48 protein-coding genes and 1 pseudogene (2 of these 49 only partly in view) are annotated in these 56,937 nt (G+C 72.4%); 19 read left to right on the top strand and 30 right to left on the bottom strand.

The features are described 5' to 3' along the window. Positions 1-54: the final stretch of an MFS transporter gene (locus BMX74_RS25915; protein ID WP_091103336.1), read on the top strand. Its footprint begins 1,257 nt before the window's first position; 54 of the gene's 1,311 nt are visible here — the last part of the coding sequence; its start codon lies off the left edge, out of view; the stop codon is at positions 52-54. Here the strand turns inward: BMX74_RS25915 and BMX74_RS25910 are convergent. The 7 genes from BMX74_RS25910 to BMX74_RS25880 all read right to left on the bottom strand — a co-directional run bounded on the left by BMX74_RS25910 (position 30) and on the right by BMX74_RS25880 (position 6,709). Beyond that, the gene (locus tag BMX74_RS25910; protein ID WP_055502177.1) at positions 30-404 is read right to left on the bottom strand and encodes a cupin domain-containing protein; all 375 of its coding nucleotides are present in this window, start codon (positions 402-404) and stop codon (positions 30-32) included. The two genes, BMX74_RS25915 and BMX74_RS25910, sit on opposite strands and share 25 nt — an antisense overlap. Positions 405-451: 47 nt before the next feature. Then, on the bottom strand, positions 452-1,888 hold the full coding sequence (locus tag BMX74_RS25905; protein WP_091103335.1) for an NAD(P)/FAD-dependent oxidoreductase: 1,437 nt from the start codon (positions 1,886-1,888) through the stop codon (positions 452-454). A gap of 77 nt (positions 1,889-1,965) precedes the next feature. Beyond that, complete coding sequence (locus BMX74_RS25900) at positions 1,966-3,141, bottom strand: ABC transporter ATP-binding protein (RefSeq protein ID WP_201784474.1); 1,176 nt, start codon at positions 3,139-3,141, stop codon at positions 1,966-1,968. Next, complete coding sequence (locus tag BMX74_RS25895; protein WP_055502175.1) at positions 3,131-3,925, bottom strand: ABC transporter permease; 795 nt, start codon at positions 3,923-3,925, stop codon at positions 3,131-3,133. The genes BMX74_RS25900 and BMX74_RS25895 overlap by 11 nt, the downstream gene beginning before the upstream one ends. Next, on the bottom strand, positions 3,922-4,830 hold the full coding sequence (locus BMX74_RS25890; protein ID WP_091103332.1) for an ABC transporter permease: 909 nt from the start codon (positions 4,828-4,830) through the stop codon (positions 3,922-3,924). Before BMX74_RS25890 ends, BMX74_RS25895 begins: the two co-directional genes overlap by 4 nt. 18 nt (positions 4,831-4,848) lie before the next feature. Continuing rightward, the gene (locus tag BMX74_RS25885; RefSeq protein ID WP_091103330.1) at positions 4,849-5,964 is read right to left on the bottom strand and encodes an ABC transporter substrate-binding protein; all 1,116 of its coding nucleotides are present in this window, start codon (positions 5,962-5,964) and stop codon (positions 4,849-4,851) included. A 142-nt stretch (positions 5,965-6,106) separates the two neighbouring features. Further along, complete coding sequence (locus BMX74_RS25880) at positions 6,107-6,709, bottom strand: helix-turn-helix domain-containing protein (protein ID WP_091103328.1); 603 nt, start codon at positions 6,707-6,709, stop codon at positions 6,107-6,109. A gap of 257 nt (positions 6,710-6,966) precedes the next feature. Between BMX74_RS25880 and BMX74_RS25875 the strand changes: the two genes are divergently transcribed. Continuing rightward, a complete protein-coding gene (locus tag BMX74_RS25875; RefSeq protein ID WP_055502172.1) occupies positions 6,967-7,707 on the top strand; it encodes an SDR family oxidoreductase in 741 nt (246 codons plus the stop codon). Between the two features lie 67 nt (positions 7,708-7,774). Here BMX74_RS25875 and BMX74_RS25870 read toward each other — a convergent pair whose 3' ends face one another. Next, positions 7,775-8,413, bottom strand: coding sequence for a TetR/AcrR family transcriptional regulator (locus BMX74_RS25870; RefSeq protein ID WP_091103327.1), 639 nt, complete (start codon positions 8,411-8,413; stop codon positions 7,775-7,777). Between the two features lie 211 nt (positions 8,414-8,624). Between BMX74_RS25870 and BMX74_RS25865 the strand changes: the two genes are divergently transcribed. From BMX74_RS25865 to BMX74_RS25850, 4 genes are all read left to right on the top strand, one after another. Beyond that, on the top strand, positions 8,625-8,972 hold the full coding sequence (locus BMX74_RS25865; protein WP_256257263.1) for a nitroreductase family deazaflavin-dependent oxidoreductase: 348 nt from the start codon (positions 8,625-8,627) through the stop codon (positions 8,970-8,972). A 40-nt stretch (positions 8,973-9,012) separates the two neighbouring features. Further along, positions 9,013-9,705, top strand: coding sequence for a DUF4386 domain-containing protein (locus tag BMX74_RS25860; RefSeq protein WP_091103324.1), 693 nt, complete (start codon positions 9,013-9,015; stop codon positions 9,703-9,705). 177 nt (positions 9,706-9,882) lie between these two features. Further along, positions 9,883-11,031 (top strand): sensor histidine kinase, encoded by a 1,149-nt coding sequence (locus tag BMX74_RS25855; protein WP_091103322.1) that lies wholly within the window; start codon positions 9,883-9,885, stop codon positions 11,029-11,031. Next, the gene (locus BMX74_RS25850; protein ID WP_256257262.1) at positions 11,028-11,744 is read left to right on the top strand and encodes a response regulator; all 717 of its coding nucleotides are present in this window, start codon (positions 11,028-11,030) and stop codon (positions 11,742-11,744) included. Before BMX74_RS25855 ends, BMX74_RS25850 begins: the two co-directional genes overlap by 4 nt. Here the strand turns inward: BMX74_RS25850 and BMX74_RS25845 are convergent. From BMX74_RS25845 to BMX74_RS45050, 5 genes are all read right to left on the bottom strand, one after another. After that, on the bottom strand, positions 11,709-12,836 hold the full coding sequence (locus BMX74_RS25845; RefSeq protein ID WP_055502167.1) for an alpha/beta hydrolase family protein: 1,128 nt from the start codon (positions 12,834-12,836) through the stop codon (positions 11,709-11,711). The genes BMX74_RS25850 and BMX74_RS25845 overlap by 36 nt on opposite strands. Before the next feature lie 266 nt (positions 12,837-13,102). After that, positions 13,103-16,444: a fibronectin type III domain-containing protein gene (locus BMX74_RS45055; RefSeq protein WP_091103321.1), complete on the bottom strand. Its 3,342-nt coding sequence runs from the start codon at positions 16,442-16,444 to the stop codon at positions 13,103-13,105. Between the two features lie 31 nt (positions 16,445-16,475). Then, positions 16,476-17,399, bottom strand: coding sequence for a carbohydrate ABC transporter permease (locus BMX74_RS25835; protein ID WP_091103319.1), 924 nt, complete (start codon positions 17,397-17,399; stop codon positions 16,476-16,478). Beyond that, positions 17,396-18,301 (bottom strand): carbohydrate ABC transporter permease, encoded by a 906-nt coding sequence (locus BMX74_RS25830; RefSeq protein WP_201784473.1) that lies wholly within the window; start codon positions 18,299-18,301, stop codon positions 17,396-17,398. The genes BMX74_RS25835 and BMX74_RS25830 overlap by 4 nt, the downstream gene beginning before the upstream one ends. Before the next feature lie 26 nt (positions 18,302-18,327). Continuing rightward, positions 18,328-19,629, bottom strand: coding sequence for an extracellular solute-binding protein (locus BMX74_RS45050; RefSeq protein WP_055502165.1), 1,302 nt, complete (start codon positions 19,627-19,629; stop codon positions 18,328-18,330). 185 nt (positions 19,630-19,814) lie between these two features. On the opposite strand from BMX74_RS45050, the gene BMX74_RS25820 reads away from it, so the two are divergent. Together BMX74_RS25820 and BMX74_RS25815 are read left to right on the top strand one after the other, a co-directional pair. After that, positions 19,815-20,552, top strand: coding sequence for a GntR family transcriptional regulator (locus tag BMX74_RS25820; protein WP_201784472.1), 738 nt, complete (start codon positions 19,815-19,817; stop codon positions 20,550-20,552). 37 nt (positions 20,553-20,589) lie between these two features. Then, entirely contained in the window at positions 20,590-21,636 is a 1,047-nt protein-coding gene (locus BMX74_RS25815) for a mannonate dehydratase (protein ID WP_055502164.1), read from the top strand. 62 nt (positions 21,637-21,698) lie between these two features. Here BMX74_RS25815 and BMX74_RS25810 read toward each other — a convergent pair whose 3' ends face one another. Then, the gene (locus BMX74_RS25810; protein WP_091103314.1) at positions 21,699-23,741 is read right to left on the bottom strand and encodes a beta-galactosidase; all 2,043 of its coding nucleotides are present in this window, start codon (positions 23,739-23,741) and stop codon (positions 21,699-21,701) included. Between the two features lie 195 nt (positions 23,742-23,936). Between BMX74_RS25810 and BMX74_RS25805 the strand changes: the two genes are divergently transcribed. Both BMX74_RS25805 and BMX74_RS25800 read left to right on the top strand, forming a co-directional pair. Next, the gene (locus tag BMX74_RS25805; RefSeq protein ID WP_055502163.1) at positions 23,937-24,719 is read left to right on the top strand and encodes an SDR family NAD(P)-dependent oxidoreductase; all 783 of its coding nucleotides are present in this window, start codon (positions 23,937-23,939) and stop codon (positions 24,717-24,719) included. Beyond that, positions 24,716-25,609 (top strand): SMP-30/gluconolactonase/LRE family protein, encoded by an 894-nt coding sequence (locus BMX74_RS25800; RefSeq protein ID WP_091103312.1) that lies wholly within the window; start codon positions 24,716-24,718, stop codon positions 25,607-25,609. Before BMX74_RS25805 ends, BMX74_RS25800 begins: the two co-directional genes overlap by 4 nt. Here the strand turns inward: BMX74_RS25800 and BMX74_RS25795 are convergent. The 9 genes from BMX74_RS25795 to BMX74_RS25755 form a co-directional block, all read right to left on the bottom strand. Beyond that, positions 25,547-26,422, bottom strand: coding sequence for an NAD-dependent epimerase/dehydratase family protein (locus tag BMX74_RS25795; protein ID WP_091103311.1), 876 nt, complete (start codon positions 26,420-26,422; stop codon positions 25,547-25,549). The two genes, BMX74_RS25800 and BMX74_RS25795, sit on opposite strands and share 63 nt — an antisense overlap. Next, the gene (locus BMX74_RS25790) at positions 26,419-30,345 is read right to left on the bottom strand and encodes a hypothetical protein (protein ID WP_143078766.1); all 3,927 of its coding nucleotides are present in this window, start codon (positions 30,343-30,345) and stop codon (positions 26,419-26,421) included. Before BMX74_RS25790 ends, BMX74_RS25795 begins: the two co-directional genes overlap by 4 nt. After that, positions 30,342-31,202: a carbohydrate ABC transporter permease gene (locus BMX74_RS25785; protein WP_055502159.1), complete on the bottom strand. Its 861-nt coding sequence runs from the start codon at positions 31,200-31,202 to the stop codon at positions 30,342-30,344. Before BMX74_RS25785 ends, BMX74_RS25790 begins: the two co-directional genes overlap by 4 nt. Then, positions 31,199-32,098: a carbohydrate ABC transporter permease gene (locus tag BMX74_RS25780; protein ID WP_091103308.1), complete on the bottom strand. Its 900-nt coding sequence runs from the start codon at positions 32,096-32,098 to the stop codon at positions 31,199-31,201. The genes BMX74_RS25785 and BMX74_RS25780 overlap by 4 nt, the downstream gene beginning before the upstream one ends. A gap of 1 nt (position 32,099) precedes the next feature. Beyond that, complete coding sequence (locus BMX74_RS25775) at positions 32,100-33,437, bottom strand: ABC transporter substrate-binding protein (protein WP_177227517.1); 1,338 nt, start codon at positions 33,435-33,437, stop codon at positions 32,100-32,102. A gap of 20 nt (positions 33,438-33,457) precedes the next feature. Continuing rightward, positions 33,458-34,684: an enolase C-terminal domain-like protein gene (locus BMX74_RS25770; protein ID WP_201784471.1), complete on the bottom strand. Its 1,227-nt coding sequence runs from the start codon at positions 34,682-34,684 to the stop codon at positions 33,458-33,460. Further along, positions 34,681-37,479 carry a DOMON domain-containing protein gene (locus BMX74_RS25765; protein WP_091103305.1) on the bottom strand — a complete coding sequence of 933 codons (2,799 nt, stop codon included), beginning with the start codon at positions 37,477-37,479 and terminating at the stop codon, positions 34,681-34,683. Before BMX74_RS25765 ends, BMX74_RS25770 begins: the two co-directional genes overlap by 4 nt. Positions 37,480-37,497: 18 nt before the next feature. After that, complete coding sequence (locus BMX74_RS45045; RefSeq protein WP_091103303.1) at positions 37,498-39,642, bottom strand: glycoside hydrolase family 36 protein; 2,145 nt, start codon at positions 39,640-39,642, stop codon at positions 37,498-37,500. 118 nt (positions 39,643-39,760) lie between these two features. After that, entirely contained in the window at positions 39,761-40,900 is a 1,140-nt protein-coding gene (locus BMX74_RS25755) for a LacI family DNA-binding transcriptional regulator (RefSeq protein ID WP_218154055.1), read from the bottom strand. Positions 40,901-41,199: 299 nt separating this feature from the next. Between BMX74_RS25755 and BMX74_RS25750 the strand changes: the two genes are divergently transcribed. Then, on the top strand, positions 41,200-41,661 hold the full coding sequence (locus BMX74_RS25750) for an RrF2 family transcriptional regulator (RefSeq protein WP_055502152.1): 462 nt from the start codon (positions 41,200-41,202) through the stop codon (positions 41,659-41,661). A 44-nt stretch (positions 41,662-41,705) separates the two neighbouring features. After that, positions 41,706-42,935, top strand: a complete 1,230-nt coding sequence (locus BMX74_RS25745; protein WP_218154054.1) for an MFS transporter — start codon at positions 41,706-41,708, stop codon at positions 42,933-42,935. Between the two features lie 361 nt (positions 42,936-43,296). Here the strand turns inward: BMX74_RS25745 and BMX74_RS25740 are convergent, their stop codons facing one another. The 5 genes and pseudogenes from BMX74_RS25740 to BMX74_RS25725 all read right to left on the bottom strand — a co-directional run bounded on the left by BMX74_RS25740 (position 43,297) and on the right by BMX74_RS25725 (position 48,003). Further along, entirely contained in the window at positions 43,297-43,530 is a 234-nt protein-coding gene (locus tag BMX74_RS25740) for a hypothetical protein (protein ID WP_143078765.1), read from the bottom strand. Continuing rightward, complete coding sequence (locus BMX74_RS25735; protein ID WP_143078764.1) at positions 43,527-44,321, bottom strand: YncE family protein; 795 nt, start codon at positions 44,319-44,321, stop codon at positions 43,527-43,529. The genes BMX74_RS25740 and BMX74_RS25735 overlap by 4 nt, the downstream gene beginning before the upstream one ends. A 304-nt stretch (positions 44,322-44,625) precedes the next feature. After that, positions 44,626-44,768 (bottom strand): annotated as a pseudogene (locus tag BMX74_RS46335) (IS630 family transposase); the annotation flags it as partial. Between the two features lie 293 nt (positions 44,769-45,061). Next, positions 45,062-46,780, bottom strand: coding sequence for a tetratricopeptide repeat protein (locus tag BMX74_RS25730; RefSeq protein WP_256257261.1), 1,719 nt, complete (start codon positions 46,778-46,780; stop codon positions 45,062-45,064). Positions 46,781-47,106: 326 nt separating this feature from the next. Beyond that, entirely contained in the window at positions 47,107-48,003 is an 897-nt protein-coding gene (locus BMX74_RS25725; protein ID WP_236714617.1) for a LysR family transcriptional regulator, read from the bottom strand. Positions 48,004-48,140: 137 nt separating this feature from the next. Here BMX74_RS25725 and BMX74_RS25720 point away from each other — a divergent pair, with 137 nt between their 5' ends. Both BMX74_RS25720 and BMX74_RS25715 read left to right on the top strand, forming a co-directional pair. After that, positions 48,141-48,548 (top strand): hypothetical protein, encoded by a 408-nt coding sequence (locus BMX74_RS25720; RefSeq protein WP_218154053.1) that lies wholly within the window; start codon positions 48,141-48,143, stop codon positions 48,546-48,548. Then, entirely contained in the window at positions 48,541-50,205 is a 1,665-nt protein-coding gene (locus BMX74_RS25715; RefSeq protein WP_091103293.1) for a multicopper oxidase family protein, read from the top strand. Before BMX74_RS25720 ends, BMX74_RS25715 begins: the two co-directional genes overlap by 8 nt. Here BMX74_RS25715 and BMX74_RS25710 read toward each other — a convergent pair. Next, on the bottom strand, positions 50,202-51,602 hold the full coding sequence (locus BMX74_RS25710; RefSeq protein ID WP_091103291.1) for an FAD-binding oxidoreductase: 1,401 nt from the start codon (positions 51,600-51,602) through the stop codon (positions 50,202-50,204). The genes BMX74_RS25715 and BMX74_RS25710 overlap by 4 nt on opposite strands. A gap of 225 nt (positions 51,603-51,827) precedes the next feature. Here BMX74_RS25710 and BMX74_RS25705 point away from each other — a divergent pair, with 225 nt between their 5' ends. From BMX74_RS25705 to BMX74_RS25700, 3 genes are all read left to right on the top strand, one after another. Further along, the gene (locus BMX74_RS25705) at positions 51,828-52,289 is read left to right on the top strand and encodes a MarR family winged helix-turn-helix transcriptional regulator (RefSeq protein ID WP_055502147.1); all 462 of its coding nucleotides are present in this window, start codon (positions 51,828-51,830) and stop codon (positions 52,287-52,289) included. 586 nt (positions 52,290-52,875) lie between these two features. Beyond that, complete coding sequence (locus tag BMX74_RS44340) at positions 52,876-53,049, top strand: hypothetical protein (protein WP_177227516.1); 174 nt, start codon at positions 52,876-52,878, stop codon at positions 53,047-53,049. A gap of 22 nt (positions 53,050-53,071) precedes the next feature. After that, positions 53,072-54,679 carry an ABC-F family ATP-binding cassette domain-containing protein gene (locus BMX74_RS25700; protein WP_091103289.1) on the top strand — a complete coding sequence of 536 codons (1,608 nt, stop codon included), beginning with the start codon at positions 53,072-53,074 and terminating at the stop codon, positions 54,677-54,679. 26 nt (positions 54,680-54,705) lie between these two features. Here BMX74_RS25700 and BMX74_RS25695 read toward each other — a convergent pair whose 3' ends face one another. Continuing rightward, positions 54,706-55,851: an FAD-dependent oxidoreductase gene (locus BMX74_RS25695; RefSeq protein ID WP_055502145.1), complete on the bottom strand. Its 1,146-nt coding sequence runs from the start codon at positions 55,849-55,851 to the stop codon at positions 54,706-54,708. Between the two features lie 165 nt (positions 55,852-56,016). On the opposite strand from BMX74_RS25695, the gene BMX74_RS25690 reads away from it, so the two are divergent. Both BMX74_RS25690 and BMX74_RS25685 read left to right on the top strand, forming a co-directional pair. Next, positions 56,017-56,601: a TetR/AcrR family transcriptional regulator gene (locus tag BMX74_RS25690; RefSeq protein ID WP_091103287.1), complete on the top strand. Its 585-nt coding sequence runs from the start codon at positions 56,017-56,019 to the stop codon at positions 56,599-56,601. Between the two features lie 118 nt (positions 56,602-56,719). Further along, a protein-coding gene (locus BMX74_RS25685) for a helix-turn-helix domain-containing protein (protein ID WP_236714616.1) crosses the window boundary here: on the top strand, positions 56,720-56,937 show its start. The gene runs 583 nt beyond the window's last position; only the first 218 of its 801 coding nucleotides appear in the window; its start codon is at positions 56,720-56,722; its stop codon lies off the right edge, out of view.

Here is a 56,937-nt window from a genome sequence, read left to right as displayed (position 1 = left end):
CTGGTGCCGGCGCTGGCCTGCTTCCTGCTCTACCCGCTGCGGACGGGCCGGTAGGCGGCCACGGTGACGTACGTCTTCCGCACGGTCTCGTGGATCTCCCAGGTGCCCCGCCAGCCGTCCGGCAGCACCACGGTGGAGCCGGGAACCAGCTCCACCACCTGGCCGTCGTCGCCGCGCACGGTCGCGCGGCCGGCGAGGATCTGGCAGACCTCGTGGAAGCCGTCCCGCACGGCGGTGAAGGTGCCGGGCCCGCACTCCCAGATCCCGGCCTCGGCGCCGTCGCGGCCGGCCTCCCAGAGCACGAGCGTGCTCTCCTCCTGGCCGGTCAGGCTGGTCGGTTTCGGCTGCGGGGCGGGCAGCCCGGCCTGGGCCGCGTCGACGAGGTGCGCCAGGGCGCCGGACATGTCGCTCAACGTTCGTCCTTCCGAGGGTCCGAGGGGAGGGGAGAGGGTCACCGGCCGGCGATGAGGTTGGCCAGCCGGGCGTAGGCCGAGGTGCCTTCCATCCGCGTCTCGCGGCGATCGGCCGCGCGGAACAGCGAGTAGATCACCTGGACGCCGATCCAGCGCAGCGGCTCCGGCTCCCACTGGCGTACCTGGCGGCCCACCCAGGGCAGCGCGGTCAGCTCCGTGTCGCGCCTGAGCACGAGGTCGCGCAGCGTGCGCCCGGCCAGGTTGGTGGTGGTGACGCCGCTTCCGACGTAGCCGCCGGCCCAGCCCAGGCCGGTGGTGTGGTCCAGGTGGACGGTGGAGCACCAGTCGCGTGGCACGCCGAGCACGCCGCACCACGAGTGCTGGATCCTCGCCTCGGCCGCGGCGGGGAACAGGGTGGTGAGGATCTTCCTGAGCGCGGCTACCGTCTGCGGCTGGGTGGCTCCGCGCACGTCCGTGCGTGAGCCGTACCGGTAGGGGACGCCGCGCCCGCCGATCGCGATGCGGCCGTCGGCGGTGCGCTGGGCGTAGCAGTACGCGTGCGCCTCGTCGCCCAGCAGCTCGTACTCCTGCCAGCCGATCCGCTCCCACACCTCGTCGGGGAGCGGCTCGGTGACGATCATCGAGCTGTTCATCGGCAGCCACTGGCGGTGCTGTCCCTTGATGCTCGCGGTGAAGCCCTCGGTGGCGCGGATGACGTACTCGGCGGTGACCGTGCCCCGGTCGGTGACGGCCGCGGCCCTGCCCGCCCGGCCGGGGGTCCGCGGGAGGATCTCGGTGACGGTGGTGCCCTCGAAGAGGTCCACGCCCAGGTCGGAGACGACGCGGGCCAGCCCGAGCGCGAGCTTCGCGGGCTGGATGCGCGCGCAGTGCGGGCTGTAGGTGGCCGACAGCGCCCCGGCGATCCGGATCCGCCCGGCCAGCTCGGCGGCGGTGAGCAGCCGCATGTCCTGCTCGGCGAAGCCCCAGGTGCGCAGCGCCGCCAGGTTGGAGCGCATCCGCCGGTCCTGCGCCGGGTTCGTGGCGACGTGGATCAGGCCGCCCTTGCGGATGTCCGCGTCGATCCCCTCGGCCCTCGCGACCTCGATCACCTCGTCCACGGCCGTGAACATGGCGTGCTGGAGGTCGATCATGGCCTGCCTGCCCCGCGCGGCGGCGTGCCGCTCGCGGGAGCCGGCGAACTCCGCCGACAGCCAGCCGCCGTTGCGCCCCGAGGCGCCGAACCCGGCGAACTCCCTCTCCAGGATCGCGATCCGCAGGCCGGGCTGCGCCTTCTTCAGGTAGTACGCGGTCCACATGCCGGTGTAGCCGCCGCCCACGATCGCCACGTCGTAGTCCCGCGACCCCGGCAGGGCAGGCCGCTGCGCGGGGACGCCGATCTGCCGGTACCAGAACGAGAGGCCGCCGTTGGCGAAGTCCCCCGTCACGGGGACGCCGTTCAGTCCGTTGTCACTCATCAGAACTCCATGACTGCGTGAAGTGCTTGCCGATGACCGCGCGCGCTCCGTGCGCGTCCGGCGGTCATCCGGGGCGGTCAGGTGAAGACCGCCTCCACGTCGGGGTCGTCGGGGAGGAGCACCGAGTCTCCGGCCCGCCAGGTCAGCGTGACCTCGTCGCCCTCGCGCGTGTCGCTCAGCATCCCGGCCTGCTCCCGCACCAGCGCGGGAGAGCCGTCGGGGAGGGCCAGCTCCAGTTTCCGGCTGGAGCCCAGGTAGATCTCCCCGGTGACGGTGGCGGGCAGCGCGTTCCAGCCGGGCTCCGGCCGGTGGTCGCGGGGCCGTACGGCGAGCCGCTCCGGCCGGACGACGATCGCGGCCCGCGAGCCCTCGATCCGCCCGGGGGTGTGGATCGCGCGGGCGCACACGCCGACCGCCGAGCCGTCACCCGTACGGGTGGCCTCTCCCCGCAGCACGGTCGACTCGCCGAGGAACTTCGCCACGAACAGGGTGGCCGGGCGCTCGTACAGCTCGCTCGCGGCGCCGACCTGCTCGATGCGGCCGTGGTTGAAGACGGCGATCCTGTCGGAGAGGACCAGCGCCTCCTCCTGGTCGTGCGTGACGTAGACGAACGTGGTGCCCAGCTCGGCGTGGATGCGCTTGATCTCCAGCTGCAGCCAGTCGCGCAGCTTCTTGTCGAGCGCGCCGAGCGGCTCGTCCATGAGCAGCACGCGCGGGCCGTAGACGATCGCGCGGGCGACCGCGACCCGCTGCTGCTGCCCGCCGGAGAGCTCGCGCGGGTAGCGGTGGCCGTACTCGCCGAGGTGGACCGTGTCGAGCGCGGCGCGGATCAGCTCCGCCCGCCGGGCCTTGCCGATGCCGCGCCGCTTGAGCGGGTAGGCGATGTTCTCGGCCACGGTGAGGTGGGGGAAGAGCGCGTAGTGCTGGAACACCACGCCCATGTCGCGCTTGTGCGCCGGCGTCGACTCGATCGCCGCGCCGTCGACCTTCAGCGACCCGGCCGTCGGGCTGACGAACCCCGCGATGATGTTGAGCGTCGTGGTCTTGCCCGAGCCGCTGGGCCCCAGCAGGGTCATGAACTCGCCGGGCTCGACGACCAGCGAGATGTCGTCCACCGCGGCGAAGTCGCCGTAGCGTCTCGACAGGCCGGTCAGCTCGATCCGGGCGCCCCGGCCTGCGAGGTCGTTGCGGCCGGACCCGGCATCCGGGGCAGGCGCCGGCCTGGCATCGGGTGAGATGGCACTACTTGACACGACTCCTCCTGGCGACGAAGAAGGTGGCCGCGAAGACGAGCGTCGTCGTGAGAACGATGATCATCGAGGCGGCGGCGGCAATGGTGGGGTCGGTCTCCCTGGTCACGCTCGCGTACATCTTGACCGGCAGGGTCTGCAGGTACGGGCTCTGGATGAACAGGGAGACCACGACCTCGTCGAAGCTGGTCACGAACGCGAAGAGCGCACCCGACGCCACGCCCGGAGCCACCAGCGGCAGCGTCACCGTGCGGAACGTGGTCCACCCTCCCGCGCCGAGGCTCGCCGCGGCGCTCTCCAGGCGGCGGTCGAAGCCCCGCAGGCTCGCCGTGATCGGGATCACCACGAACGGCAGGGCGAGCACGGTGTGCGCCATGACGAACCCGGCGAGCGAGCCGACGAGCTGCAACTTCAGGAAGACCGAGTACGTCCCGATCGCCAGGACGACCCCCGGAACGATCATGGGTGCGAGCATCGTGCCCTGGGCCGCGCCGAGCCCGCGCACGCGCGCCCGGGTCAGGCCGAGCGCCGCCGCCGTGCCCAGCGCGGTGGCCACCACGGTCACGAGCAGCGCCACCTGCAGCGAGGTCCAGAGCGCCGACATCCACGCGGTGTCGCCGAAGAAGTTGGCGTACCACCGGGTGGACCAGCTGTCCGGGGGGAACTTCAGCGACGGCTTGCCGGTGAAGCTGAGCGGGATGACGACGAGGACCGGCACGACCAGCCAGGCGCCGACGAGCGCGCACAGCGCCCACATGAGGGCGCGTCCCCAGCTGAACGTCCTCATCTGCTCACCCTCCTTCCCGCGCGGCGCAGCGAGACGGCCAGCAGCGCGATCATCACCAGCGTCAGGCCGAGCAGCACCACGCCCATGGCGCCGCCGCGTCCCCACTTGAGCAGGCCGTTGACCTGCGTGAAGATCTGCTGCGAGATCAGCGCGTCGGTCGGCGAGCCGAGCAGCGCCGGAGTGATGTAGAACCCGAGAGCGCTGATGAACACCGTCAGGCAGCCCGCGGAGACACCCGGGAGCGACAGCGGCATGTACACCGTGACGAACGCCGTCGCCGGGCGGGCCCCGAGACTGCGCGCCGCGGGAAGCAGCCGCCCGTCGATGCCGGACATCACCGCGTACAGCGGCAGCACCATGAACGGCATGAGCAGCTGCACCATGCCGATGATCACCCCGGTCTGCGTGCGGATCAGGCTGAACGGGCCGAGCCCCACCGCCCCGAGGAGCTGGTTGATCACGCCGGTGTCCTGCAGCAGGATCACCCAGGCGAAGGTCCTGACCATCAGGCTGGTCCAGAAGGGCAGGAGCACCAGCATCATGAGCAGGCCGCGGACCCGCGGGCCCGCCACCGTCATCGCGTACGCGTACGGGTAGGACAGCAGCAGCGAGACGGCCGTGACCCACAGGGCCGTGGTGAACGTGCGGCCGAGCGTCGCGAGGTTGGCCGGTTCGCTGAAGAACCAGACGAAGTTGCCGAGGCCCGGGGTCGGATCGGTGAAGGCGTTCCACGCCACGAGGGCCAGCGGGTAGAGGAAGAACGCGGCGAGCGCGATCAGCGCGGGCAGGATCAGCAGCGCCGGGCGGCGCCCGCCCGCGTCGGATGCCGTCCGCGCCGGTGAGGGCGCGTCGGCCGCGGGACGGGCGGCGCCGGAGACGTCGCCGGACAGCTGGTCGAGAACCATGTCAGCTCAGGTCCCGCTTCAGGCGCCCAGCCAGGCCGACCACTTCTCGATCATCGCCTCCTGGTTGGCCGCCCACCACTTGGAGTCGATCGGGGTGGCCTTGGACGCGACCTCCGGCCGGGTCGTGAGGAAGGAGGTGCCGAGGTCGTCGAGAGCCGGCTTGGCGTCGGTGTTGACGGGGGAGTAGGACGTCAGCTCCGTGAGCTTGGCCTGCTGCTGCGCGCCCAGGTAGTAGTTGATCATCGCCATCGCGGCCTTCGGGTTCTTGGCGCCCTTGGGCACGCTGATCGCGTCCATGATGGGCATCCACTGGTTCCACTGGACCTGGAAGGGCGCACCGTTCTTGACCGCCGCGTAGGCCCGGCCGCTCCAGACCATGGCCATGTCGACCTCGCCCGACTCCAGGAGCTGCTGCGACTCGGCGCCGGTCTTCCAGAAGACGAGGTTGGAGCGGACGGAGGTCAGCTTCTTGTTCGCCCGCTCGACGTCCAGCGGGAACAGCTTGTCAGGGGCCACCCCGTCGGCGATCAGCGCGGCCTCCCACGGGCCTGGGGCGGCGTCACCCGGAACGCCGGGGATCGCCCGCTTGCCGGGGAACTTCGCCGTGTCGAAGAAGTCGGCCCAGCCCTGGGGCGGGTTCGCGCCGAACTTCTTCGCGTTGTAGACGAGCACCATGCCGTACTGCATGGCGGGGACGCTGCACTCGGTCGCCAGCCCGGCGGGGACCTTCGACTTGTCGATGATCGAGTAGTCGAGCGGCTGGAGGAGCTTGCCGCACTGGGCCTGGGCCCAGATGGCGTCGCTGTCCACGACGTCCCAGGTGACGTTGGAGGAGTCGACCTGCGCCTTGAGCTTGGCGTAGTCGGTGGGGCCGTCCTGCAGCACCCGTGCGCCCGACTCCTTGGCGAACGGGTCCGCCGCCGCGTCCTGCTGGCCCTTCTGGTAGACGCCGCCGTACGAGACGAACGTCAGGGTGACGTCCTTCAACGCGTCCTTCTTCACCGTTCCCGCGGCGGCGGGCCCGGAGCCGAGGTCGATCTGGGCGGGCGCGGGCGCGCCCCCGCCGCAGGCCGCGGCCAGGAGCAGCGACGCGGCGGCAGCGGAGACAGCGACGAATCGTGATATTGTGGGCATGATCGATCCCCCTTGATAGCGGGTGATGGAGAGGGGTGCGCGTGTCCCCCCTCGCGGCCGCGCGAGACCGCGCGGCGTGGAGGGCGTGGACGCCGTGTTCCGGACGTCGGCCCGAGGGATGCCGGTCCCTCGTGCCGACAGGTCAGGCCGGGGTGGGCGGGCTGATCAGCCAGAGCACCTCGACGGGTTCCGTGCTTTCGTTGACGACGCGGTGCGGCGTCGAGGTCCGGTATTCGATGCTGTCTCCGGCCTCCAGCTCGTAGCAGGACGCCGACTCCGGCGGCCCGATCCACAACGTGGCCCGGCCGCGCAGCACCAGCAGGATCTCCTGGGAGTCGCCGTGCGTGTAGGGCTCGTCGCCGGTGGAGGCTCCGGGGTCGAACTCGCCGCTGTACATCTCCATGTTCTGCAGCGGTCGCTGCGAGATCAGGTACTTGCGGGCGCCGGGGCCGGTGGGTAACTCCGGGCGCTCGGAGCGGCGCAGGACCCTCGGCTCCAGGGGGTCGCCCTCGCTGAACAGGTCCGCCACCGTGAGACCGAGCACCCAGGCGATCCGCCTGAGCATGCCGATGCTCGCGCTGGTGCGTCCCCGCTCCAGCTGGCTGATGAACCCCGGGCTCGCTCCTGCCTGGCCGGCGAGGTCGCGCAGCGTCATCTGGCGCATGGTCCGGTACGCCCGGATGCGCGCTCCCAGACGGATGGTGTCCGTCTCGGAGGCGTCGTCAGCCCCGAAGTCACCGGCCATCGAACATTCCGATCTTCTTTACTAAACATTTTGTTTGATACGGATGCAGGGACTGTATAGAGACGCCCAAGGCTTCTCAAGGGGCGCGTACATAACGAAACAGTCACGCACCAGGAGGTTCCCCTGCTCGTCGCCGATGCCGTCATCGGCGGCGAGAGGAAAAACTTCGCCGCGGGTGTCACAAACCTGCACGCTGTCCGGTCTCAGCCGGCGGCCGGGTGGCAAGGACGTAGCCCGGCGGACAGAAAGGGATCGCGATGAAGATCGTGGTGGTCGGCGGCACCGGCCTGATCGGGTCGAAGCTGGTGGCGAAGCTGAGGGAGCAGGGTCACGAGGCGGTGGCGGCGGCGCCCACCACCGGCGTCGACACGCTGACCGGAGAGGGCCTCGCCGAGGCGCTGGCAGGCGCGCGGGTGGTGATCGACGTGTCGAACTCGCCGTCGTTCGAGCGGGCGGCCGTGCTCAAGTTCTTCGAGACCTCCACGGGCAACCTGCTCAGGGCCGAGGCGGAGGCGGGCGTGCGACACCACGTCGCCCTGTCGATCGTCGGAACCGAGCGCATGCCGGAGAACGGCTACTTCGCGGCGAAGATCGCTCAGCAGCGGCTGATCGAGAAGTCGGGGATCCCGTTCTCGCTCGTGCACTCGACCCAGTTCTTCGAGTTCGCCCGCGGCATCGCCGACGAGGCCGTGGCGGACGGCGAGGTGCACATGGCGCCCGTGCTGTTCCAGCCCATCGCGGGCGACGACGTCGCCGAGGCGGTCGGCCGGACCGCGGTGGGGCCGCCGCTGAACGGCCGGATCGAGATCGCCGGCCCCGAGCGGTTCCGCATGGACGAGTTCTTCCGCCAGGCGCTGGCCGCCTGGGGCGACCCGCGCGAGGTGGTCACCGACCCGCACGCGCGCTACTTCGGCAGCGAGCTGAGCGAGCGGTCGCTGGTCCCGGGCGACGACGCCGTCCTCGGCCGGACCCGCTACCAGGACTGGGTGCGTACGTAGCCCACGGCGGTGCCGGCCGGCTCGACGACATGCCGCCCCAGGCTGGACTCCATCGCCCCGCGGGGGCTCATCGAACGGACCCGGGCGGGGGTTCCCTCCGGCGACCTTCGAGGGCATCGAGGATCAGGTCGAGGCCGTAGCCGAACTCGGTGGTGTAGTCGTAGCCCGGCCGCAGGGCGTGGTCGCGGATCATCTCGGTGAGGTACGGCAGCTCCTCCTCCGGCAGATGCCGGAGGAGGTCGCCGGCCACCTCCTCGACGTCGTCCGGCGTCGTCATCGGCAGGTTCGCCTCCTGCAGGACGGATCCGTAGACGTAGCTGTCGATGAGCGAGACGGCGTGCGCGGCCATCGGCAGCGTGAATCCCGCCTCCCGGAGGACGCCCAGGACGGCGTCGTGGTGGCGCAGCGTCGCCGGCCCCGGATCGCGACGGGAGTCCATGAGGCCGAGAGCCCAGCTGTGCTGTGACAGGACCACGCGTGCGGAGAAGGCGCGTGTACGGAGCGCGTCGCGCCAGTCGTCGCATTCGGCGGGGGGCAGCTTGATCGCCGCGAACACCATGTCGACCGCGCCGTCGAGGATCGCGTCCTTGTTCGGCACGTGGTGGTAGAGCGACATCGCCTCCACGCCCAGTTCCTGCGCCACCCGGCGCATCGTGATCGCCTCCACGCCGCCGCGATCCGCGACCCGGATCGCGGCTTCCAGCACGAGGCCTCTGCTGAGTGGTTGTGGTGGCACGACGGCTCCGGAGGTGTGGGCGGGTTGACAGCCTTACGAGCGTAAGCCAACCTTACACCCGTAAGTGGCCTTACCGGTGTAAGGCTCGCGTCAGCCAGGGTTTCGCAGGCAGCCGGCCTGCGACGTGCCCGCCGGGCGAGAGAAGGAGATGTCGATGCCGATGCCGAGATGGTGGGGGCACGTGAACAAGAGGGTGTTCAACCCCCGCGCGATAACCGGAGGGAAATGGCCGGTGCTGATTCACACCGGTCGCGTTTCCGGCGCCACGTACCGCACCCCGCTCGATGCGCATCCCGTGGACGGCGGTTACCTGTTCGTTCTGGTGTATGGATCGCGCTCCGACTGGGTGCAGAACGTCCTGGCGGCCGAAGGCGCTCGGCTCCGGGTCGACGGGGGAGAGGTGGAACTCACCGCCCCGCGCCTGGTCGGCGAGGACGAGGCGTTTCAGGCCCTCCCAGCTGAGGTGGCCCGCCCACCGAAGCTGTTCCGCATCACCGAGTTCCTCCGCATGGACCGGCTCGCAGGCTGACCCCGGCCGCGGCCATCACGACAATCACAGGACGTGCATCGTGCATACGAACAGGCGGGCAACCGCGACCGCGGGCGCACTGGTCATCCTCGGCATGATCGCCGGTGTGCTGAGCATCGTTCCCGCTCTTGACCAACCCCGCGGCCTGGCTCTCGTTTCCGCAAATGAGAGCCAGGTCGTCATCGGCGCGGTCGCCCAGTGCATCATGATCCCCGCCTATGTCGGGTTCGCGCTGTACCTTTATCCGGCCTTGAGGGCGGAGAACGAAGCGCTCAGTCTGGGTTTCCTCGGGTTCAGGCTGATCGCGGCGACGTTCCATTTCACAGGCGTGATTCTCCTCCCCTTGTTCCTTGTGCTGGCGGATGGATTCGCCCAGGCCGGCGCTTCGGACGCGTCCCGCATCGAGGACTTGGGCGAGTTGCTGCGGACGGCGCGCGACTTGGTCAATCACGTCGCGTTGATCATCGCGCTGGGCCTCGGAGATCTCCTGTTGTTCCGCATTCTGTGGCGGTCGAGATCTGTCCCGCGGTGGCTGTCCGGATGGGGATTCCTGGGAATCGCGGCAGCCATATCGGCGAGCTTGTTGGTGCTGCTTCGCCAAACGGACGTGGTCACGCCGCTCTACCTGGCCATGAATGCGCCACTGGGCCTGCAGAGCCTTGTCTTCGCCCTTTGGCTGATGGCAAGAGGCTTCGCTACCGATACACCGACCACGGCTCACCGGCACGGCTGACGCGCGGGCCGTCCGATCGCTGCGACAGCCCGCGGATCCCGCCACTCGTGACGCCGCCAGGAGATCGCGGGTGTCGTGGTGACCGACTTCGTGCTCCATACCCCCGAGCACTGTCCGCACCTGCCGCCGCGGCCCCGGCCGCGGCGGCAGCTGGTCTGCCCCCTCTAAGGTGGACGCATGGCCGAACGGCGTCCCTTGATCGCGCGCAGGCTGCGGCCGGGACACTGGGTCGCCGTCGACGTGTTCGTGGCCGTTGCCCTGGCCGCCGGGTTCTCGGTGCCGGCGGTGCTGGTGCCGGAGTCGGCAGGGGTGTCGCCGCATGCGGCCGTGCCGGTGATCGCGCTGGCCTGCCTGCCGCTGGCAGGGCGGCGCCGCCGGCCGGTGCCGGTCTGCGCGCTGGTTCTGGTGGCGGCGGTGTTCGCGCCGTTCGCCGGGTGGGAGGAGGCGTTCGTGCCCTTGGCGGTCGCGCTGCACGCGGTGGCGCTGCTGGAGGCGCGCCGGACGGCGGTGGCCGCGCTGGTGGCCGCGCTGGCCGTGACCGCCGCCGGTGCCGCGATCGACGCGCCCTCGTGGACGGGGGCTGCGTCGGCGTGCGGATTCGCCTGGCTGGTGCTCGGTCTGGCATGGACGGTCGGGCTCGCCGTACGGGAGCAGCGCGCGTACGCCACGGAGGCCGTCGCACGGTCGGCGCAGGCCGCTGCCACGGCGGAACGGCTGCGCATGGCCCGTGACGTGCACGACGTCGTCGCCCACAGCATGAGCCTGATCTCCATGCGGGCCGGCATCGCCAACCACGTCGCCGCCACGCACCCCGAGGAGGCGGGCGAGGCCCTGTCGATCATCGAGGAGACCAGCCGGAAGGCGCAGGCGGACCTGCGCCGCCTCCTCGGTCTGCTCCGCGACGCCTCCGGGGACCGGGACGGTCCGCCGTACACGCTGGACTCGCTGCGCGAGCTGGTCGCGGCGATTCCGGCCGGCGACGTACGGGTGGAGCTCGACGTCGAGCCCGGCCTCACGCTCGGCGACGAGGCGGCCCTCGTCGTCTATCGCCTCGTGCAGGAGTCGCTGACCAACGTACTCAGACACGCCGGCCCGGCCCGATGCCGGGTGGCGGTCGGCACCCGCGCGGAGCGCGAGCTGGTGGTCGAGGTCGTCGACGACGGTCGCGGGGGTGCGCCGCGTGAGGGGGGCCACGGGCTGGCCGGGCTGGAAGAGCGGGTGACCCTGTACGGCGGGACGTTCTCGGCGGGACCGGAGCCCGCAGGCGGCTTCGCCGTCCGCGCGAGCCTGCTGTTGACACGCGGCCGGGGGGAGGACGCGAGGTGAGCACGTTCACGGTGCTGGTCGCCGAGGACCAGGCGTTGCTGCGCGCGGGGCTGCGCAGGCTGATCGACACCGCCCCCGACCTGGAGGCCGTCGGCGAGGCCGGGACGGGGGAGCAGGCCGTGACGCTGGCCCGCGACCTCCGGCCCGACCTGGTGCTCATGGACGTCCGCATGCCCGGCCTCGACGGGATCAAGGCCACGGAGCTGATCCGGGCCGACCCGGTGACGGCCGGGACGCGGGTGGTGATGCTGACCACGTTCGATCTCGACGAGTACGTCTACGGGGCGTTGCGGGCCGGGGCCAGCGGATTCCTGCTGAAGGACACCCGGCCGGGCGACCTGCTGGAGGCGCTGCGCGTCGTGGGGGAGGGCCAGGCGCTGCTGGCCCCGTCGGTCACCACGCGGCTGATCGGGGAGTTCGCCCGGCGCGACCCCGCCGGGATCCCGGCCCGGCTGGCGGAGGGCCTGACCCGGCTGTCCGGCCGGGAGCGGGAGGTGCTCGTGCTGGTGGCCCGAGGGCTGACGAACCCGCAGATCGCCGAGCGGCTCGGCATCGGGCCGGCGACGGTCAAGACCCATGTCCGCAGCCTGCTGGCCAAGCTCGCCGCGCACGACCGGGCGCAGCTCGTCATCGCCGCCTACGAGGGCGGCGTGGTCACGGCCGGCGGGCAGGGGCCGTCAGCGGCGGTAGGAGACCTCGGGGAAGGCGGCTGACGGGCCCCGCAGCAACGCCTGCCGGCGGCCGCGCAGGTGCTGCTCGAAGAAGGCGAGCGGGTAGGCGCGCTGGAAGGCGAGCGCCCGCTCGGCCGGGATCGTGCCGACGACCTCCTCGAGCTGCTCCTTCCCCAGCCCCAGCGGCTCGGCCGACATGGGGATGAGCAGGACGTCGTCGCCGAAGGAGTTGTGCGCCGCCCCCTTGAGCGTCACGTTGAGCCGCCAGCCCCGCAGTCCGTCCCAGAAGGTGCGCAGCGTCGGATTGGTCGCCATGCCACCCTTCGCGTCGGTGTCGACCACCATGTACGGCCGGTCGAGGCCGGACTGCGCGACCTTGCCGAAGACGGCGCCGTCCAGTCCGAGCCCGGCCTTGATCCGCGGGTCGGCGTACATGGCGGAGGAGGTGGCCGCGCCGCCGAGCGAATGCCCGAACATCCCGATCCGCGCGAGGTCGAAGAGCGGCTTGCCGTCACGGCCGGGCAGCTTCTCCTCCAGGGAGGGCAGGCTGTCCAGGACGAAGCGTACGTCGGCCACCCGAACGTCGACCGCCTTGCCGAAGTCGGTCATCCCGGGACCCGTCTCCACCCGGCCGCCGGGGAACTCCACCACCGCCGCGTCATAGGGGTGATCGACGGTGACCACCGCGTATCCCCGGCTGGCCAGCTCCTCGACGACGCCGGTCCCGTACGCGCGGGAGGCGTTGGCGCCCGGCGAGTACAGGACGACCGGCAGCCTGCCCAGGCTCGTGTCGACGGGCGCGCCCTCGTGGCCGTCGGTCCTGTCCAGCAGCAGCGAGCCCGGCTCCAGGTCGTTCATCTTCAGGTACTGCTCGGCCGCCGCCTTCGGCATCCAGGGGGCGACCGGGTGGGCCTGCACGTCCCGGGCCGGGTACCACAGGCTGACCATCAGCTCCCGCTTCTTGCCGGAGCCGTTCCAGGGATCCGGGCGGGACTGGTCGACCAGGTGGACCGAGACGGTCCCCACCGGGTGCGGGCCCGTCGGCTTCGGGACCGTCAGGCGCTGCGGTGGGGTGGTGGAGCCGCATCCGGCCAGCGTGAGGGCCAGGGCGGCGATGATGAGTGCACGTTTCACGCTATTTACGGTGCCGGTCGTGGACGGCTGCCGCCTCTGGCGTGGGGAGGATCTCCGGCTCAACCCAGGAGGGTAGTGCTCGACGAAGATCGTTTTCAGGGACGACGCTCACGAACGAACTGCGCCTGAGCCCGGTGCCTGCCGCCCGCCCTGGTCTCCCGTTGAAGAAATCTACAATGTAAAGGCGCCGGGCCGGCGCAACAGCGGGCCGGCTCTCACAAAGGCACGAGCTTCGCCCGTCCGGCCAGTCTGAGAGCCGGCTGCTGTCATCCGACGACTACCTTCAGCGGGGCGCTCCTGGTGGAGCCGAGGTCGTTCGTGAACTCCGCGACGTACTCGTACGTCCCCGCCGGTCTGCCGGTGACGGCGAGAGACGCCTGCTGGGCCTTCGGCGTCGCGGCCGTCAGGTCGCCCTGGCTCACCTGGGCGCCGTTCTCGAAGAAGCGGTAACGCGTGGCGTTGGTGCCCCACCAGAGGTCGGCGCGGACGGTGAAGGCGCCGTCGTGGTCCTTGTTGTCGGCGCTGAGCTGCGGTGTGCCGGGACTGGCGTCCCGCACCGTGACCTGGAGCGGGTCGACGGTGCGGATGCCCTTGGAGTTGATCAGTTCGCCGGTGTAGACGTACGTGCCGTCGCGCCGTCCGGAGATCTTCACCGCGGCGTGCTGCGCCTTGGGGGAGTCCGCCGTCAGGGGTGTGGCGTCGACCAGCGTGCCGTTCTCGTAGAGGCGGAACTGGGTGGCGTTCTCGCCCCACCAGAGGTCCATGGAGACGGTGTGGTCGCCGTCGAGCAGGCCGGTGTCCCACCCGTTGTCGGAGCTGAGCGTGGCGGCGGCGGGGACGGTCTTGGCTCCGTCGTCGGGGGAGGTCACCGTCCAGTGGTCGAAGTCGTAGACGACGGAGGAGCCGCCGGCCGAGGCGGTGAAGGTGGATCCCAGCTTGTCCTGCCGCAGCCAGGGGGTGTCGAACAGCGGGAAGGAGTCGTAGTCGATCGCCTTGCCGTTCACGAGGTGGGTGGCGCCGGGGGCCTGCGACGCGGCGTCGAAGGTGATGTCGAGGTCGTCGCCGCTGAGGCTGTGGTAGGTGAGCCGGGGGTTGGGGTCGTCGATGTGGCCGGCGTCGAGGCGGGTGTCACGGGTCAGGGCGCTCGCGAACGCGTCGAGGTCGGGGTAGGCGGAGGCGTCGGCGGTCTCCAGCACCCAGCCGTTCCTGTCGGCCTGGCTGCGCAGGATGTCGTAGCTGTAGCTGAGGCCGGCGGTCGGGTGGGTCTGGGCCGTGGTCTTCACCTTGTTGGCGGGGTCGTTCGGCGTCTGGTGGTACCACTTGGCCGGTTTCACCAGCTTGTAGGCGAAGTACATCGTCCCGGTGTCGGCGACCGTCCACCCGCCGGTGTCGCGCCGCTCGCGGATGGACCCGGAGGTGGGGAACAGCGCGTTGACGAAGTTGTGGTTCTGGTCGCCCGACGACCTGTAGACGCCGACGGCGGTGGGGCCGTGCTGCATCACGCGGTGGTCGGCGGGCTGGTCGTAGGCGCCGATCGGGGCGTTGCCCTGGTCGACGGACAGCCGGAAGAGCGGGTCGGCGGCGTCGGCGTGCCAGCGGAGGACGACGGGCAGGTCCTCCAGCCAGTTGTCGGCGCGCCGGTACTGGATCTCGGTGCCGAGGCCCCAGGTGGGTCGTACGTAGGTGGTGCGGTAGATGTCCATGGCGTGCCCGCCGGAGTTCTGCAGGTTCGCCTTGCGGGAGGTGTACGACTTGTCGGTGCGCCGGCCGATGCTGACGGCGAGCTGGGGCGGCTCGTACGTCATCCCCTTCCAGGCGGCGAGGCCGGCGTATTCGAGGTTCGGGCGGTACGCCGCCGGGGCCGGGTTGTCGGATTCGCCGACTCCCTGCTGGGTACGGTGGCCGCCGAAGTACGTCCAGGCGAGCGTGGAGTGGTCGGCGGGCCGCCAGGTCGGGTCGTTGACCGCGGCCAGGTCGCCCTTGGCCCGGCTCTCCGACGAGATCATGTAGCCGTCGATCCAGTCGTTGGCCCATTCGAACCACATGACGTCCATCGCCATCTTCACTCGCTGGCGCAGGTCGGGGTCGTCGGCCCACTGGTAGAGGGCGTTGAGGCAGAAGTACGTCATGAAGGTGTACTCGGGGCTCTGGTACTCGGCCCAGCCGCGCCGCACGCCGGCGTTCACCATGTCGAGGATGTTGGCCTTGTTGATGCTCTTCAGCTTCTCGCCGGAGTTGCCGTTGAGGTCGGCGAGGTCGGGGAAGTACTGGCCGACGAGGTAGCCGGTGGCGTAGTTGCTCATCCGGAGGTTCTCGGTCTGGTTGAGCTTCTGGTAGGCGTAGGAGGCGAAGTAGCCGCGCGCGTGCGCGCGCATGGTGTCGCTGAACTGGTCGCCGACTATGAGGTAGGCGTACATCTTGGCCATGGTCTTGTACTGCTCGTAGTCGTAGCTCTGGAAGAGCGTGTCGAGCTTGGCGAGGTTCGCCGTGACGTTCTCGTGGTCGGCGAGCTGCGCGGTGTACTGGGCCACGTTGACGGGGCCGCTCTCCTCCTTCATGGCCTTGGTCTTGTTCCACAGCCAGGCGGACCGGGTTTCGGGGGTGCCGGGGAAGGGGGCGGGTGCTTCGGGCACGTACGGGCCGGTCGAGACGGTGAGCGGGGCGCTGGGCGCGCTGACGTTGCCGCTGGCGTCCTTGGCCCGGACGGTGAACTCGTAGCTCGTGGCGGGCATGAGGCCGCCGACGACGGCGGTGGTGACGCCCCCGCTGACGGAGGCGGCCTGGTAGCCGTCGCGGTAGACGTCGTAGCCGGTGACGCCGACGTCGTCGGTGGAGGCGGTCCAGCTGAGGGACACGCCGCTGGAGGAGACGGCGCCGCGGGTGAGCGCGGTGGGCGCGGTGGGGGGCGAGGAGTCGGAGACGCTGCCCGCCTCGTAGACGCCGAGGTTGTCGATGGTGATGGCTTCGTCGGTGCCGCCGGTGTCGACGCGTACGGAGAAGCCGAGTTCGACGGTCGAGATCAGCCGCTGGCCGCCGTTGGGCACGATGGTGAAGCGGTACTGCGGGATGTCGGTCTCGTCGACGGGTGACAGGGAGCCGGAGGTGCCGGTGTAGGCGCTGGTGGTGGTGACGCTGACGGCCGGGACGGGGAAGCGGGGCACGAGTTTGTCGTCGAAGTTGCCGAACTGGATCTGCGCGTAGATGTCCTTGGCGACGGGTTTGTCGCTGGCGGCGCTGCGTCTGAGGTCGTACCGCAGGATGAACTGCTGGGCCGGGCTGCCGACGGGCTCGCGGTAGACGGCGTTGATGCGGTCCTTCAGCGTGCCGGTGGACCATCGCCGGTAGAAGTAGCTGGAGAGGTTGGCGCCGAGGGAGGCGTCGCGGAGTTCGAGGGCGTTGTCGCCGCCCAGGTCGACGATCTTCTGGGTGCCTCCTGACGAGGGGTTGGACAGGGTCAGCGAGCTGGTGCCGCCGTCGAAGCCGGTGTCCATGTCGGCGGCGAGGAGGTTGGTGGGCGCGGGTTCCGCTGCTCCGGCGGGGAGCGCGGGCGCCGTCAGGAGGAGCGCCGCGGCGCACAGGGCGGCCAGGGGCCGCGTGAGGGGGGTCATTGAATCGGCCTTTCGCTGGTGGGGGGGTCAGCTACTTGACGGCTCCGGTCGCGAGACCTTTGCTCCAGAAGGACTGCAGCGACAGGAACATGGCCACGACCGGCACGACCGAGATGAGCGCGCCGGTGACGACGGTGCTGTATCCGATGGGGTAGCCCTGCAGTTCGCGCCAGCCGACGAGGCCGACGGTGACGGGCTGGAGCGAGGTGTCGGCGAGCATGAGGGAGGGCAGCAGGAAGTTCGTCCAGATCGCGACGAACTGGAACAGGAAGACGGTGACCATGGCGGGCGCCATGAGCCGGGCGCCCATGGTGAAGATGCGCAGTTCGCCGGCGCCGTCCATGCGGCCGGCCTCGATGAGGGCGTCCGGTATGGACGAGGCGGCGTAGATCCGGCTGAGGTACACGCCGAAGGGGCTGACGATGCTCGGGATGAAGACGGCCCAGAACGTGTTGATGGTTCCGGTGAAGCTGAAGACCAGGTAGAGCGGGATGGCCAGCACGGGGGCGGGCAGGAGCACGGCGGCCAGCACGGTGCCGAAGACGGCTTCCCGTCCGGGGAAGGGGAGCTTGGCGAGGGCGTACCCGCACATGGAGGCCAGGATCGTGGAGACGACGGCGCCGCCCACGGCGTAGAGCAGTGAGTTGAGCAGCCAGCGCGAGTAGATGCCGCCCTGGGCGCGGAACAGGGTCTGGACGTTCTCGACGAGGGCGAGGCCGTCGCCGAACCAGAAGCCGTTGCCCGAGAAGATCTCTCCGCTGCCTTTGGTGGCGGAGACGACGAGCCACCACACGGGCAGCAGGAAGTAGACGGCGAACAGGCTCATGACGGCCAGCACGAGGAGGCGCGACGCGGCGCTCGCGGTCGTGAGGGGGTGCGGCCGGGGTCGCCGGCGGTGGCCGGGCGTCTGCGTGGGGGTCCGGGTGGGTGCGGGGGTTCGCAGTGCGGCGGTCATCGGGTGGCGCTCCTGGCCGATGCGCGGAAGACGAGGACGGACAGCACACAGATCAGGGCGCCGAGCACGACGGACTGGGCGGCGGCGTAGTTGAAGTCGTTGGCCGAGAGGGAGCGGACGGCGGCCATGATCGGTGTGTAGGTGGAGGGGAGGTTCGGCGCGACGGATTTCATGGTGACCGGCTCGTTGTAGAGCTGGGACGTGCCGATGATGGAGAAGACGAGGGTGAGCAGCAGGGCCGGCCGCACCAGCGGGACTTTGATGAGCAGTGCGGCCTTCCAGCCGGAGCAGCCGTCGAGGGCGGCGGCCTCCATCGTCTCCTCGGGGATGGCCTGCAGGGCGGCGTAGATCAGGATGGTGTTGTAGCCGGTCCAGGCCCAGGTCAGGATGTTGGCGATGGAGAACGGCAGCGCGCCGTCGGTGACGAAGCTGACGTCGAGGCCGATGGAGGCGAGGAGCCGGGTGATGGGGCTCAGGGTGGGCGCGTACAGGAAGGACCACACGAGGGCCGCGATCACGCCGGGCAGGCCGTAGGGGACGAAGTAGGCGATTCTGAAGAACGTGCGGCCGCGCGAGGTTCTGGAGTCGATGAGCAGGGCGAGGACGAGGGCGATGCCGAGCATCACGGGTACCTGGATGAGGCCGATGAAGCCGACGCGGCCGAGGGAGGCGATGAAGTCGGCGTCCTGGAACACCCGGGCGTAGTTGCCGAGTCCGGTGAAGACGGTTTCGGCGCCGCCGAGGCCGAGGCCGGAGCGTTTGACGGCGAAGAAGCTCTGGATGACGGAGTAGGCGGCCGGCGCCAGGTAGACGACGAGGAAGAGCAGGAGGAACGGCAGCACGAACGGTGCCGCTCGCCGGAGTTCGCGCAGGCGGGGCCGGCGGTGGGTCAGGGGGGACACGGGGACCTCAGCGGTGGGGGAGCCGGTTACTTGGCGACGGAGAAGCCCTGGGCCTGCAGGGCGGAGACCGTCCCGTTCTGGGCGCCGTTCAGCGCGTCCTGGATGGTGGCGCTCTTGGTGGGGACCTTGCCGAGGCCGTCGCCGAGTGCGGCGGCGGTGGTGGACATGACGGGGCCCCATCGCCAGTTGGGGTTCACCTTGGCGGCTTCGGTGCGGAAGACCTGGTAGATGGGCTGGCCGCCGTAGTAGGGCTGGGGCGCGTCGAGTGCCGTGTTGCGGAGTCCGGAGGTGGAGGCGGGCAGGATGGCCGCGGACTTGATGAGGTTGGAGACGGAGGCGTCGTCGGTGGACATCCACAGGGCGAACTCGGCGGCCTCCTTGGGGTGGGCGCAGCCTTTCATGACGGCGGTGGCCGATCCGCCGGAGTTGCCGACGGAGTCGGTGGAGTCCCATCGGGGCATGGGGGCGACGGCCCACTTGCCGGCGGAGCCGGCGGCGTTGTCGCGGATCAGGGAGGCGGACCAGACGGGGCCGACCTCCGCCCAGACGGCGCCCTTGTTCCAGGCGGAGTAGAGGGCGGCGTCGAAGGCCGGGTGGGAGGTGAGGAGGTCCTGGTCGAAGAGTTCCTGCCAGTAGGCGGCGACCTTGCTGTTGGCGGGGCTGGCGAGTGAGACGGTCCAGGCGTCGCCGTTGACGCCGAACCAGGGGGCGTCGCCCTGCCAGGCGAAGCCGGCGTAGAGGTAGGGGTCGGTGGGCAGGTTCATGATCCGGGACTTGGGGTCGGCGGCCTTGACGGCGGCGGCGGCCTTCTTGAACTCGTCCCAGGTCCTGGGGACGGGGATCTTGTTGGTCTTGAAGAGGTCGGAGCGGTAGAACAGGCCCATGGGGGCGGTGTCGACGGGCACGCCGAAGGCCTTGCCCTCGATGCCGACGTTGCCCCATACCCAGTCGGGGAACTCGGCGCGCTGGGGCCGGACGTGCTCGGTGACGTCCTGGAGGAGTCCTGCGGCGAGGAAGCTGGAGAAGGTCTCGTAGCCGATCTGCGCGAGGCAGGGGGCGGTGCCCGCCTTGGCGGCGGTGAACATCTTGTCGTAGCCGCCGGCGCCGCCGTTGGTGATGGCCTCGTATTTCACCTGGATGCCGGGGTGGGACTGGTTCCACAGCGAGACGGACTTGTCGTAGCCGGCGGCCCAGCCCCAGAAGGTGATGGTCACCGGGCCCGCGGTGGGCGTCCCTGTGGTCGCGGTGCTGCCGGAGCATCCGGTCAGGGCGATGCCGGTGGCGGCGGCGAGTGCGGCCGCGGTGAGCCGCGCGGTTCGGTTGAGCATGACGTCCTCTCGACGGTTGCGGGTGCGGCGGGTGGTGTGTCGCCGGGGGCCCTGCCGAGGGGGGCTCATGTCCGGGGAGCGGTTTCGGGGGCCGGGTGCCGGCGTCGTGTGTTTCCCCTGGGCGACGATCAGGTTAATGGCTGGATACTTGCATACAAGCTTTCGGACATGCAACGATCAATTTCGTGACTTCCCACCGAGCGCTCGTACCCGAGCCCGCACCCGCCGGGCGCGATCCTGGGCTGTCGCCGGTCGTGCGAGACCGCGCGCCGGCACGGACCTCCGATCGCGTCTACGACGAGCTGGTCTCCGCGATCCGCGATCTGCGGCTCGTCCCAGGAGCGTCCCTGTCCGAGACGGATCTCGCCGAGCGGCTGCACGTCAGCCGCACGCCGGTGCGCGAGGCCATCGCCCGGCTCGTGGACGCCGGGCTGGTGCGGGTCGTCCCGCAGGTCGGCACGCGGGTCGGTCTGATCAGCGGGCGTGACGTGGAGGAGGCGCGCTTCGTCCGCGAGAGCCTGGAGGTCGCGGCCTTCGAGGTGGTGTGCGCCAGGCCGGTGCGGGACGTCGCCGTGCTGCGCGAGCTGCTCGACCGGCAGGAACACAGCTATCGCACGGAGAACTACGACGCCTTCTTCGCGGCGGACGAGGCGCTGCACAGCGAGATCTTCACGCTCAGCGGCTATCCGCGGGCGTGGCAGGCGGTGCAGCGGATGAAGCTGCAGCTCGACCGGCTCCGGCGGCTCGCGCTGCCCGACGCGGCCGCGATGCGGGAGCTGATCGACGAGCACACGAAGATCGTGGACGCCCTGGAGGCGGGTGATCTGCCGGCCGGCCGCTCGCTGATCAGCCGGCACGCCAGGCGCGCTCTCGACCTGGGCCCGTCCCTGCGTGCCCAGTACCCCGACTACTTCACGGACTGAGCCGCGCGACGGCCACGCACCGGCATGAAAGGCAGGCATGACCATCCGCCTCTCCCTGGGCCACATCGACACCTACGACTCCCGTGTCGCGACGTTCGCGCATCAGCTCGGGCTGACCGGCGTGCAGTTGCACACCCCCGACCTGCTGCCCGGCGACGACGGGTTCTGGAGCCTTTCCGAGCTGCGGGCGCTGCGGGAGCGCTGCGACGCCGACGGGCTGGCGATCGACGGCCTCGAGAACGTCCCGCTCGCCCATTTCTGGAAGATCCAGCGTGGCCTGCCCGGCCGGGACGAGCAGATCGAGAACTACCAGAAGACCGTGCGCAATCTCGCCGCGGTCGGGATCGACCTGCTGGGCTACAACTTCCTCGCCACCTACGTCTGGCGCACCGAGATGGCGGCGAGGGGGCGCGGCGGTGCGAAGGTGACCGTCTTCGACCTGGCCGAGGCGCACCGGGGCAACGCGCTGGCCGGGTACCGGCTGACGCCCGACCAGCCGGTGGAGGAGCCGATCACGGCGGAGCAGATGTGGGCCAACCACCAGTACTTCCTGGACGCGGTGCTGCCCGTCGCCGAGGAGGCCGGGGTGCGGCTGGCCCTGCACCCCGACGACCCGCCGGTGGACGAGCCCCTGGGCGGCGTGGCCCGGATCTTCACCTCGCCGGCGGCCATCGGCAGGGCGCTCGGGCAGGCCGGCGGCAGCCCGTCGTGGGGGCTGAACCTCTGCCTGGGCACCGTGTCGGAGATGGCTGGTGAGCAGAGCGTCAACGAGGTGATCGACCTGCTGGGGCCGTCGATCTTCTACGTGCACTTCCGGGACGTGCGCGGCACCGTGCCCCGCTTCAGCGAGTGCTTCCTGGGGGAGGGGAACCTCAACCCGGCCCGGGTGATCCGCCGGCTCCACGACGCCGGGTTCGACGGGTTCCTCATCGACGACCACGTACCGGCGATGATCGGGGACCTGGACACCTGGGGCGACACCTCGTCGGAGGCCTACTGCAGCAGGGGCCGGGCGCACGCTATCGGCTACCTGCAGGGTGTGCTGAACGGTCTCGCGCTCGACCGTCCCGACGTGGCCGCCTGATCCTCTCAGGCGGGGCAGGACCAGGCGGCCGTGGCCGCCTGGTCCTTCTTCGCGTCCGCGGGTCACCGGTCGGCGTCTCGATCCGTCCTGACGACCCGCACCCCGCCCGCCGGCACGGTGATCTTCCCGTCGTGGACGGACCCGTCCAGCAGGTCGGTGCCCGACCCGGGGACGGACGTGTCGGTGTCGCCGTGGTTGACGAGGAAGACGTAGTCGTGGCCGGCCGACCGGCGGGTGACGGCCTCCAGGCGGCCGCCGGGGCGGGCCGCCGGCATGGCGAGCCGCCGCGTGATCGTCTCCAGCAGGCGCGCGCGGGCGGCGGCGGGCAGGTCGACGCCGACGTACCAGGCGTGCCCCGCGCCGCGGGCCGCGCGGGTGATCGCGGGCGCGCCGGCGAAGTCGCCGTCGAGGTAGCGGGCCTCGGCCACGGCGTCGGTGAGGTCGATCTCCTCGTGCCAGGTGGAGATCCTGGCGCGTCCGGTGACGCCGTCGATCTCCACGGAGTCCGGCTCGGGCAGGGGGGCGAACTCCTCCACGCGCACGCCGAGCAGCTCGCGGAACGCGCCGGGGTAGCCGCCGAGCCGTACCCGGTCGAGCGGGTCGACGATGCCGGAGAAGTAGGTGACGATCACGGTGGCCCCGGCGTGCGCGGCGGCGGCGACGGCGGCCGCGTCGCGGTCGGAGAGCAGGTAGAGCATCGGTACGACGATCAGCCGGTAGCTCGACAGGTCGGCCGTCGGCGGCACGACGTCGGCGGTGACGCCCGCCTCCCACAGGCTCCGGTGCCAGCCGAGGGCGCACTCCATGTACGACAGGCCGTTGTGCGGGTGCCCCTCGCGTTCCGCGGCCCACCACGACTCCTCGGAGAACAGCAGCGCGCAGTCGGCGACGACCCGGCTGCCGAGCACCTCGGCACAGGAGGCGAGCTCCGCGCCGAGCGCCGTCACCTCGCGGAACATGCGGCTGTCGGGTCCGGCGTGCGGGAGCATCGCGGAGTGGAAGCGTTCGGCGCCCGCCCTGGCGGCGCGCCACTGGAAGAAGCAGATGCCGTCGGCGCCGCGGGCGAGGTGGGTGAACACGTTGCGCCGGAGTTCGCCGCGGCGTTTGGCGGGGTTGACGGGGCGCCAGCTGGTGGCGCCGGTGGCCGTCTCCATGAGCAGCCACGGCTCGCCCTCGGACAGGCCGCGGGCCCGGTCGGCGGAGAAGGCCAGCTCGACGTGGGCGTCGGGGGCGGGCCTGAGGTAGTGGTCGCTCGCGATGAGGTCCAGGTCGGCGGCCCAGGAGCTGTAGTCCATGTTCTTGCCGGCGTCGAAGAGCACCATGTTCGTGGTGATGGGCACGTCGGGGGTGACGCGCCGCAGTACGGCGATCTCGGCTCGCAGCTGCTCGCGCAGCTGGTGGGAGCTGAACCGGTCGAAGTCGAGGACCTGGGTGGGGTTGGAGTCGGTGTAGGTGAGCCGCGGAGGCTGGATCTCCTCCCAGTCGGAGTAGGTCTGGCTCCAGGCGGCGGTCGTCCACGCGGCGTTCAGCTCGTGGACGGAGCCGTAGCGTTCCTTGAGCCAGGCGCGGAAGGCCTTGGCGCTCTGGTCGCCGTAGCAGCGGGAGTTGTGGCCGCCGAGCTCGTTGGAGACGTGCCACAGCGCGAGGGCGGGGTGCTCGCCGTAGCGGTGCGCCAGCTTCTCCACCAGGGCGAGCGAGTGCTCGCGGTAGACGGTGGACGACGGTGACCAGGCCTGGCGTCCGCCCTGCGCCATCGTGCGTCCGTGCCGGTCGACGGGCAGCACGTCGGGGTGGCGGGTGGTGAGCCAGGGCGGGGGTGAGGCGGTGGCGGTGGCGAGGTCGGCGGCGATGTCGTTGGCGTGCAGCAGGTCGAGCAGGCGGTCGAGCCATCCGAAGTCCCACCGGCCGGGCGCCGGCTGCAGGGTCGACCAGGCGAAGACGCCGACGGTGACGAGGTTGACGCCGGCCTGGCGCATCAGCCGCACGTCCTCGTCCCAGACGCTCTCGTCCCACTGTTCGGGGTTGTAGTCGCCGCCGAAGGCGACGGGCCGGCCGCCGAACCGGGCGACGACGCCGGCGGGCCACCGGATCCACTCAGCCGTCACGTGCTGCTCTCCTCGGGGGGTGGTGCGGATCGCCGCGGGGTCGCGGCCGGATCAGACTAGCGGCTTGAGACAACGTTGTCCTAGAGTGGTGCCGCGTAACCGGCTCGCAGGGTCCCGGCTCGACAGTCGCGGCGGACCCGCCTGCCGCGGCCCACCTCCGGCGCCGCCTGCGGACGACATCGAGGGGAGTGGAACGTGGCGGAGTTCGACGGCAAGGTCGCCATCGTCACCGGAGGATTCAGCGGCATCGGGCGCGCGACGGCCCGGCTGCTCTCGGCACGCGGCGCGACGGTCGTGGCCGCCGGCCTGCCACCGGGACGCGACCGCGAAGCGCCGCTGCCCGGCGTCGAGCACGTCGAGCTCGACGTCACCGACGAGGCCGCCACCGCGCGGCTCGTCGAGGACGTCGCCGCCGCGCACGGCGGCCTGGACGTCGTGGTCGCCGCCGCGGGCATCCAGCGCTACGGCACGGCCGCCGAGACCGGCGCCGGCGAGTGGAACGACGTGCTCGCCGTCAACCTGACCGGCACGTTCCACATCGTCAAGCACGCCCTGCCCCGCCTGCGCGCCCGCGGGTCGGGGTCGATCGTGATCGTCTCCTCCGTGCAGGCGTTCGTCACCCAGAGCGCCGTCGCCGCCTACACCACCAGCAAGGGGGCGCTCAACGCGTTCGCCCGCTCGGCCGCGATCGACGAGGCGAGGAACGGCATCAGGGTCAACACCGTGTGCCCCGCGTCGGTGGACACCCCGATGCTGCGGTCCTCGGCCCGCGCCTTCACCGACGGCACCGACGGGGCCGCGCAGGAACTGGTCGAGTCGTGGGGGCGCATGCATCCGCTGGGACGGGTGGCCCGGCCGGAGGAGGTGGCGGAAGCCGTCGCCTTCCTGGCGGGAGACCGGGCCAGCTTCATCACCGGCATCGCGCTGCCGGTCGACGGCGGGCTCCTGGCCAGCGCCGCGGTGGTGCTCCCCGGATGACCGGCCGCGACGACCGCGTGCGGGCAGGGCTCCCAGCGACGGCCCGGATCGCCGTCCCCGGCAGGGCGCGGGTGGGCGAAGGACCCGTGTGGGACGCCGCGACCGGCAGCCTGCACTGGGTCGACATCCCTGCCGGGCACCTGCACACCAGCGACCCGGCCACCGGGCGGACCGTCACGGTCGAGCTGCCGACGCTCGTCGGCGCCGCGGCGCCGCGACGTGGCGGAGGCTTCGCCGCCGCGACGGCCGAAGGGTTCGCGGCCGTCGGGCCCGGCGGGCCGATGGACGTCCGGCGCGCGATCCTGCCCGCCGGTGAGCGCATGAACGACGCCAAGTGCGACGGCCACGGGCGGCTGTGGGCCGGCAGCACCGCGATGGACTTCGAGCCCGGCAGAGGCGCCCTGCACGTCCTCATGCCGGACTGGACGAGCCGGGTCGTCCTCGACGGCCTGGCCCTGCCCAACGGGCTCGGCTGGAGCCCCGACGGGCGCACCTTCTACCTCGCCGACTCGATCGCCGGCGAGATCTGGGCCTTCGACACCCGCCCCGGCTCCACCGAGCTCAGCCGCCGGCGCACGCTCCGCCGGATCCCCGCCGCCTCCGGCATGCCCGACGGCCTCGCCGTGGACGCGGCGGGATGCCTGTGGGTCGCGATCTGGGGCGGCGGCCGGCTGGCGCGGATCTCCCCCGAGGGGGACCTGCTCGGCGAGATCGCGATGCCCGTGCCGCAGCCGTCGTCCTGCGCGTTCGGCGGGCCCCGCCTGGACGTCCTGTACGTCACGTCGGCCCGTGAAGGGCTCGACCTGGCCGACGACGACCCCTCCGGGTCAGTGTTCGCCCTCGACCCGCTCGGCGCCGTGGGCCTGCCGTCCACGCCGTTCGCCGGCTGAGCCGCCCAGCGGCATCGCGCAGAAGCCGCCGCCCACCCGGTGCAGGAGGGGGTCGGCGGGGTCGAAGGCGCCGGCCCCCGGGACGTCGCCTGCGAAGCGCTCGGCGTCGTCGCGCGGCCGGTAGCCGATCGCCGTCCCTTCGGCGAGCGACCACCAGCGCCGCGTGTTGCCGGAGATGCCCCACAGGATGCGGAACGTGGGCGGGTGCGCGGCCAGGCAGGCCTCGACCAGCCGCGCCGCGTCCTGGTGCGACAGCCACACGGCGAGGTCGGGCGGCGAGACGGGACGCGGACGGAACGCGCCGATGCGCAGGCAGCTGACGTCGATGCCGAAGCGCGAGTGGTAGAGCGCGCCGAGGGCTTCGAGCGCCGCCTTGCTGACGCCGTAGAAGGTGTCGGGGCGCGGCGGCGCGTCCGCGGGAAGCAGGCCGCCGTCCCCGGCGGCGCGGGCGTCGTCGCGGGTGAGGAATCCGGCGGCGTGGATGCTGGAGGCGAGCACGGCCTTGCGCACGCCCCGCCGGCGGACTGCTTCGAGGACCCGCTGGGTGCCGTCCACGTTGGCCGCGAGGAGCCGTTCCCACGGGCCCTCGCCGCTGAGCCCCCCGAGGTGCACGACCGCGTCCACGTCCCGGCACGCCCGGTCGATCGCGTCCTGGTCGGTGAAGGACGCCTGGATGAGCTCCTCGCCCGGCGCGGCGCGGCCCAGCGGCGCGAGGTCGAGCAGCCGCAGCACCCTGCCGGGGCGGGCCAGCAGCGGGCGCAGCGCCGTTCCGACGCGGCCCGCCGCCCCGGTGACGAGGATCCGGTACGTCATCGGCGCTCCTCCTGGTAGTGGGCGGGGGTCAGCGGGTCCGGCGTGTACGGAGGCTGGTTGTAGGTGTGCCGGCGCCGGAACGCCGCCTCCACCGGCGGCTCCCAGTGCCGCCAGCCGCGCGGGTCGGTGTCCACCGGGGGAGACATCGCTCCGACGCCGTTGCCGTTCTCGGCGGCGACCGCGTACTCGTGGACCGTCACGCCCTCGGGCAGCTCGCGGGACGACGGCTCGGCCAGGCCCGGCACCACTCCCGGCAGGTCCTCGCCGTGGCTGAAGGCCAGGCCGGCGAAGACCTCGCGGTAGGCGGCCTCGCCCTTGCGGCGCCGGTAGAGGCGGTAGCGGGCGGCGCCGAGGACCTCGCCCCACGTCGCCGTCACCCTGCCGGGCGCGAGCCGGAGCCGCAGGCCGTCGGGCGCGGGGGGAGGGTCGCCGCTCGCGTACAGCGGGTAGTCGGGGCCGGGCTCGGCGGTTCCCGCGACGACGCGGACGTGGTACTTGGCGCCGTCGGCCAGGCCGTCCAGCGCGAACGGGCCGCGGCGCGCGGTGCCCGCGGGCGCCCAGGTGGCGCCGCCGTCCGCGCTGAGCTGGATCGCGTACGAGTCCGCTCCGGGGGCGTGGGTGAAGTGCACGAGGGCGCCGCCGCTGACGTTCTCGGTGCGCAGCACGCGCGAGGGGACCGGTCGCGGCGCGCCCGCCGTGAGCTGCCAGCGGTGCCGGCCCTCCGGCAGCTCGACGGACAGCTCCTCGTCGCCGGTCCGGCGGGTCCGCGCGGGGACGCCGTCGACGAAGAGGCGTGCCGGGCCGGGGCCGCCCGCGACGCGCAGCCGCGCCGTGGCCGGTCTCGGCGCGTGGTAGACGCCCTCGATCTCGCGGGGGTCGCGGTATTCGAGGCTGATGGCGAGCTCGGGGTCGTCGGTCGTCAGCGTCACCTCGTCGGTGCCGACCACCCCGCCACCGGCTGTGCCCCCCGCCGTGCCCCCCGCTGTGCCGCGGAACAGGGCGAGCAGGCGCACGCCGTCGTGCCGCAGCCGGACGGCGCCCGCCGTGCCGCGGAAGCGCAGCCCGTCCTCGGCGACGTCCAGGGGCCCGCTCTCGTCGCGGAAGACGTGGTCGACGCCGCCGGGCGTCCTGATCCGCGCACCCCACGGCGTCGCCGGGTCCACGGTCAGGTCCTCGCGGTGGCTGACGATCGCCAGGATGTCGCCGCCGTCGCCCTCCAGCCGCAGGATCCTCGACGTCGGCGTCGCCATCTCGCCGCCCTGCCCCGCGCCCCGGACGAGGTGGACGCGCGGCATGCGGTCCGGCAGGAACGCGAAACTGTTGGCGTCGTGGCCCGTCGGCCGGGTGAGCGCCGACCACGTCCAGACGGTGCGCCGGCCGGGCGCGAACGCGTCGTAGGTCGCGATGTAGTCGGCTCCCATCAGCAGGACGCTGCGGCTGCGGTACTCGCCGGCCACCGGGCCGTCCGGATGCGGGACGATCTCGGCGAACTGCGCCCAGCCGAGATCGCGCAGCGGCCGGTCGAGCGTGTTCTGGCCGATGGAGCGGAAGGCGCCGTCCTTCCACACGGCGCACGAGGTGGCGAACGTGGCGTCGGGGACGCGCCGGTCACCGGCGTCCTCGGGGCCGTGGCCGCTGTAGGAGCGGCCGGCGGCGTAGTAGTAGAGGTGGCCGGAACCGTTGTCGTCGGCGATGCCCCACCGGTAGTTCGGCCCGTGGTCGACCTGCTGCAGGAACACGGCGACCTCGGACGGCAGGTCCACGTCGGCCCGCAGCGTGACGCCGTAACCGGTGTGGGCGGAGCTGCGCAGCCGGGGGTTGGTGCCGGTGTCGCCCGCGGTCTCGACGAGCGGCCGCCACGGGTCCGGCGCCCCCGGCGCGGCGTCCAGGTGCCTGGCCGCGGCGTCGCCGCCCCACAGCAGGTGCTCGGCGACCAGCGGCCGGTAGCGCCGCAGCGCCTCGCCGAGCAGCCGCATCTCGATCGGGGGGCGGCGCGGCCAGAAGGCGTGCGCGCCCTGGGCGGGATGCAGCCGCGCGGTGTCGCCGTCCGACGTGTGGACGGGCGCGGTCAGGGCGTTGACGAGCCAGTCGCCGATCGCGGCGAACTCCGGCGTCGCCAGCCGGTTGCGCCCGTCGGAGCGGCGGGCCAGGGCGTTGCCGAGGGTCATGGGCCGCAGGAACGCCCAGACGTAGGTGGCCAGGCTCTCGGTCCAGCGCCCTGCCGACGTCTCGCGGGCCGGGAGGGCGGGCCTGGTGTGGAAGCGGGCGGCGAGCTCGGCGACCTTCCCGAACTGGTCGAGCCAGGCGGGAGCGGCCGGGTGGTCGGGGAACAGCCAGGCCAGGCAGGCCAGCGCGGCCTTGCCGTCGGCCAGGAAGTTGGGGTGCCCGCCGAACATGCGCAGGACGGGCGTCATCTCCTCGTTCGCCGAGACGTGCGCGGTGAGCAGCAGCAGCGCGTCCACGCGGCGCCGCTGCCGCTCGCTCAGCCGGTGGCCGAGCCGCTGGCGGCCGTCGAGGAAGCGGTCGTAGAGGGGGCGCTGGCCGATGTTGAGGTATCCGGCCAGGTCGTTGACGCCGCGCGCGATGAGGCGCGGCCCCTCGTCGCCCTCGAACAGCGCCGCAGCGAACTCCTCCGCGGTCGCGAACTCGCCCTCGGCCGCGACCGGCCGCGGGCGCCTGCCGTCGTAGGCGAGGTCCCAGTCCTTGACCCGGTCCAGGCTCAGGGTGCCCTGCCAGTGGTGCAGGTCGCGCGCGTACGTGCTCTGGTAGGCGGCGCCGACGCCGCCGGCCTGCCGCCGCAGCACCTCGCGGTCGCGTTCGTGGTCGTGGAAGGCGATGCCGGTGGAGCGGGTCCCGGTGCGCAGCGGCCACGACCAGCGCAGGACGCCCTCCGCGTGCCTGAACCTGACCTGCAGCAGGTCGGAGGAGGCCCAGGAGGCGTAGGAGCGGTCGTCCCACCGGGCGTGGTCGCGGATGAACAGGCCCATGGCGTCGCCCGAGCGGACGTCCCAGAACGCGGCGTGCGGGCGGACGTTCCAGGCGAAGCTCGGCGCGTACGGGCCGACCGTGAACAGGTAGTCCTCCTGCGGCCGTTCGGTGCCGCCGGGGCCGGAGAAGTTCGGGTCCTCGCCGCAGCCGGCGAGCGTCAGGGGTTCGTCGACGCCGGGCCACCGGTAGGTGTCGGGGCTGCCGGGGTCGAGGTGGTCGGCGGCGACCTGCGACCCGGGCCAGGCCGAGGAGAAGCGGTGCGTGGGGGAGCAGCCGGTCCAGGCCAGCTCCCAGGCGGCGCCGGGGCCGTCGAGCCCGGTCATCTCCTCGGACAGCTCGACGAAGTCGCAGCCCTGCAGGCAGCGGACGGTCGCGGTGTAGCGGCCCCCGTTCTCGAAGTGGTAGACGGTCTCGTGGTCGGCGAACAGCGGGCCGCTGTCCAGCAGCCGCGACTCCACGCGCCGCACGCCGCCGCGGACCTCCGACTCCCCGGCCCAGCCGTGTCCCCGGTCCCACGCGGTCACCGGTCCGGGCGCCGTGCCGCGGGCGGTCCGGGAGGCGGGCAGCCGTACCCGTAGCGGGCCGCCGTCGAGGACGACGTGGTCGTCGCCGAGCTCCACGCGTACGGGCCGGTCCGGCCGCGCGGGGGTGCCGGGGGAGAGCGTGTAGGAGCGGGTCACGCCGGGGGGCAGGTCGGCGAAGAAGCAGATGACGGCCGAGACCGCGAGGCCGCCGGCCTCGGCGACGCCGGCCGCCTGGAACGGCACCCCGTTCCCGGCGTCGTCGGCCAGCCGCAGCTCCGCGAGCCGCAGCGAGGGCCGCTCCCAGCGCACGGGGAAGCGCAGCAGCGTCCGCGGCCAGGCGAACTCGGGATGCCCGATCCGCTCGGCCAGCCGGAACACCACCCGGTCCGCGTCCTGCCGCCACACCCTCATCGCGCCTCACCCGGCTCGGCCGGCACCGCGACGCCCTGCGTGCCGAACGCCGCCCCGCCCGCGACTCCCTCCACCAGGTGGCGCTGGAGCGCCACGAACAGCAGCAGGATGGGCGCCGCGACGATGAACGTGCCCGCGGCGATCAGCGGCCAGTTCTGCGTGTGCTCGCCGAAGAACGAGTACAGGCCGCGGGTGACCGGCCACAGCTTCTGGTCCGACAGCATGACGAGCGGCAGGATCAGGTTGTTCCAGGCGTGCACGAACCCGAAGATGGCGAACGTCGCCAGCGCCGGCTTCATCTGCGGGATGATGATCGTGAAGATGAAGCGGACGTAGCCGCAGCCGTCCAGCGCCGCCGCCTCGTCGATCTCGCGGGGTATGCCCTTGATGTAGCCGACGAAGAAGAAGAACCCGGCGCCGGACAGGCTGGTGAGGATGAGGTAGCCCGGCATGCTGTTGTACAGGCCGAGCGCCTGCGCCTCGATGAACAGCGGGATCAGGCCGCCGGGCAGGAAGCCGGAGAAGACGAAGAAGGCGTACACCGCGTTGGAGCGCCTGAAGTAGCCGCGTGAGACGGGGAAGGCGAGGAAGACGCCGAGGATCAGCGTGACCGTGTCCGGGACGACCGCGTACACGAGGCTGTTGAGCATCTGGCGGCCGAAGTCGCCCTGCGTCCAGGCCGCGCCGAAGTTCTCCAGCGTCCACGGGTGCGGCAGGCCGGTCGGGTCCTGCAGGAACCCGGTGAACGTCTTGAACGCCTGCAGGAACAGGTAGACCAGGGGCGCCGCGAACAGCAGCGCGGCGATCCCGAAGCAGAGCAGGTTCCGGGTTCCGGCGCGCAGCGGGTTCGTCCTCATAGCTGGATCTCCCTCCTGCGCAGCGTGAACAGCAGGGTGCCGCCGATGGCGAGGGTGAGGAGGAACTGCAGCATCGCCAGCATCGAGCCGTAGCCGAGCTGGCTGTTGCCGCCGAAGGCGGACTCGAACATGTACAGGCCGAGGGTCTTGGTGCCGAAGTTGCCGCCGGTGAGGACGAGGATCAGGGCGTACTCCCCGAGGGCGCCCATCGCGGTGAGGAAGACGTTGACGGTGGTCGCGGGGGCGAGCAGCGGCCAGGTGACGTGCAGGAACGCCCGCCAGCGTCCGGCGCCGTCCAGGGCCGCCGCCTCGTACACCGGCTTCGGGATGTTGCGCAGGCCCGCGATGTAGATCAGCATCGAGTACCCGGCGAACATCCAGATGTTGACGAGCATCACCAGCGGCAGCGCCAGGGAGCTGTCGCCGAGGAAGGCCGTGGTGCTGCCGAACAGGGCCTTCCACGCCGTCGCGGCCGGGCCGGTGAACGGGTCGAGGATGAGGGCGAACACCGCGCCGACCACGGCGACGGAGAAGATCTGCGGCATGAAGATCAGCGCGCGGTAGACCGTGTACGAGCGTCCCGGGCGGTTGAGCAGCAGCGCCAGCCCGAGTCCTGCGACGTTCTGCAGCACGGTCACGCCGACCACGTAGACCAGCGTGACCTGCAGCGACTCCCACACCTGCGCCGACAGCGAGGTGAACGCCGCGGTGTAGTTGCACAGCCCGCAGACGTTGAGCGGCGTGCCGGGCAGCCCGGAGTACTGCGTGAAGGAGTACCCGACGGTGGCCAGCGACGGGTAGAGCCCGAACAGCAGCCACCCGATGCCGGGGATCGCGATGCTCGCCCACGGGATGAGCCGGCGGGTGCGCCGGGTTCCGAAGGGACCGGCCGCCACGTCAGTGGCCCGCCGACTTGGCGTAGGCGGCGGCCGAGCGGGACAGGATCGTCTCCAGGCTGTCGGGGCCGATCGGCGCGAGCTTGTAGAAGTCGGGCCCGGAGGCGTCGAGCGGTGCGCCGGGCGGCGTCCACGGGGGCGTGAGCTGGGTGAAGGAGCCGGCGGTGTGGGCGTCGAGCCAGTCCATCCACGGCAGTCCGGTGTTCTGCACCTGCGGCTGGGCCGACAGCGAGCCGGTCAGTCTCAGCCACTGCCGGTAGTTGTCCGGTTCTGAGAACATGGCGAGCCACTGCATGGCGAGGTCCTTGTGCGGGGCCGAGGCCGGCACGACCCAGGTCAGGTCCGGTTTGAAGGCCACCCGGTTGGCGGCGGCGTCGTCGGTGCCGGGCAGGACGAAGAAGCCGAGGTTCAGCTTCGGGTTGGCCTGCTGGATGGTCAGGCCGTCCCACGAGCCGTCGACCAGGAACGGGTAGTCGTCGGTCTTGACGGCCCACACGCCGGGCGCCGTCTGCTGGTCGACGCCGGAGGCGGCGGGCTCGACGTACTGCATGACCTTCGCGTAGCGGGCGCCGATCTCCTTGTAGACGGGGTCGGTCCACTTCTGGGTGCCGTCCCAGAACGCCTTGGCACGTTCGGCGGAGACGTCCACCGACTCGGCGGGTTCGCGGCCCTTCATCAGCAGCTGGTTCTCGATGCCCTGCCAGATGCCGCCCTGCATGCCGACCTTGCCCGACAGGAAGATGGGGGTCTTGCCGGCCTTCTTGAACGTGGCGCAGGCGTCGAGGAACTCCTGGAAGGTGGCCGGGACGCTGATGCCGTGCTGGGCGAGCAGGTCCTTCTTGTACCAGATGGCTCCGGCGGCGGCGTAGCTGGCGGCCATGACGCCGTACACGCCGCCCTTGTGGCCGACGGCGGCGGCCTGGGTGGCGGCGTCGTAGTTCTTCATGAACGGCTGGTTCTTGAGGTCGGTGAGCTGTCCGGCGGTGATGAGCGCGGCGACGCCGGAGGGCTGGATCCCGGTGGACTCCGGCGGGAAGGCCGCCTGGGTCGGGGCGAACCTGGCCAGCACGTCCACGGACTTGGCCTGCAGGAGGCTGTTGGCCAGCTGGGCCCACGCGCCGTTGGCGGTGCCGGTGCTCTGCAGCTTGACGGTGACGCCCGGGTGGGCCTTCTCGAACTTGGCGTTGAGCTGCTTGGTGAACTCGATGGCGCCCGCGTTGGTCCACTGGGCGACGGTCAGCGTGGTGGCCGCCGCGCCCGGCGCGGCCGTGGAGCCGCCGGTGGTGCAGCCGGCGAGGGTGAGGGTGATCGCCGCGGCGACCGGCAGGAAGGTTCTCATGGGAGGTTCTCCTCGGGGGGTCATGGTCGCTGGAGGGCGCCGTCGGCCCGGCGCGGCGGCCGCCAGGCGGAGGTGGCGGCCGGGGGGTAGGCCGCGGCCAGGCGTTCGTCGAGGTCGACGCCGAGCCCGGGGCGCTCGCTCGGCCACAGGTGGCCGTCGCGGATCTCGGGGCAGCCGGGGAAGACCTCCCGCACCCGCTCGCCGAACAGGTGCTGCTCCTGGATCCCGAAGTTCGGGCTCGCGAGGTCCAGGGCGAGGTTGGCGGCGTGGCCGACCGGTGAGACGTCGCCGGGGCCGTGCCAGGCGGTGCGCACCCCGAACGCCTCGGCCAGGTTCGCCAGCCGCCAGGCGGGGGTGATGCCGCCGATCGCGGAGACGTGCACCCTGATGAAGTCGCACAACCGCTCGGCGACCACGGTCCTGTACTCGGCCGGGTTGACGAACAGCTCGCCGATCGCGATCGGCGTGGCGCACTGGGCGCGGACGGCGCGCAGCCAGACGAGGTCCTCCGGCGCCACCGGGTCCTCCAGGTAGAACAGGTCGTACGGTTCGAGGTCCTTGGCCAGGCGGACCGCGTCGGTGGGGTGCACGCGCTCGTGCACGTCGTGGATCAGCTCCACCTCCGCGCCGATCTCGGCGCGGAGGTGCTCGAACAGCCCGCGCACGGTGCGCCGGTAGGCGGCCGGGTCCCAGATGTCCGGCGCTCCGGCCGCGCTGGGCGCTCCGTAGGTGCCGCCGCCGGGCACGGAGACCTGGCAGCGTACGTGCCGGTAGCCCGCGCCGAGCCACTGGCGCACCTCGTCGGCGACGGCCTCGGCGTCGATCCCGGCCGCGTGGGTGTAGAGCGGCACCGCGGTGCGGCAGCGGCCGCCGAGCAGCTGCCACACGGGCAGCCCCGCGACCTTGCCCTTGATGTCCCACAGCGCCATGTCCACGCCGGACAGCGCGTTGTTGAGCACGGGCCCCGACCGCCAGTAGCCGCTGACGTGCAGCGTCTCGGCGATGTCGGTGATGTCGGCCGGGTCGCGGCCGATCAGCTGGGGCGCCAGGTACTCGTCCACCGCGGTGCGGACCGCCTTGGCGCGCTGGGTGAACGTGGCGCATCCGAGGCCGTACAGGCCGGGTTCGCTGGTGTCCACCCGCACCACGGCCAACGTTGTCCCGGCGGGCGCGGTGAGGATGGTCCGCACGCCGGTGATGCGCAGGCCGGAGCCGCCCGCCCACGGCGGGTTCGGGAGGCCGGTCACCGGCCGATGCCCCATCGGGTGTCCACGCGACCGCCGGTGAACTGCGCGCCGGTGCCCCAGAACGGGGCGAAGTTGTAGCAGCCGGAGACCGGGGCCTCGTTCTGCGTGGTCCAGTAGGTGGCGCCCGCGCCGCCCGCTCCCGAGTCCTGGACCTGGACCGCCATGACCGTCTCGTGCGTCCGGCCCTCCGGCAGCGACCTGACGGCGGCGGCCAGCTCCGGCAACTGGTCCCACGACAGCGAGATCTGGTACGTGGTGACCTTGGCCGCCTCGTCCCGCGTGACCTGGACCCGGCCCTCCTGTGCGGTCATCGTGCCCAGCGGCGTCGGCAGCGGCGCGTTGGTGGGGTAGTAGGTCTGGTAGTTGGTGCCGGGGGCGAGCAGGCGGTGCAGCTCCGGGACGCCGCCCTTGGCCAGCGTCGCCGCGAACAGGTGCGAGATCGAGCGCAGCGCCTTGTCGTGGTGCGGGTCGCCGGCCAGCAGGTCCTCGGCCTTGTCCGCGACCACGTCGAAGGCGAGCTGCACGCTGTCGGCCCTGAAGGGGAACAGGTAGCCGTTGACCGCGAACGGGTCGTTCGACGCCTGCGCGTCGTCCTCGATCCGGGCCCTGACGTGCAGGAAGCCGTCGTCCCACGCCGTCTGGAAGGTGTAGGTCCGCTCGCCGGCGGTCATCGTCACCGGCACGACGTCGTCCCACCGGTCGCCGTCGGCCAGGAACGGCGCGTGGGCGACCTGGACGGTGCGCGACCCGGTCTGGCGTGCGGGGCCGGTCGTCGCGTCGTAGCCGACGGTGTAGCGGTTGCCCGGGTCGATCCGGGCGGACAGGACCGGGACCCGGACGATCCGTGTCTCGCCGGGCCGCAGCCTCGGCAGCGGGAACACGCGGTTCGCGGTCCTCCAGCCTTCGGGCGGGGTGACGCGCAGGGCGGCGTGAACGGTCTGCGGGGAGACGTTCTCGACGCGGACGTCGATGGTGGTGCCGTGGCCGACCGGCCTGGTGAACGGCAGCGGCGTGATGTCCAGCGGGCTGTCGTAGGCGAACTCCGCACCTGTGGTGAGTGCCGCCCTGAGCTCTTCAGGGCTGCGGTCGCCGTCGAAGTACAGCACCTCCCACGGCGCCAGCCTCAGCGTCACCCGGTCCGCCTCGCCGTCGGACAGCAGGCCGCCCAGATGGTCGCGGACGCGGATGCCGCGCGCGTCCGTCAGCGTCAGCGTGCCCGTGTGGCCCGCCCGCGGGTGCTCCATCGTGCCGTCGAAGAGCTGGTCGGCGTAGAGGGCGGCCCGCCCGCGGCCGTCGGCGTGCTTGAACAGGAAACCCCAGGTCGACCGGGCCTTCGGGTACAGCTCGGTGAGCAGTTCGCAGTCCTCCAGCAGCGCCGTCATCGTGGCGTAGGCCACGACCGCGGGCATCGGGCTTTTGGTGGTGATGTCGTAGATGTTGAACTCCTGGCCCGAGTACCCCTTGTCGTAGGAGAGCGAGAACCAGAAGATCCGGATCGGCGAGTCCTCCTCCGCCCCCGCCAGCATGTGCAGCAGGTACGTCGGCGCGAGCGTCCTCGCCACCGCGTACGCCGCCTGCTCCGGCGGCAGGCCCGGGAAGGAGTGCTTCGCCGCGGTGCCCAGCTCGGTCTGCCACTGCCCGGCCCGGCCGCCGGTCCTCGACCAGAGCCTGTCCATCCTGATCTGGGTCTTGGTCATCGCGTACTGGGTGGCGTCCGGGTAGCCGTAGGCGTGGTTGACCGAGCCGTCGATGTAGCCGGTGTCCTTCGAGCCCTTGGCGTAGACGATGTCGCGGTTGTAGGAGACCGAGCCGCCGCCCAGCAGGTTCACGTCGGGGAAGCGCGGCTTGACCCGGTCCCAGATCAGCTTCGTCATGTCCCGGTAGTCCTGGGCGTCGCCGGTCATCCAGGCCCAGCCGTGCACCCACGGCTCGTTCCACACCTCCCAGTTCTTCACCAGGTCCTGCAGCGGGGCGATCGTGTGGAAGACCATGTCGGCGTGCGCCACCATGTCCTTCGGGCGGTTCTGGTGCGGCCGCACCGGCTTGCCGTCCGGGCCCGGCTGGACGTTCCAGGACATGTTGTAGTTGATGAACCCGGTGGGCTCGATGCCGTGGCCGCGCCACTCCAGGATCTCGGCGCGCGCCCTGTCGATGTCCGCCTGGTGGTTCCCGTCGTCCCAGAACCTGCCGGGGCCGGGCGAGACGACGTCCGGCAGCACCGAGAAGACCCCGCGCGTCCACTTCACGCCCATGCGCTGCGCGATGCGCTTGGTGACCTGCGGCGACGACTCGCCGCGTATCCCCATGCCGAAGCAGGAGCCGGGGCGGGCCCCCTGGACCACCGGGAGGAGCACGCCGAGGCCGTGCGTCCGGCTGAGCAGCCGCGTGCCCGCCGCGTCGGCGACGGTGACCGTGACCGCGTAGTAGTCGGGGCCGAGCGCGCCCAGCGGGATGCCGGTCGTGCTCGGCTGCCCGGCGGGCGCGGTGAACGCGTCCTGGCCCTTGGCGACCTCCTTCGCGCCGCGGGCCGACACCGACCAGGTGATGGTGCCGCTCAGGGCGGCCGGGCTGTTGAACGTCACCGTCAGCACCGGCGACGCCGTGCCCTCTGGGCCGATCGGGTACAGGCCGGTCGGGTCGGCGTAGGCGACCTCGACCAGCGGCGGGCCGGCCGCCGCTCGCGCCGGGGAGCCGTACCAGGCCGCGCCGAAGGCCGTGGCGGCGACCGCGCCGGCGGCTGTGCCGGCGCCGTACCGCATGAGCTGGCGGCGGGTGATCTCGTGGGGGTCGGACATGCGGGGACCTCCGGGGGGTCAGGCCGGCCTGATCAGACACAGGCCGGAGGGGGGTATGGCCAGCCGGCGCGGGCCGGCTTCCAGGCGCGCGCTCTCGCGGCGGACCGGGGCGCCGCGGACGTCCCGGACGTCGAGACGGGCCGCGGCGGGGTGGGTGAGGTCGAGCAGGACGTGTTCGGCGGCGGTGTCGTTGACCACGGCGATCTCGGCGAGCCCGGTCGGGTCCAGCCGGGCCGCGTGGGAGGGGGAGTGGACGGTGACCACCGCGCGTGCGGCGTCACGCGCGACGACCACAGGGTGCAGCTCGTCGGGGCGCCCCGCGTCCAGGTCGCCGCGGGTCAGCACGTCGCGGCGCTCACGCCAGAACGCCAGCCAGAAGGCGGTCATCGCCCGCTGGCCCTCGGGCAGCCGGGAGAGCCTGACGGAGATCTGCGGGACGGCGTGCAGGACGGACAGCAGCTGCCGGGCCGCGGCCTGCGGCGGAGCCTGAAGGTCCCACATGAGCATGTCCGAGTGGACAGCGCTTTCCCGACGGGCAACGGAAAGATCCAGGGTCCTGACGCGGTTGCCCGCCGCGTCGGCCGGGCAGTCGCCCGCGCGCAGCAGGTTGCCGAACTCCAGCATGCCGGCGCCGGTGTACGGCTGGCGCAGCTCGATCAGCAGGTCCGCGCCGCGGACTGCGCGCAGGCGGTCACGGAGCTCGGAGAGCAGGGCCCGCATCGCCTCGCCGACGTCGGCACGGGCGCCGTCGTCTCCCGGGTGGCGCTCACGCTCGGGACCGCAGTCGCGGGGGGTGCTGTGGCGCGGAAGGCCGTTTTGCCCGGCATCCCGGCAGGCGCCCTGATCCGGGTCGGCATTCTGGTCCCGCTGGGCATCTCGGTCCCGCTGGGCATGCTGGTCCGGCTGGGCTTCGCGGTCCGGCAGGTCTTCGCGGTCCGGCTGGGCTTCGCGGTCCGGCTGGGCTTCGCGGTCCCGCTGGGCTCCGCGGCCCAGCTGCGCTTCAGGCTCTCGCTGGGCTTCAGGCTCCCCCTGGAGTGGGTCGTCGGCGTAGGCCATGGCGGCGTCCAGGAAGTCGATCTTGAGGCCGTCCAGGTCGTACCGCTCGACGAGCCGGACGCAGCTGTCGACGACGAACCGCCGGACCTCCTCGTGCCGCGGGTCGAGGACGTGGCAGCGCCAGTCCGGCCTGGCGTGCGGCGCGAAGGCGGCGAGCCGGCCGCGCGCGGCGCTGTCGTCGCCGAGCAGCAGCGGCGCGATCCAGGCCATGTACGCCAGGCCGAGACCGCGGACGGTCCTGACGTGCGCGCCGAAGTCCGGGAACTTCTCCGGGTCGGGCTCCCAGTCGCCGCACCCGGCGTAGCCGCCGCCGTGCGCGCCGCGCTGCCAGCCGTCGTCGAGGATGAGCAGCCCGCACCCGAGCCCGGCCGCGAGCCCGGCCTCCGTCTCGACGGCGGCCGCGCTGACCTCCTGGTGAAAGGAGTACCAGGTCGAGTAGGCCGGGACACGCCCAGCCTCCGGGACCGAGAAGCCGCCGACCGCCCCCGGCAAGCCACCGTCGCGGGCCGGAGAACCGCCGGTCGGGGCTGCGGGGGCGTCGGTCGGGGGCGCGGCGTTGTGGGTGGCGGACGCGAGGCCGTCGGAGGTGGTGCAGGACTGCCAGCGCACCAGCGACCGTACCGTCCGCATGACCTGCTCGTTCCCGGCCGCGACGCGGATCCGGCAGCGCTCGCCGGGGCGCAGGTCCATCGCGAGCCAGACGCCGAACCTCCCGGTGCGCTCCCCGACGCCGTACCGCAGGCGGGTCGTGGGGACGAGGCGGTCGGTGGCGAATCCCAGCATCGCGCGGCCCGCGCTGTCGTGAAGGCAGCCGAGCGGCGAGGAGTCGACCAGGCCGACGGTGCGCCAGCCGGTCATCCAGTCGGCCGCGAGGTGCCGGTCCCAGCCGGCGCCGGGGTGCCAGAAACCTGCGGCGTCGCCGAGCGGCACATCCAGCCGTACCAACGTTGTCTTGTCGTCAGCGCCGATGATGTGGACGACGCCGCCGCTCCCGGACGTGGAGACGGTGGGGGCAGGGCCTGGGGTCAGGCGCGTTATGGCGATGCCGGCCACGTCAACGGTGCTGCCGTCGGCCCACAGGCGACGCGGGTGGGGGAGGTCCGCCATCACCGCTCCTCTCGAATGGCTGAGGGAACCTTAAGCATGGCGAGACAACGTTGTCTAGAGTGACGTCACCTGCCCGTAACGTGGAGGTGACGGGGAGGCACTCCGTACGGCGCGGGGCTCAGCCCGTGCTGCGGACGACGAGCTCGGTGGGGACGACGACCTTCCGCGGTCGTGACCGGTCGCCCGCGATGCGGCGGAACAGCAGCTCCGCGCCCATCCGGCCGATCTCGCGCACGTCGTAGGACACCACGGTCAGCCGCCACGGCACGAACGCCGCGGTCTCGAAGTCGTCGAACCCGACCAGCTCGACCCCCCCGGCGCCAGCCCCAGTCCCAGCCCCAGCCCCAGTTCCAGTTCCGTCGACACCGGCGCCAGCAGCGGCGCTTCTGCCGGCCGCGTTGGGCGGGACCGGGCCGCGGTGGGGCGCGCCTGGCCGCAGGCGGTTGTTGAGCGCGCCGAGGGCCCCGAGCGTCAGCCGGTTGTTCAGGGCGAAGATCGCGGTCGGCGGCTCCGGCCCGTCCAGCATGCGCGTGACGGCGGCCTCGGCGTCGGGGACGGTGTGCAGGCCGTACCTGATCAGGTCGGGGCGGTAGGGCACGCCCGCCCGTTCCAGCGCCTCCTGCGCGGCGGCGAACCGCTCGGCCATGGTGGAGATGCTCAGCCAGTCGGAGATGACGGCGATGCGTTCGTGGCCGGCGGCCACCAGGTGCTCGATCGCCCGCCGGGCCCCGCCCGCGTTGTCGATCAGGACCGTGTCGGCCAGCAGGTTGCGCGGCGGACGGTCGAGGAAGACCACCGGGATGCCGCGCTCGATCTCGGGACGCAGATAGACGTGGTCGGCGTCGCCGGCCGGGACCACCAGCAGCCCGTCGACCCGCCTCTGGCACATCTCCAGCAGCAGGGCGCGCTCGCGGGAGGCGTCCTCCTCCGAGCTGGCCGTGATCAGCATCGTGTCGTGTTCGAGGGCGTACTGCGCGGCCGCCGCCGCGATCCCCGCGTAGAACGGGTTCGCCAGGTCCTCGATGAGCAGGCCGACGGTGGCCGAGGTGTTGCCGGCGCGCAGGTTCCTGGCCAGGTCGTTGCGCCGGAAGCCCAGCTCGGCCACCGCGGCCGTGACCCGCCCCGCCAGCTCGGGATCGACCGTCGGCACGTTGTTGACCACGCGCGAGACCGTCTTCAGGCTCACGCCGGCCAGCCGGGCGACGTCGGCCATGGTGGGGCGGCGCGGGCCGCTCCCTCCCGCGCTGGGCGTGCTCACCTGGGTCGGGCTCCTTCCAGGCGGCCGGCTCCGGGCCGGCGCCACCATCGTCTCGTGCGGAGACTGTACCGCCGGATCAAGGGCCGTCGGGCCACGGGACGTCCACCGGTGCGCAGGCCCCGGGACGAGGACGGACGGCCGCCGGCATCGCCCAGGGCTCGCGGCGGGCGTCACGGCGGTGAAGGCGCGCATCTCCGGCGCCCTCACCGAGCTCTGCCTGGACGAACGCACTCAGATCGCCCTGCTCGCCCGGCCCCGCGGCCCGATCGCATCAATCGGGATGTGTAGTATCCCGGTTCATGCGGATCGGAGAAGGGGTCGAGTGGGGGCTGCACTGCTGCCTCACGCTCGCCTGGCTGGGGGAGGAGCCGGTGTCGACGGCGAAGTTCGCGACACTGTTCGAACTGCCCCCCGCGTACCTGAAGAAGAGACTCCAAGCGCTGGTCAGGGCGGGCATCCTCACCTCCACGCCCGGCGCCAAGGGGGGGTTCCTGCTGGCCAGGCCGCCCGAGCGGATCACGCTGATGGACGTGGTGACCGCGCTGGAAGGGCCCGACGAGGCGTTCCGCTGCACCGAGATCCGGCAGCGCGGGGTGGAGCCTTCGCCGGAGTTCGCCCGTCCGTGCGGGGTGGCCGCCGCCATGCGCAAGGCCGAGCTGGCCTGGCGCCGCGAGCTGGCCGCCCAGTCGGTGGCCGACCTGGTGGCGGCCGCTCCTCCCGGCGCGGCGGCGCGCATGCGCCAGCGGTACGCCCGCCTTTGAACCACGCGCTCTCGTGCGAGGGCCTTCCCGAAAGGTGAATGGGGATGTCAAAGGTCCCGATCAGAGTCCTGGCGTCGGGCACGTTCGCGGTCGGCACCGACACCTTCGTGGTGGCGGGGTTCCTGCCCGACATGGCGGTCGCGCTGCACACCTCCGAGGCCGCGGCGGGCCAGTCGGTGACGGTGTTCGCTGCGGCCTACGCCCTCAGCTCCCCGGTGCTGGCCACGCTGACGGCCCGGCTGCCCCGGCGCCGCCTGCTCGTGGGGGCGCTGGTCGTCCTCGGGGTGGCGAACCTCGGCTCGGCGCTGGCTCCCTCGCTCCCCCTGCTGATCGCCGGCCGGGTCCTGGCCGCCGCGGGCGCGGCGGCCTACACCCCCAACGCGGGCGCGGTCGCCTCCTCCTTGGCCGATCCGCGGGCGCGGGCGCGGGCGCTCAGCGTGGTGGTGGGCGGCCTGACGGCCGCCACGGCGCTCGGCGTCCCCCTGGGCAACCTCGCCGCGCAACACCTCGGCTGGCGCACCGCGCTGGGGCTGGTCGCCGTCCTCAGCCTGGCCGTCGCGGCGGGCGTCCGCGCCGTCCTGCCCGAACTGCCCGGCCACCCGCGCGTTCCCCTGCGCGTCCGGCTGGCCGTCCTGCGCCACCCGGCCGTCTCGCGCGTGCTGCCCCTGACCGTGCTGGGGATGGGGGCGGCCTACACCGCGTACGCCTACAGCGTGCCCGTCCTGCAAGGGGCCGGCGTGCGGGCGATAGGGCCGATGCTGTTCCTGTACGGCGCCGGGGCCGTGGCCGGCAACCTGCTGTCCGGCCATGCCACCGATCGGTGGAGCGCCCGTCACGTCCTGGTCGCCGGTTACGCGGTGATGGCCGCGGCCATGGGGGCGCTGGCCTGGCTGTCCGCGTCGGGGACGGTTGCCCCCGTTCTGGTGGGCGTGCTGGCGGCGGCCTGGGGAGCGTCGAGCTGGTGTCAGACTCCGCCGCAGCAGCACCGGCTGATCACGGCCGCGCCGGGCGAGGCCGCGCTGCTGGTGTCGCTGAACTCTTCCGCCATCTACGGCGGCATCGGCCTCGGCACCGCCCTCGGCGGGCTCACGCTCGCCTCCGGCGTGGCATGGACGTACGGGGCCGCCACGCTGCTGGCCGCCGCCGCGCTGGCCGTCGCGGTGGTCACGTCAGCCGGTCCGGCGGCGCGAACAGGCCAGACCGGGGACGACGACACCGCCTCCCCCCTCGGCGGCCGTCGTCGGCTCGCCGCCCGGGATCAAGCGGAACGCTGACCGGCCTCCGACAGCCGGCGACCGGGCTCGCGCGGGCGTCCTCTGCCCCGGAGAACGCCCACCCGTCGGCCTGGTCGTTCTACAGTGCGCTGACGGATGCCGTCCCGGCTCGGCGAGCATCGTCCATTCGCGGTGGTGGCTTCAGCGGCTAGCCTGCCTCGCACTCGCTCAGCCAAGATCACGATTACTCCTTGAGGACGTGCCGTGCGGCAGCGCACTGTCTCCCATCGTCTGGCGCGACGGCGACCCTGCAATCAGTGAGATTTACTGTGGCAGGTGCGAGCTACGGTTCGGCACCACCCGCTGGCACCGGTTCGGCGAACCTACCAGCGGGTGCGAGCTGCCGGATGAAGCAGGCAATCTAGGTGGCTAGGCCCTGGATTCGCCACAGATGCAACTGCTTGGTGCTCCACGTCATCAGCAGCGCGTACACGTCCGAACCCGAGAACACGAGGCCGCCCTCGGTGGAGAGCCCGGCCGGGTTGTCCCCCGAGAAGATCGTCGCGCCCGTGGCCGCGTCGTACACGGCGACGTCAGTGCTCCCGAACCGCCCTGCAGCGACACGAGCGTCGTCCGAGCTGATCGCCACACTCACCGGGGTCCCCCCTCGTAGGTGCTGCCGCCGTACTCGCGAACGCTGGCAAAGGTCGTGGTGTTCCAGTTGATGAAGTTGGCTGGCACCCAGCATGCCGAGATCGCGTTGCCTCCATCGGCGGTCAGCGCGACGTCCCGGAAGAATGAGTTGGTGGTTGTGTAGCCGTCGACCTCGCCACGCAGCACGGGAGTGGCACCGGCGATGTCGTAGATGATCAGGTCTGACGGGCTGCTGCCGCTCTCACCGACCACCAGCGTGCTCCCCGCGGCCGTGACCGTGGGCGCGTCGTAGTGTCGGCGCCCGAACGCGGACGGCGCTGGTGTGGCCGCGGACAGGTCGAGAGCCAGCACGCCGCCTTGCCATTGGCCCGCGCACCCATACCCCACCCACAGGCGGTCGCCGGTCAGCGCGAGGTGGGTGGGGCACGGGTGCGCGGGGATCGCGATCCGCCGCGCGATCGCGAGGGTGGCGGTGTCGATCTCGGCCACCTCGTTCGATCCGGCCAGCGCCGCGTAGAGGCGGGTGCCGTCCGGCCTGGCAGCCAGGCCGGCCACGTGAGACAGGCCGGTGATGGAGTCGGTTGGCTGGCCCTGGGTGTTCGCGACAACAATCTGGTCGCCGGTGGAGACGAAGACCTTGCCGCCGGCGACGGCAAGGTCGCCGTCTCCCCAGGTGAGGGTTACGCCGAGGTCGGTGGTGGTGTCGGCGGCCGAGGCCGGAGGCGTCAGGATGGTGGCGGCGAGGCTGGCCGCCACGGCCAGGACGGTTAGTCGGCGGATGATCACAGGCATCTCCCCTTGGAGCGAATCGAATACGGCGAGCCTCTCCGGCCGCCGTATAGCCGCTCGTATATTCGCCCGTACATCAGGGGCGTGACCTGGGTGGACTTGCCCAACGCCGCGTCGGCCCGCAGCCGAGAATCAGGTCTCGTCGGTTCTCGCGGCGACGGTGGCCGGGTAGCGAGCGAGCATGGCGCGCCCGTCCCCGCGGACGCTCCGGTATGGCAGCGCTGCGCCTGGCCGGCCCTCGCCGGCTACTGCCAACGCCAAGGCTTCGACCCGGGGCGCACGGTTGAACACTCCCAGCACTGTGTCCGGGGTGGCGGGAGTGGGCGTTGCGTCGGCGCGGGTAGGCGTGCAGCGCCCGGGTCTGGACGGTGTGGTTGGGATGGTCGGAGTTGGCCAGGGTGAACTGCGCAAGGGTCCGAAGTGTGCTTCGATCGAAGTACCGCTCCAGCTCCGCCCGCGACGGTGCCCCGCGAAACGTCCCGTACCCAGCAGCCTGCTCATCGGTCAGGAACTCCACGCCACAACTTCCTCCGAAGGCCGGCGAACACGACCCGCGAAGGAGTTCAGCGCACGATCATCCCTGGTCAAACCATGCGAGACGCAGAACGCTTGGCGCACGATCTGGCACGGATGCTCCTCAACCCCGATCCCTATGCGCCAAGCGGAACGACGACGACGTCATCGAGAGGGCGGGTCGCTGCGCAGCGGTTCACCTTCTTCGCCGACGGTACGTGATCAGTCAGTCAGCCTCTCAGGGCGCGGCGGCAGCGGGCGAGGGCTGTGCGGAGGTCGCGTCGCAGCGCCCGGTCCAGGTCGGGCCGGGTGAGCGCGTCGGCGAAGTCGCGGGCGGCTTCGTCCCACCGTTCCAGCCGCATCAGCGCCGTGCCGCGGTTGTAGCGGGGCACCGGCGCCGGCGACAGCGCCACCGCGTGGTCCAGGTCGGCCACGGCGGCGGCCACGTCGCCGCGTTCGAACCGGACGGCGGCCCGGTTCGTCCATGCCTCGACCAGTTCGGGATCCCCGGTCAGGGCCCGGGTGAGCAGGTCGTCGGCTTCCGCGAGGGCGCCGCGCTCCGAACGGATCAGACCGAGGGTGCACAGCAGCGCGGGCTCCCGCGGGGCGAGGGCCAGCCCGGCCCGCGCGTTCTCCTCGGCCGCGTCCAGCTCACCGCGTTCCATCTCGAGGTTGACCAGGGCGATCCGGGCGTCGAGGTGCGCGGGCTCGATGGCGAGGACGCGCTCCAGGTCGTCGCGCGCCGGCTCCGGCCGGCCCCGCTCGTGCTGGAGCACGGCCCGGTTGTAGTACGCCTCCGGCAGGTGCGGCCCGAGGCGGATCGCGGTGTCGTAGTCCTTGATCGCTGCCTGGGCCCGGCCCGCGGCCCGGTGCAGGGCGGCGCGGTCCACGTAGTACTCGCAGTTGCCCGGGTCGTGCGCGATCACGGTGTCGAGGTCGGCCAGGGCCTGCTCCGGGTCGCCGAGCGCCAGGTGCACCTGCGCGCGGTTGTGGCGCAGCCGGGCCAGGTCCTGCGGACGCTCACCGGGGGCGAGGACCGCCGCCAGCCGGGCCAGCCCGTCGTCGATCAGCCGCAGCGCCCGCGCGGGTTCGCCCGCCCTGCTGTCCAGCAGCGCGACGCCCTGCTCGTAGAAGACGGTGGACACGACGCGCTGCCGCGGGTCGTCCAGCCCGGCGGCGAGCCGGATCGCCTGCTCCAGCCAGTGCCGCGCCCGCGCGGGGTCCTGCCGGGAGGCGGGCAGGTGCCTGGCGTACAGCATCGCGGTCGCGTACGCCGCCGACATGGTGATCTTCGGGTCGGAGGTGGCGGCTCGGGCCTCGTCGTAGAGGTCGAGCGCCTCGGCGGCGCGGTCGAGCGCCGCCAGGGCGGTGGCCAGGCCGGTGGTGAACGCCCACCAGTGCCGCAGGTCGCCCTCCGGGGTCACGGAGGCGCGCCCGCGCGCGGCGGTTCTGGCCGCGTGGTGGTAGAAGCCGCGGGCCAGGCTGTCGCCGAGGGCCGCGCGCGTCGCCTCCGGCGTCGGATCGGGCCCGGCCGGCTCGCGGGCGCCGCCGTCGCGCAGGTTCAGCCGCAAGGAGGACGATCCGGTCCGGCGGGTCAGCGTGTCCAGGAGTTCGCGGGTGGTCTCGTCGGCGTCGGCGACGTGGTCGAACCGTACCGTGACCGGCTGCCGGAGCGTGGCGGCCCAGGCCGCCACGAACTCCGCGGCGCCGTACGCCAGGCACGCGGTGCGCCGGGCGGGATGGAACCGGATGGGCTCCTCCTCGGCCGCCGGCCGCGCCGTGGGGTCGAGCCAGGGGGCGATGGCGTACAGCTCGACCTGGTGGCGGGACGCCAGACGGGGACGGTCGGCGGCGACCCGGGCGAGGAAGGCCGCGACCCCGGCGTACGGCCCGTGGTCGCGATGGCAGTCGTACCCGGAGAGCCCGCCGGTCACAGCAGGGCCGGTCACAGCAGGGCCGGTCACAGCAGGGCCGGTCACAGCAGGGCCGGTCACAGCAGGGCCGGTCACAGCAGGGCCGGTCGCCGCAGGGGCGGGCGCCTGGGGGCGCCCGCCGTGCCGGCGACTACCAGCACCACTCGATCCAGAGACGGCGGGCGCCGGACAGCAGGCGCAGTGAGCTCTTGCGGCGGACGGTCATCTTCCTCATGAGCACCTCCGTGTGATCCACTTCACGAATGGCCTGAGCATAATCCGACACAACGGAAATATGTAGGCATCTCGCGATCACGGCAGGGGGCTCTCGGCCGTCCGGGTCGGCGGCCCGTGCGAGCCGATCATTTGTCCTGTGGCTCGCCGTCGATCCAGTCCCAGCTCGTGAGGGTGGCGCGCATCAGCCGGGCGGCGGTCGACAGGTGGCTGCCGGCGCACCAGTGCAGGGTGACCGTGCGACGGCAGTCGGGGCTGTCGACGGCGATCCAGGTGGCGGGGGCGCCCGCGGCGCCGCGGGCGGCGAAGGCGGGGACGAGACCGATGCCGAGCCCCGCGCTGATCAGGCCCGCGATGGCGCTGTGCTCGTCGCTCTCGCAGACGATCCTGGGGGTGAGGTCTCTCGCGGCGAACAGCCGATCGAGCAGCCGGCGCAGCCAGTGCCCCTGGCGGGCGGTGACGAAGGGCTCGCCGGCGAGTTCGTCGACGGTCACGGAAGGGCGGCTGGCCAGCGGGTGGCCGAGGGGCACGACGACGCCCACCGCCTCGTCGAACAGCCGCGCCGACTCCAGGCCCTCGCCGTGGATCGGCTGCGAGGCGACACACAGGTCGACGTCCTGGGCCCGCAGGCGGCGGGCCATGTCCTCGGCCGGCGACCAGTGGAGCTCCATCTCGACGGAGGGGTGATCGCGCTTGAATGCGGCCAGCGGGCCGGTGAGGGTGAGGAAGGTCTCCGACGCCAGCCGCACGGTGCCCGAGCCGTGGCCGGCGGCCTCGGCGACGGCGCGTCGTCCCGCGTCGAGCTCGCCGAGGGAGCGTTCGACGTGGTCGCGGAAGAGCCTGCCCGCGTCGTTCAGCCGGAGCCGGCCGCTGCGGTCGAACAGCGGCGCGCCCAGCTCGCTCTCCAGCCGGGCGATGGTACGGCTCAGCGACGGCTGGGCGACGCGCAGTTCGTCGGCCGCCCGGCTGAGGTGCTCCAGTCGCGCCACCACCAGGAACTGCTTGAGCGAGTTCAGCTCCATCATGCCTCCCGGGGCATAACGCCATAGCAATATTGATCTTAGACAAGATAACCGGAGAGCCATAGGTTCGGTGCGTTCACGGATGGAGTTCGGAGTGAGGAGGAGCCCTCGTGATCGCCGGCAGTCTGGGATCCGGTGCCGTGCCTCGGACGAGGCCGGCCGGGTGGGTGCTGCGGGGCGTGGTCAGCGCGCACGTGGCGGCGATCATCGGTCAGCCGGTGTTCGCCGGGGTGTATCTGACCGGCGACTTCGACGGCCTGCGCTGGCACGCGCTCGGCGCGGACGTGGTCACCTCCGTCGGCTACCTGCAGCTGATCGTGGCGATCGTGGCCTGGGTACGGCTGCGCCGGGCCTGGCCGTTCCTGGCCACGCTGACGGTGGTGGCGGCCGAGACGGTGCAGTACTTCGCGGGGCTGGAGGGCGCGCTGTGGCTGCACGTCCCGCTGGGCGTGATGACCGTCGCCGCGCTCGTCGTTCAGTTCGTCGAGGTCTGGCGCCGGCCCCTGTCGGCGCGGCCCCGTACGCGAGGGGAGGCCCGCGATGCGTGAGCACGATCCGGACCCCGGCCTGACCAGGCGGCACGCCCTGGGCATCGGCGGGGCGCTCGCCCTGATGGCGGCCACCGGGCTGTCGGCCTCGGCCGCGCTGGCCCGCCGCCCGGCGGTCACCGGCGCCGGACTACGCAGCGCCGTGCCGCTGCCGCCGCCCTTCCAGGTGCCGCTGCCGATCCCGCCCGTGCTGAAGCCGGTCGGCACGTCGGGCGGCGCCGACCGCTACGAGATCACCCAGCGGGAGACGGCTGCGGAGATCCTGCCCGGCGTCAGGACGCCGCTGTGGACGTACGAGGGCACCTTCCCGGGGCCGACGATCGAGTCGCGCCGCGGCAGGCCCGTCACCGTCACGCACCGCAACGAGCTGCCCGTGCCGACCGTCGTGCACCTGCACGGCGGACGGACCCCCGCCGGCTCCGACGGATACCCCACCGACCTCGTCCTGCCGGGAAGCCCGCAGGACGCCGCCCCGCAGACGGGCCACGGTTCGGGGCACGGCTCTGGGCACGGCTCTGGGCACGGCTCTGGGCACGGCTCTGGGCACGGCTCTGGGCACGGCATGCGTGATCCGCGCGCCGTGGTGACCACGCTGACGCGCGACTACACCTTCCCGCTGGACCAGCGGCCGGCCCTGCTGTGGTACCACGACCATCGGATGGACTTCACCGCCCCGGCGATCTGGCGCGGCCTCGCCGGGTTCCACGTCGTCCGCGACGACGCCGAAGACGCCCTGGGCCTGCCCGCCGGGCCGCGCGAACTGCCCCTCATGATCGCCGATCGTGCCTTCGCCGCCGACGGCAGCCTCGACTACCCCTCCCTCGACCCCGCGCTGCTGCAGCGGCCCGGCGTGCGCGAGCCCTACCTCGCCGGGGTGCTCGGCGACGTGATCCTGGTGAACGGCGCCCCCTGGCCCGTGCACGAGGTCGACGCGGCCCGCTACCGGCTGCGCGTCCTCAACGCCTCCAACGCCCGCCACTACGAGCTCGAAGCCGTCACCGACGACGGACGCCCGCTCGACCTCGTCCAGGTCGGCGCCGATCAGGGGCTGCTCGCCACGCCCGTCACCCATCGGCGGCTGCCGATCGCGCCCGCGGAACGCCACGACCTGATCGTCGACTTCTCCGGCGTCCCGATCGGCGGCCGCGTCAGGCTGCTCAACCGGCTCGGCTCGGGGCGCACCGGTGACGTGATGGCCTTCCGCGTCGCGCGCAAGGCCGCCGACGACAGCCGCGTCCCGCGCGTCCTCTCGGCCGATCTGCCGGTCCGGCGCCGGTCGGACGCGGTCAGGGTGCGCGACTTCTCCTTCCGCGCCGGGCGCATGGGCGGGGGTCACGGCTGGCTGGTCGGCGGGCTGCCGTTCGACCCCGCACGGACCGACGTCACCGCCCGGCTCGGCGACGTCGAGGTGTGGCGGCTGGTCGCCGACGTCCACCACCCCGTGCACCTGCACCTGGTCGGCTTCCAGGTGCTCTCGCGCGGCGGCCGTCCGCCGCTGCCCCACGACGCGGGCCTGAAGGACACCGTCTCGCTGCGGCCCGGTGAGGCGGTGGAGATCATCACCCGGTTCGACGGTTACCGCGGCCGATACCTCTTCCACTGCCACAACGCCGAGCACGAGGACATGGGCATGATGGCCAACCTCGAGATCGTCTAGGCGGGCGCGATGGTGTGGTTGATGCGGAAGAGACGGTCCGGGTCGTACGTCGCCTTCAGGGCGGCCAGCCGCCGGTGGTTCGCCTCGGTGTAGGCCCGTCTGACCCGTTCGGGAGCCGAGTCGTGGTCGAACAGGAACCCCGGAAGCGTGGCGCCGGTGTCCCACCGCCGGAGCCGCTCCAGCACCTCGTCGGCGGCCTTGCGCGCGGTGTCGGCCTGCCCGGCCGGAGCCGGCAGCCGCATCCACAGGTGGAAGGCCGCGCCCTGGGTGCTGACCGCGTGCGGGCGTCGGGGCGGCCGGTTCAGCGCCCCGCCCAGGTGGCGGAGCTCGATGCCGGGGAACGGGCCCCCGGGCGCCGACGGGTCGACGAACGAGACCAGCTCCTTCACGGCCTCGTCGTCCAGTTCGCGCAGCAGCGCGCCGCGCAGGTGCGCCGTGACCGGGTTCTTGGGGTCCTGGTAGATCTCGGTGATCTGCGCGTACGGCATGGGGCCGCAGGTGTCCTTACCGGGGCCGAGCGCGCGCAGCGGCTCCACCAGCCGCGCGCCCTGCTCCTCGCCCCCTGTGCAGAGCACCCGGACCTGCAGCAACGAGCGGCCACGGAACTCCTCGGGCAGTTGCGGCGCGTCGGGGAAGCGCACCAGCGTCACCGAGGACGACATCTCCTCCGGCTGCTCCTCGGTCCAGGCCAGGTAGGAGCGGAGCACGTGGGCGGCGTGTCCGGGGTCCTCGCCGGGATAGTGGAGCTCGCCCCCGTAGACGGTGGTGAGCGGCAGCAGCTCGATCTCCGCCGCGACCACGACACCGAAGTTGCTCTTGCCGCCCCGGACCGCCCAGAACAGGTCGGGTTCCTCGCTGGGCGAGACGGTGCGCAGCCGGCCGTCGGCGGTGACGAGGTCGAGCGAGCGGACGTGGTCGGCGGCGAAGCCGTACGCGCGGCAGGCCAGCGGGAGCCCGCCGCCCGTCAGGTAGCCCATCACCCCGACGTGACCGGAGGAGCCGCACAGCGGCGCGAGGCCGTGCTCGGCCGCCGCGCCGAGCACCTCGTCCCACCGCAGGCCGGCTCCGATCCTCGCGGTGCGGGCCCGCGGGTCCACCGACAGCTCCCGCAGCTCCCCGGTGGCGACGAACACGGCCCCGTCCGCGGGCACCGACGCGCCGTGCCCCGTGGACTGCACCGCGACGGGGCGTCCTGTCCGCGCCGCGAACCGGACGGCGGCGGCCACGTCGTCGGCGTCGGCGGCGACCACGACCGCCGCCGGGCGGTGCCGGACGGTCAGCAGCCAGCCGGAGCAGGCCTCCTCGAAGCCGTCGTCACCGGGGAGGAGCGTGCGTCCGCGGATCTGCGCGCCCAGGCTCCCCAGGTCGTGCCGGGCCGCGGAGTTCGTGTCCGGCATGTCAGTCTTCCGCCTTTCCAGGGTCGGCTACCGCACGGTCGGATCCATGGGGACGGGCGGGGCGGGGAGCTCGTGGCGGCGGCGCGCTGTCCGGCGCGTTGACGGTGGCTGTGCTCATGAGAGACCACACCTTCTTCACAGCGGAAATGTTGGACGGGCCAACGTTGGCGTGGCCAACAATACAGCTGATCGTGGGTCCTGCCAACAACTTGCTAGATTGACCCTGTGGAGACCGCAGAAGGAACGCCGCCGCCCGAGCGGCTGCGCGGGCTGCCGAGCAGGCTGACCAACCAGGCGGCACTGAACGCCAACCGGATCGTGGACCAGGCGCTCGCCCAGGCCGGCGTCCGGCGCTACCACTACGCCCTGCTCGCCGCGCTGGAGGAGTACGGCCCGGCCAGCCAGGCCGCCCTCGGCCGGCGTACCGGCATCGACCGCAGCGACATGGTGGCGACCGTCAACGACCTGGCCGAACGGCAGTTCCTCGAGCGCGCGCCCGACCCGGAGGACCGCCGGCGCAACGTCGTCACCATCACCGCGGCGGGCCGGAGGCAACTCGTCCACCTCGACCGGCTGATCGCCGCCGCCCAGGACGAGTTCCTCGCCCCGCTGCCCGAAGCCGACCGGCGTACCCTGATCGACCTGCTCACCCGCCTCGCCGAACACCATCGCGACAGGCACCACTGACACGTCATCCCATCGGCATCCCCTCGGCCGCGCCGCGGCTGAACGGAAGCGCCTGCGCCGCCACCTCGCCGCCGCGCCCGGTGCCCGGCCTCACCGGGGGCCGGCGCCGACGGCGCCCCTGCCGGCGTTCCGTCCGCCACCCGCCGTCCTTGGACGTCCGGGTTCGAACTCGTACGGAATCCTTGTTACGATCGGTGTCATGGAGATCGAGGTCGACAGAATCTAGCCACCGAACTGCCGGTGGCTTTCATCCGCGTGGGCCCGACGCCCACGACGGTGAACGACCGTTCTCCTGAAGCAGCAGTGTGAGTCCGCCCGCCCGAGGCGTTGACACCTCTGCGTGAAGCCTGCCGGCACGTTCGCACCGCACCGACCCCGGTTCCCGTTCTGCGCCTGCGAACGCGCGACGTCGATCCTGCCCCTGCCCGTCCGTCCTTCGCCCGGTTCCGGGCTGCGGCCCCGCGCCGCGGGCGGACGGCACCCCCGGCAGCCCTGATCGAAGCTCTCGCCGCGGTGACTCACGGCCCGTGGTCGGTCGTCCCGCCGTTCCCGCCGGCGTTCGAAGCCGTTCACGAAAGGCCATGCCATGCAGCACCGCAGGTCGCGTTCCCGCGCCCGCCACCGCCGCGCTCACTGCCACGCTCACAGCAGGGCGAGCGCCACGGCGCTCGCCGCCGGGCCGCTCCTCGACGACAGCGGCGACCGGCTCGCCGCTCCCGTCCACACCGAACAGATCCCCGTCGCGTCCCTCCGCGGCTGACGGAAGAAGGGAAACACCAGCCATGTCCATGAAGTCCGCCGTCACCTTCCGCGATCTGACCTTCGAATGGCCGGACGGCACCGTCGCGCTCTCGGGCGTCAACGGCACCTTCAGCACGGGAAGGACCGGCTTGATCGGGCGCAACGGCGCCGGGAAGTCCACGCTGCTGCGGCTCGTCGCCGGCATCCTGCGGCCGACCGCCGGCCAGATCGACACCGTCGGCGAGGTCGGCTACCTGCCTCAGACGCTCACGCTCCGGCGGGAGACGACGATCGCCGAGCTCCTCGGCATCGACGGGATCATCGCCGCGATGAGGGCCATCGAGTCCGGCGACGTCGACGAGCGTCACTTCGACACGATCGGCGACGACTGGGACATCGAGTCCCGCGCCGACGAGGCCCTGCACCAGATCGGATTCACCGCCGCGGACCTCGACCGCCGCGTCGCCGAGGTCTCCGGGGGAGAGGCGATGCTCATCGCCATCACCGGCCTGCGCATCCGGCGCACTCCGATCACGCTGCTCGACGAGCCCACCAACAACCTCGACCGGCCCACCCGCGCCAAGCTGGCCGACTTCGTCGACCAGTGGCCGGGGACCCTCGTCGTGGTCAGCCACGACCTCGAACTGCTGGAGCACATGGAGAACACCACCGAGCTGTACGGCGGCACCCTCGACACCTTCGGCGGCCCCTACAGCGCGTGGAAGGAGCACCGGGAGCAGGAGCAGGCGGCGGCGGTCCAGGCCGCGCGGTCGGCCCAGCAGGCGCTCAAGGTCGAGAAGCGGCAGCGCGTCGAGGCCGAGACGAAGCTGGCGCGCAGGGAGCGCACCGCGAAGAAGACCCAGAGGGACGGCGGCATCCCGAAGATCCTGGCGGGCAACCGCGCCAGCAAGGCCCAGGCGTCCGCGGGTTCGTTGCGCTCGACGCTCGACGACAAGGTCCAGGCGGCCCAGGCCGCGGTGGACGCCGCCGACGCCCGCGTCCGCGAGGAGGAGCACATCAGCCTCGTCCTGCCCGATCCCGGCGTCCCGCGCGGAAGGCGCCTGGCGGAGCTGCACGACCAGGAGCGCACGTTCGTCATCCAGGGGCCGGAGCGGGTCGCGCTCGTCGGGGCGAACGGCACCGGGAAGTCCACCCTGATCGAGCACCTGGTGCGCGGCACGGCTCCCGCGCCCGATCGGCCCCACGGGCGGCTCCTGACCGAGCTCGTCGGCCACCTCCCGCAGCGTCTCGACGGGCTCGACGACGCGGCGAGCGCGATGGCGAACGTCCAGTCGGTCGCCCCCGGGACGCCGGCGGGCACGATCCGCAACCAGCTCGCCCGGCTCCTTCTGCGGGGCGACAGCGCCGACCGTCCGGTGCGCACGCTGTCCGGTGGGGAGCGCTTCCGGGTCTCCCTCGCGCGGCTCCTCCTGGCGGAGCCGCCGGCCCAGCTGCTGATCCTGGACGAGCCCACCAACAATCTCGACATCGCCAGCGTCGAGCAGCTCGCGGAGGCCCTCGACGCGTACCGGGGGGCCCTTCTCGTGGTCAGCCACGACGCCGCGTTCCTCGGGCGGATCGGCGTCGACACCGTCCTCGAACTCGGCGTGGACGGCCGCATGCGTCAGCGCCGGGACCTGAACGTCTGACGGCCGGGGCCTTCGGCGTACGGGGGTCAGGGCTGGGTGTCGTCGCCGTGGGCGAAGTCGGGGAGTTCGTCGGACAGCAGGTGCTCGGCGCCGCCTTCCAGGAGCTTGGCCGTCTCGACGGAGCGGGGCAGCATGGTGTGCTCGTAGGCGCGGACCGCGTCCCCGACGGTGGGGGCGCCGGCGAGGGCGAGGGCGAGTTCGCAGGCGTCGAGCATGGCGAGGTTGACGCCGACGCCCAGCGGGGGCATGAGGTGGGCGGCGTCGCCGAGGAGGGTGACGGTCGGCTGGTGCTCCCAGGTGTGGGGCACGGGCAGGGCGTGGATGGGGCGGTCGACGTAGGGGCCGTCGTTGTCGCTGATCAGGCGGCGCAGGCCGGGGGACCAGCGCGCGTACTCCTTGAGGAGCAGGGCACGGATGCCCTCGGTGTCGTCGACGGTCAGCCCGCTCCGGCTGATCCAGTCGGCGGCGACGCGCTGGATGAGGTAGACGCGGATGTGGCCGCCGCTGTTGCGCTGGGCGAACATGCCGCGTTCGCCGTCGGCCGCGGCGGCGCCGCCCTGGCCGACCAGTTCGGCGACGGCGGGGTGGCGTCCCTCGACGTCGGAGAACCAGGCTTCGAGGAAGCTCACCCCGGTGTAGCCGGGGACGGCCGGTGAGAGGGCCGGGCGGACCTGGGAGAAGGCGCCGTCGGCGCCGATGACCAGGTCGGTCTCGACGGTGTCGCCGTCGGCGAAGTGCAGCAGCCGGGGGCCGTCGGCGGGCCCGCCGACGGCGGTGAGGGCCCGGCCCCACCGCACCGTCCCGGGCTCCAGCGAGTCCAGCAGCAGCGTGCGCAGGTGGCCGCGGTCGATCTCCGGCTTGAACAGCTCGCCGTCGCCGGGAACGTGGTGGAACAGGAGCCGGCCGTCGGGGCTCAGCTGGCGCATCTCCTGCCCTTCGGGCCGGGCGAGGTCGAAGAACGCCTCCAGCAGGCCGGCCTCGCGCAGCGCGATCTGGCCGTTGTCGGCATGCAGGTCGAGGCTGCCGCCCTGGTCGCGGGCCTGGGGACCGGCCTCGCGGTCGTAGACGGTGACCGTCAGGCCGCGCCGTTGCAGGATGCGGGCACAGGTCAGGCCCCCGGGTCCGGCGCCGATGACGCTGATGCGGGCGTGGGCGGGCGTGGGAGAGGTCATGGCTGTTCCTTCTGATCGGGGGAGAGGCGAGGCACGCGGCGGGCAGGGCCGTGCTGCCGGCCCGGGGCCTCCTGCCGAAAGGAGACTAGGTACAAAAGTGCAACGAGTCAACTAAGCAACTGGTAGCACGATGTGCATCGTGCAGCTTTCAGATATGCTTCACCCATGACCGTGTCTCCCGTCGGCCGCCGCGAACGCAAGAAGGCGGCCACCCGGCAAGCGATCGCCGACGCGGCCCTGCGGCTCTTCCTCGAGCGGGGCTACGACCAGGTGAGCATCCGCGACATCGCCGATGCGGCGGACGTGTCGACCACCACGGTGTTCAAGCACTTCACCGGCAAGGAAGCGCTGGTGTTCGACCAGGAGCAGGACCGCGAGGCGGGCCTCGTCGCCGCGGTCCGGCAGCGCGCGTCCGGCCAGAGCATCCCCGACGCCCTCCGCCGGCACATCCTCGACACCTGGCTGCCGATCGAGACCCACCCCCAGCGGGCCGGGTTCACCCACCTGGTCGACTCCACGCCCGAACTGCGCGCCTACGCCGAGCACATGTGGACCCGCCACGCCCACGCCCTCGCCGCGGCCATCGCCGACGAGGTCGGCGCCGACCGCGACGACCTCGCCTGCGCCGCGCTCGCCCGCTACGTCCTGGAGATCCCCGCCCTCGCCCGCGGCCGGCACGACCTCCAGGCCGCCGTCGAGACCATCTTCGACATCCTCGTCCACGGCTGGCGGCCGTCCGCCGCCCGCTGACGCGCTGCGCCGCCCCACTCCCACCGGCCGAGCGCTCCGCCGGGAGACCAGGTAGTGATCATCGGCCGGCACCCCGCGGGACGTCGGTCGCGCCGCCCCGACGCCGTACCGTGGCAGGGTGACCATCGTGCCTGATCAGCGGACGTCCGCGGCTCTGGAGCCGTTCGTGGCGACGCTGAGCCCCTACGATCTCGGGCGGAGCCCGGCCGGCGTTCATCGTGGCCTGCCCTCCACCACGCTGTCGATCACGATCCCGGAGGAGGACTCCCTGGAGATCGCCTGGCCCGGCCGGCCCGGCTCGCCCGACCGGTTCCGCGCGGTCGTCGCCGGACTTCA

The sequence above is a fragment of the Nonomuraea pusilla genome, from assembly GCF_900109355.1.
In the GTDB taxonomy this organism is placed as follows: domain Bacteria; phylum Actinomycetota; class Actinomycetes; order Streptosporangiales; family Streptosporangiaceae; genus Nonomuraea; species Nonomuraea pusilla.
This window is presented reverse-complemented; position numbering and strand designations above follow the sequence as displayed.

What these genes read in the sequence shown, in the direction of transcription:
- BMX74_RS25910 (WP_055502177.1), bottom strand. Translation starts at nt 404, where the DNA reads ATGTCCGGCGCCCTGGCGCACCTCGTCGACGCGGCCCAGGCCGGGCTG.
- BMX74_RS25905 (WP_091103335.1), bottom strand. Translation starts at nt 1,888, where the DNA reads ATGAGTGACAACGGACTGAACGGCGTCCCCGTGACGGGGGACTTCGCC.
- BMX74_RS25895 (WP_055502175.1), bottom strand. Translation starts at nt 3,925, where the DNA reads ATGAGGACGTTCAGCTGGGGACGCGCCCTCATGTGGGCGCTGTGCGCG.
- BMX74_RS25890 (WP_091103332.1), bottom strand. Translation starts at nt 4,830, where the DNA reads ATGGTTCTCGACCAGCTGTCCGGCGACGTCTCCGGCGCCGCCCGTCCC.
- BMX74_RS25885 (WP_091103330.1), bottom strand. Translation starts at nt 5,964, where the DNA reads ATGCCCACAATATCACGATTCGTCGCTGTCTCCGCTGCCGCCGCGTCG.
- BMX74_RS25880 (WP_091103328.1), bottom strand. Translation starts at nt 6,709, where the DNA reads ATGGCCGGTGACTTCGGGGCTGACGACGCCTCCGAGACGGACACCATC.
- BMX74_RS25875 (WP_055502172.1), top strand. Translation starts at nt 6,967, where the DNA reads ATGAAGATCGTGGTGGTCGGCGGCACCGGCCTGATCGGGTCGAAGCTG.
- BMX74_RS25855 (WP_091103322.1), top strand. Translation starts at nt 9,883, where the DNA reads ATGGCCGAACGGCGTCCCTTGATCGCGCGCAGGCTGCGGCCGGGACAC.
- BMX74_RS45055 (WP_091103321.1), bottom strand. Translation starts at nt 16,444, where the DNA reads ATGACCCCCCTCACGCGGCCCCTGGCCGCCCTGTGCGCCGCGGCGCTC.
- BMX74_RS25835 (WP_091103319.1), bottom strand. Translation starts at nt 17,399, where the DNA reads ATGACCGCCGCACTGCGAACCCCCGCACCCACCCGGACCCCCACGCAG.
- BMX74_RS45050 (WP_055502165.1), bottom strand. Translation starts at nt 19,629, where the DNA reads ATGCTCAACCGAACCGCGCGGCTCACCGCGGCCGCACTCGCCGCCGCC.
- BMX74_RS25815 (WP_055502164.1), top strand. Translation starts at nt 20,590, where the DNA reads ATGACCATCCGCCTCTCCCTGGGCCACATCGACACCTACGACTCCCGT.
- BMX74_RS25800 (WP_091103312.1), top strand. Translation starts at nt 24,716, where the DNA reads ATGACCGGCCGCGACGACCGCGTGCGGGCAGGGCTCCCAGCGACGGCC.
- BMX74_RS25795 (WP_091103311.1), bottom strand. Translation starts at nt 26,422, where the DNA reads ATGACGTACCGGATCCTCGTCACCGGGGCGGCGGGCCGCGTCGGAACG.
- BMX74_RS25790 (WP_143078766.1), bottom strand. Translation starts at nt 30,345, where the DNA reads ATGAGGGTGTGGCGGCAGGACGCGGACCGGGTGGTGTTCCGGCTGGCC.
- BMX74_RS25785 (WP_055502159.1), bottom strand. Translation starts at nt 31,202, where the DNA reads ATGAGGACGAACCCGCTGCGCGCCGGAACCCGGAACCTGCTCTGCTTC.
- BMX74_RS25775 (WP_177227517.1), bottom strand. Translation starts at nt 33,437, where the DNA reads ATGAGAACCTTCCTGCCGGTCGCCGCGGCGATCACCCTCACCCTCGCC.
- BMX74_RS25765 (WP_091103305.1), bottom strand. Translation starts at nt 37,479, where the DNA reads ATGTCCGACCCCCACGAGATCACCCGCCGCCAGCTCATGCGGTACGGC.
- BMX74_RS45045 (WP_091103303.1), bottom strand. Translation starts at nt 39,642, where the DNA reads ATGGCGGACCTCCCCCACCCGCGTCGCCTGTGGGCCGACGGCAGCACC.
- BMX74_RS25750 (WP_055502152.1), top strand. Translation starts at nt 41,200, where the DNA reads ATGCGGATCGGAGAAGGGGTCGAGTGGGGGCTGCACTGCTGCCTCACG.
- BMX74_RS25745 (WP_218154054.1), top strand. Translation starts at nt 41,706, where the DNA reads ATGTCAAAGGTCCCGATCAGAGTCCTGGCGTCGGGCACGTTCGCGGTC.
- BMX74_RS25735 (WP_143078764.1), bottom strand. Translation starts at nt 44,321, where the DNA reads ATGCCTGTGATCATCCGCCGACTAACCGTCCTGGCCGTGGCGGCCAGC.
- BMX74_RS25725 (WP_236714617.1), bottom strand. Translation starts at nt 48,003, where the DNA reads ATGATGGAGCTGAACTCGCTCAAGCAGTTCCTGGTGGTGGCGCGACTG.
- BMX74_RS25715 (WP_091103293.1), top strand. Translation starts at nt 48,541, where the DNA reads ATGCGTGAGCACGATCCGGACCCCGGCCTGACCAGGCGGCACGCCCTG.
- BMX74_RS25710 (WP_091103291.1), bottom strand. Translation starts at nt 51,602, where the DNA reads ATGCCGGACACGAACTCCGCGGCCCGGCACGACCTGGGGAGCCTGGGC.
- BMX74_RS44340 (WP_177227516.1), top strand. Translation starts at nt 52,876, where the DNA reads ATGCAGCACCGCAGGTCGCGTTCCCGCGCCCGCCACCGCCGCGCTCAC.
- BMX74_RS25700 (WP_091103289.1), top strand. Translation starts at nt 53,072, where the DNA reads ATGTCCATGAAGTCCGCCGTCACCTTCCGCGATCTGACCTTCGAATGG.
- BMX74_RS25695 (WP_055502145.1), bottom strand. Translation starts at nt 55,851, where the DNA reads ATGACCTCTCCCACGCCCGCCCACGCCCGCATCAGCGTCATCGGCGCC.
- BMX74_RS25690 (WP_091103287.1), top strand. Translation starts at nt 56,017, where the DNA reads ATGACCGTGTCTCCCGTCGGCCGCCGCGAACGCAAGAAGGCGGCCACC.